This window comes from Comamonas endophytica, from assembly GCF_023634805.2.
Lineage (GTDB): Bacteria > Pseudomonadota > Gammaproteobacteria > Burkholderiales > Burkholderiaceae_C > Comamonas > Comamonas endophytica.
In genome coordinates this window covers 3406218-3463888 of record NZ_CP106881.1, presented here as the reverse complement: position 1 = coordinate 3463888, position 57671 = coordinate 3406218, and the positions used below count along the sequence as shown (strand labels likewise).

48 protein-coding genes and 2 tRNA genes (2 of these 50 cut by a window edge) are annotated in these 57671 nt (G+C 67.6%); 23 read left to right on the top strand and 27 right to left on the bottom strand.

Annotation, left to right across the window (positions count from 1 at the left end; translation table 11 throughout):
* Together odhB and M9799_RS15725 are read right to left on the bottom strand one after the other, a co-directional pair.
* Positions 1–547, bottom strand: partial view of a 2-oxoglutarate dehydrogenase complex dihydrolipoyllysine-residue succinyltransferase gene (gene odhB / locus M9799_RS15730; protein ID WP_231042261.1) — the start only. 716 nt of this gene lie to the left of the window's left edge; only the first 547 of its 1263 coding nucleotides appear in the window; it begins with the start codon at positions 545–547; its stop codon lies beyond the left edge, outside the window.
* Between the two features lie 48 nt (positions 548–595).
* The gene (locus M9799_RS15725) at positions 596–3475 is read right to left on the bottom strand and encodes a 2-oxoglutarate dehydrogenase E1 component (RefSeq protein ID WP_231042260.1); all 2880 of its coding nucleotides are present in this window, start codon (positions 3473–3475) and stop codon (positions 596–598) included.
* A gap of 203 nt (positions 3476–3678) precedes the next feature.
* Here M9799_RS15725 and M9799_RS15720 point away from each other — a divergent pair, with 203 nt between their 5' ends.
* From M9799_RS15720 to selD, 9 genes are all read left to right on the top strand, one after another.
* Complete coding sequence (locus tag M9799_RS15720) at positions 3679–4767, top strand: AI-2E family transporter (RefSeq protein ID WP_231042259.1); 1089 nt, start codon at positions 3679–3681, stop codon at positions 4765–4767.
* 215 nt (positions 4768–4982) lie between these two features.
* The gene (gene fdnG / locus M9799_RS15715; RefSeq protein ID WP_231042258.1) at positions 4983–8048 is read left to right on the top strand and encodes a formate dehydrogenase-N subunit alpha; all 3066 of its coding nucleotides are present in this window, start codon (positions 4983–4985) and stop codon (positions 8046–8048) included.
* Positions 8049–8058: 10 nt separating this feature from the next.
* A complete protein-coding gene (fdxH, locus tag M9799_RS15710; protein WP_231042257.1) occupies positions 8059–9000 on the top strand; it encodes a formate dehydrogenase subunit beta in 942 nt (313 codons plus the stop codon).
* Positions 8997–9623: a formate dehydrogenase subunit gamma gene (locus tag M9799_RS15705; protein WP_231042256.1), complete on the top strand. Its 627-nt coding sequence runs from the start codon at positions 8997–8999 to the stop codon at positions 9621–9623. Before fdxH ends, M9799_RS15705 begins: the two co-directional genes overlap by 4 nt.
* A 205-nt stretch (positions 9624–9828) precedes the next feature.
* Positions 9829–10794 (top strand): formate dehydrogenase accessory protein FdhE, encoded by a 966-nt coding sequence (gene fdhE / locus M9799_RS15700; RefSeq protein ID WP_231042255.1) that lies wholly within the window; start codon positions 9829–9831, stop codon positions 10792–10794.
* A gap of 15 nt (positions 10795–10809) precedes the next feature.
* Entirely contained in the window at positions 10810–12258 is a 1449-nt protein-coding gene (selA, locus tag M9799_RS15695) for an L-seryl-tRNA(Sec) selenium transferase (protein WP_231042254.1), read from the top strand.
* On the top strand, positions 12255–14189 hold the full coding sequence (selB, locus tag M9799_RS15690; RefSeq protein WP_231042253.1) for a selenocysteine-specific translation elongation factor: 1935 nt from the start codon (positions 12255–12257) through the stop codon (positions 14187–14189). The genes selA and selB overlap by 4 nt, the downstream gene beginning before the upstream one ends.
* Positions 14190–14227: 38 nt before the next feature.
* A tRNA-Sec gene (locus M9799_RS15685) sits at positions 14228–14320 on the top strand.
* Positions 14321–14361: 41 nt separating this feature from the next.
* Positions 14362–15432 (top strand): selenide, water dikinase SelD, encoded by a 1071-nt coding sequence (gene selD, locus M9799_RS15680; protein ID WP_231042252.1) that lies wholly within the window; start codon positions 14362–14364, stop codon positions 15430–15432.
* A gap of 198 nt (positions 15433–15630) precedes the next feature.
* Here the strand turns inward: selD and msbA are convergent, their stop codons facing one another.
* The gene (gene msbA, locus M9799_RS15675; protein ID WP_231042251.1) at positions 15631–17418 is read right to left on the bottom strand and encodes a lipid A export permease/ATP-binding protein MsbA; all 1788 of its coding nucleotides are present in this window, start codon (positions 17416–17418) and stop codon (positions 15631–15633) included.
* Positions 17419–17539: 121 nt separating this feature from the next.
* Between msbA and tolB the strand changes: the two genes are divergently transcribed.
* The 10 genes from tolB (at position 17540) to M9799_RS15625 (ending at position 26336) form a co-directional block, all read left to right on the top strand.
* Positions 17540–18859 (top strand): Tol-Pal system beta propeller repeat protein TolB, encoded by a 1320-nt coding sequence (gene tolB / locus M9799_RS15670; RefSeq protein WP_231042250.1) that lies wholly within the window; start codon positions 17540–17542, stop codon positions 18857–18859.
* 62 nt (positions 18860–18921) lie between these two features.
* Complete coding sequence (gene pal, locus M9799_RS15665; RefSeq protein ID WP_231042249.1) at positions 18922–19464, top strand: peptidoglycan-associated lipoprotein Pal; 543 nt, start codon at positions 18922–18924, stop codon at positions 19462–19464.
* A gap of 38 nt (positions 19465–19502) precedes the next feature.
* Complete coding sequence (gene ybgF / locus M9799_RS15660) at positions 19503–20240, top strand: tol-pal system protein YbgF (RefSeq protein WP_231042248.1); 738 nt, start codon at positions 19503–19505, stop codon at positions 20238–20240.
* A complete protein-coding gene (locus M9799_RS15655) occupies positions 20237–21046 on the top strand; it encodes a tRNA threonylcarbamoyladenosine dehydratase (RefSeq protein WP_231042247.1) in 810 nt (269 codons plus the stop codon). The genes ybgF and M9799_RS15655 overlap by 4 nt, the downstream gene beginning before the upstream one ends.
* 58 nt (positions 21047–21104) lie before the next feature.
* A tRNA-Lys gene (locus tag M9799_RS15650) sits at positions 21105–21180 on the top strand.
* 761 nt (positions 21181–21941) lie between these two features.
* Complete coding sequence (gene mqo, locus M9799_RS15645) at positions 21942–23642, top strand: malate dehydrogenase (quinone) (protein WP_231042246.1); 1701 nt, start codon at positions 21942–21944, stop codon at positions 23640–23642.
* Between the two features lie 287 nt (positions 23643–23929).
* Positions 23930–25303 carry an RAD55 family ATPase gene (locus M9799_RS15640; RefSeq protein WP_231042245.1) on the top strand — a complete coding sequence of 458 codons (1374 nt, stop codon included), beginning with the start codon at positions 23930–23932 and terminating at the stop codon, positions 25301–25303.
* Between the two features lie 32 nt (positions 25304–25335).
* Positions 25336–25776, top strand: a complete 441-nt coding sequence (locus M9799_RS15635) for a response regulator (protein WP_231042244.1) — start codon at positions 25336–25338, stop codon at positions 25774–25776.
* Positions 25777–25790: 14 nt separating this feature from the next.
* Positions 25791–25964 carry a hypothetical protein gene (locus tag M9799_RS15630; RefSeq protein ID WP_231042243.1) on the top strand — a complete coding sequence of 58 codons (174 nt, stop codon included), beginning with the start codon at positions 25791–25793 and terminating at the stop codon, positions 25962–25964.
* 210 nt (positions 25965–26174) lie between these two features.
* Positions 26175–26336 (top strand): hypothetical protein, encoded by a 162-nt coding sequence (locus M9799_RS15625; protein ID WP_231042242.1) that lies wholly within the window; start codon positions 26175–26177, stop codon positions 26334–26336.
* Positions 26337–26366: 30 nt separating this feature from the next.
* Here the strand turns inward: M9799_RS15625 and M9799_RS15620 are convergent, their stop codons facing one another.
* From M9799_RS15620 to mltG, 6 genes are all read right to left on the bottom strand, one after another.
* Positions 26367–27077, bottom strand: coding sequence for an ankyrin repeat domain-containing protein (locus tag M9799_RS15620; protein ID WP_231042241.1), 711 nt, complete (start codon positions 27075–27077; stop codon positions 26367–26369).
* On the bottom strand, positions 27074–27880 hold the full coding sequence (locus M9799_RS15615; RefSeq protein WP_231042240.1) for a TatD family hydrolase: 807 nt from the start codon (positions 27878–27880) through the stop codon (positions 27074–27076). Before M9799_RS15615 ends, M9799_RS15620 begins: the two co-directional genes overlap by 4 nt.
* Positions 27881–27953: 73 nt before the next feature.
* Positions 27954–28313 carry a PilZ domain-containing protein gene (locus tag M9799_RS15610; RefSeq protein ID WP_231042239.1) on the bottom strand — a complete coding sequence of 120 codons (360 nt, stop codon included), beginning with the start codon at positions 28311–28313 and terminating at the stop codon, positions 27954–27956.
* A gap of 46 nt (positions 28314–28359) precedes the next feature.
* Complete coding sequence (locus M9799_RS15605; protein ID WP_231042238.1) at positions 28360–29358, bottom strand: DNA polymerase III subunit delta'; 999 nt, start codon at positions 29356–29358, stop codon at positions 28360–28362.
* Positions 29355–30032, bottom strand: coding sequence for a dTMP kinase (gene tmk, locus M9799_RS15600; protein ID WP_231042237.1), 678 nt, complete (start codon positions 30030–30032; stop codon positions 29355–29357). The genes M9799_RS15605 and tmk overlap by 4 nt, the downstream gene beginning before the upstream one ends.
* Before the next feature lie 28 nt (positions 30033–30060).
* On the bottom strand, positions 30061–31086 hold the full coding sequence (gene mltG / locus M9799_RS15595; RefSeq protein WP_377008460.1) for an endolytic transglycosylase MltG: 1026 nt from the start codon (positions 31084–31086) through the stop codon (positions 30061–30063).
* A gap of 12 nt (positions 31087–31098) precedes the next feature.
* Here mltG and ygfZ point away from each other — a divergent pair, with 12 nt between their 5' ends.
* Entirely contained in the window at positions 31099–32016 is a 918-nt protein-coding gene (gene ygfZ / locus M9799_RS15590) for a CAF17-like 4Fe-4S cluster assembly/insertion protein YgfZ (protein ID WP_340163024.1), read from the top strand.
* A 30-nt stretch (positions 32017–32046) separates the two neighbouring features.
* On the opposite strand, the gene M9799_RS15585 is transcribed toward ygfZ, so the two are convergent.
* The 10 genes from M9799_RS15585 to M9799_RS15540 all read right to left on the bottom strand — a co-directional run bounded on the left by M9799_RS15585 (position 32047) and on the right by M9799_RS15540 (position 43958).
* Positions 32047–32904: a YbgC/FadM family acyl-CoA thioesterase gene (locus tag M9799_RS15585; RefSeq protein WP_231042697.1), complete on the bottom strand. Its 858-nt coding sequence runs from the start codon at positions 32902–32904 to the stop codon at positions 32047–32049.
* A 6-nt stretch (positions 32905–32910) separates the two neighbouring features.
* Complete coding sequence (locus tag M9799_RS15580) at positions 32911–33885, bottom strand: alpha/beta hydrolase (protein ID WP_231042234.1); 975 nt, start codon at positions 33883–33885, stop codon at positions 32911–32913.
* 111 nt (positions 33886–33996) lie between these two features.
* Positions 33997–34635, bottom strand: coding sequence for a hypothetical protein (locus M9799_RS15575; RefSeq protein ID WP_231042233.1), 639 nt, complete (start codon positions 34633–34635; stop codon positions 33997–33999).
* Between the two features lie 249 nt (positions 34636–34884).
* A complete protein-coding gene (locus tag M9799_RS15570) occupies positions 34885–37404 on the bottom strand; it encodes an AI-2E family transporter (RefSeq protein WP_422688603.1) in 2520 nt (839 codons plus the stop codon).
* Positions 37405–37819: 415 nt separating this feature from the next.
* On the bottom strand, positions 37820–38644 hold the full coding sequence (locus M9799_RS15565) for an HDOD domain-containing protein (protein WP_231042232.1): 825 nt from the start codon (positions 38642–38644) through the stop codon (positions 37820–37822).
* A 56-nt stretch (positions 38645–38700) separates the two neighbouring features.
* On the bottom strand, positions 38701–41052 hold the full coding sequence (locus tag M9799_RS15560; RefSeq protein WP_231042231.1) for a Tex family protein: 2352 nt from the start codon (positions 41050–41052) through the stop codon (positions 38701–38703).
* Between the two features lie 158 nt (positions 41053–41210).
* The gene (locus M9799_RS15555) at positions 41211–42305 is read right to left on the bottom strand and encodes a papain-like cysteine protease family protein (protein WP_231042230.1); all 1095 of its coding nucleotides are present in this window, start codon (positions 42303–42305) and stop codon (positions 41211–41213) included.
* Between the two features lie 123 nt (positions 42306–42428).
* Positions 42429–43079: a hypothetical protein gene (locus tag M9799_RS15550; protein ID WP_231042229.1), complete on the bottom strand. Its 651-nt coding sequence runs from the start codon at positions 43077–43079 to the stop codon at positions 42429–42431.
* A 40-nt stretch (positions 43080–43119) separates the two neighbouring features.
* Positions 43120–43506, bottom strand: coding sequence for a type III secretion system chaperone (locus M9799_RS15545; protein ID WP_231042228.1), 387 nt, complete (start codon positions 43504–43506; stop codon positions 43120–43122).
* Positions 43507–43526: 20 nt separating this feature from the next.
* The gene (locus M9799_RS15540; RefSeq protein WP_231042227.1) at positions 43527–43958 is read right to left on the bottom strand and encodes a type III secretion system chaperone; all 432 of its coding nucleotides are present in this window, start codon (positions 43956–43958) and stop codon (positions 43527–43529) included.
* A 151-nt stretch (positions 43959–44109) separates the two neighbouring features.
* Here M9799_RS15540 and M9799_RS15535 point away from each other — a divergent pair, with 151 nt between their 5' ends.
* Entirely contained in the window at positions 44110–45165 is a 1056-nt protein-coding gene (locus tag M9799_RS15535) for a DUF72 domain-containing protein (RefSeq protein WP_231042226.1), read from the top strand.
* Here the strand turns inward: M9799_RS15535 and M9799_RS15530 are convergent.
* The 8 genes from M9799_RS15530 to M9799_RS15495 form a co-directional block, all read right to left on the bottom strand.
* Positions 45155–46627: an efflux transporter outer membrane subunit gene (locus M9799_RS15530; RefSeq protein ID WP_377008451.1), complete on the bottom strand. Its 1473-nt coding sequence runs from the start codon at positions 46625–46627 to the stop codon at positions 45155–45157. The two genes, M9799_RS15535 and M9799_RS15530, sit on opposite strands and share 11 nt — an antisense overlap.
* Positions 46624–49803 (bottom strand): efflux RND transporter permease subunit, encoded by a 3180-nt coding sequence (locus M9799_RS15525; RefSeq protein WP_231042225.1) that lies wholly within the window; start codon positions 49801–49803, stop codon positions 46624–46626. Before M9799_RS15525 ends, M9799_RS15530 begins: the two co-directional genes overlap by 4 nt.
* A 13-nt stretch (positions 49804–49816) precedes the next feature.
* Complete coding sequence (locus M9799_RS15520; protein ID WP_231042694.1) at positions 49817–51058, bottom strand: efflux RND transporter periplasmic adaptor subunit; 1242 nt, start codon at positions 51056–51058, stop codon at positions 49817–49819.
* A gap of 483 nt (positions 51059–51541) precedes the next feature.
* Entirely contained in the window at positions 51542–52450 is a 909-nt protein-coding gene (locus M9799_RS15515; RefSeq protein WP_231042224.1) for an SDR family oxidoreductase, read from the bottom strand.
* Between the two features lie 19 nt (positions 52451–52469).
* Complete coding sequence (locus tag M9799_RS15510) at positions 52470–53486, bottom strand: NADP-dependent oxidoreductase (RefSeq protein ID WP_231042223.1); 1017 nt, start codon at positions 53484–53486, stop codon at positions 52470–52472.
* Positions 53487–53568: 82 nt separating this feature from the next.
* Positions 53569–53961 (bottom strand): PaaI family thioesterase, encoded by a 393-nt coding sequence (locus tag M9799_RS15505; protein ID WP_231042222.1) that lies wholly within the window; start codon positions 53959–53961, stop codon positions 53569–53571.
* 97 nt (positions 53962–54058) lie between these two features.
* On the bottom strand, positions 54059–54847 hold the full coding sequence (locus M9799_RS15500) for an SDR family oxidoreductase (protein ID WP_231042221.1): 789 nt from the start codon (positions 54845–54847) through the stop codon (positions 54059–54061).
* 125 nt (positions 54848–54972) lie between these two features.
* Entirely contained in the window at positions 54973–56322 is a 1350-nt protein-coding gene (locus M9799_RS15495) for an MFS transporter (protein ID WP_231042693.1), read from the bottom strand.
* Between the two features lie 388 nt (positions 56323–56710).
* Here M9799_RS15495 and M9799_RS15490 point away from each other — a divergent pair, with 388 nt between their 5' ends.
* Both M9799_RS15490 and M9799_RS15485 read left to right on the top strand, forming a co-directional pair.
* Positions 56711–57016, top strand: coding sequence for a hypothetical protein (locus tag M9799_RS15490; protein WP_231042220.1), 306 nt, complete (start codon positions 56711–56713; stop codon positions 57014–57016).
* 167 nt (positions 57017–57183) lie between these two features.
* Positions 57184–57671 carry the 5' portion of a putative selenate ABC transporter substrate-binding protein gene (locus M9799_RS15485; RefSeq protein ID WP_231042219.1) on the top strand. The gene runs 394 nt beyond the window's last position, so only the first 488 of its 882 coding nucleotides appear in the window; it begins with the start codon at positions 57184–57186; the stop codon falls past the right edge of the window.

The window sequence follows — 57671 nt, the reverse complement described above, 5'->3', positions numbered from 1 at the left end:
TGCCCGCAGGTGCGGACACCTGGGGCAGCGACTTGGCGGGCACGCCGGTGGGGATGACGGCAGCCGTCGATTGCACGCCGCCCTTGATGGCGTTCAGGGCGTCGCCCTTAGTCACGCGGCCGTCCTTGCCGGAGCCTGCCACGTTGGCGGCCGACAGGTTGTTCTCGGCCAGCAGCTTGGCGGCGGCGGGCATGGCGACATCGCCCTTGTTGCCGCCGGTGGCTGCGGGCGCAGCGGGTGCAGCAGCGGGAGCGGCGGCAGCGGGTGCAGGAGCTGCAGCTGCGGGAGCGGCGGCGCCGGCAACGGCTTCGGTGTCGATCTTGGCGATCAGCTGCTCGGCGGTGACGGTGGCGCCGTCGCCCTGCACGATCTCGGTGATGACGCCGGCCGACGGTGCGGGCACTTCCAGCACGACCTTGTCGGTCTCGATCTCGATCAGGATTTCATCGACCGCCACTGCTTCGCCGACCTTCTTCTTCCAGGTCAGCATGGTGGCTTCGGCGATGGATTCGGACAGCTGGGGGACTTTGACTTCTACGATTGCCATGGTGTTTCTTTCAAAAGGTGTTTGTACTGAGTGAGGGGTCTCTTGGCCTTACTTGGTCAGGACAAAACCCTTGAGCTTGGCAAATGCGCCGTCGACCAGCGCCTTCTGCTGTTCCTGGTGCAGGTGCGAGTAGCCCACTGCCGGCGAGGCGGAAGCCGCGCGGCCGGAGTAGCCCAGCTTCTGTCCTTCGAGCATGTTCTCGTGGATGTTGTGCTGGATGAAGAACCACGCGCCCTGGTTTTGCGGCTCGTCCTGGCACCACACGATGTCGGTGGCCTGGGGGTACTTCTTGAGCTCGGCGGCAAAGGCCTTGTGCGGGAACGGATAGAGCTGTTCCACGCGGATGATGGCCACGCTGTCGTCCTCGCGCTCGGCACGCTTCTTCACCAGGTCGTAGTACACCTTGCCGGAGCAGGCAATGACGCGCTTGACCTTGGCGGCGTTGTCGGCGATCTTGGCATCCTGCTCGGGGATGACGGTCTGGAAGGCACCGGCGGTGAACTCGGACAGCGGCGAGGTCGCGTCCTTGTTGCGCAGCAGCGACTTCGGCGTCATGATCACCAGCGGCTTGCGCAGGTTGCGCACCATCTGGCGGCGCAGCACGTGGAAGATCTGGCTGGCCGTGGTCGGCTGCACGATCTGCATGTTGGTGTCCGCGGCCAGCTGCATGAAGCGTTCCAGGCGTGCCGAGCTGTGCTCGGGGCCCTGGCCTTCGTAGCCGTGCGGCAGCATCAGCGTCAGGCCGTTGATGCGGCCCCACTTGACTTCGCCGGAGGCGATGAACTGGTCGATGACGACCTGGGCGCCGTTGGCGAAGTCGCCGAACTGGGCTTCCCAGATGACCATGGTGTTCGGGTCGTTCGAGGCGTAGCCGTATTCGAAGCCCAGAACGGCCTCTTCCGACAGCAGCGAGTCGATCACGACGAACGGCGCCTGGTTGTCGGCGACGTTCTGCAGCGGCACGTACGTTCCGGTGTCCCACTTCTCGCGCTTCTGGTCATGGATGACGGCATGGCGGTGCGTGAAGGTGCCGCGGCCACAGTCCTCGCCCGACAGGCGCACGGGGTAGCCCGAAGCGACCAGCGAGGCGAAAGCCATGTGCTCGCCCATGCCCCAGTCGACATTGATGTCGCCGCGGCCCATGGCGGCGCGGTCGTCATAGACCTTCTTGACCAGCGCGTGCGGCGCGACGGTCTCGGGGATGGTCGAGATCTTCTCGGCCAGGCGCTTCCATTCGGTCAGCGGAATCGCGGTGTCGCCGGCATCGGTCCAGGGTTTGCCCAGGAAGGGGCTCCAGTCGACCGCGTACTGGCTCTTGAAGTTGGTCAGCACCGGGTCGGCCGTGTGGCGGCCTTCGTCGAGCGCCGCGCGGTAGGCCTTGGCCATGTCGTCGCCCAGCGTCTCGCCCAGGCCCTGGGCCGCCAGCTTGTCGGCGTAGAGCTTGCGCGTGCCGGGGTGGGCCGCGATCTTCTTGTACATCAGCGGCTGCGTCAGCGCGGGAGTGTCCTGCTCGTTGTGGCCCAGCTTGCGGAAGCAGATGATGTCCACGACCACGTCCTTGGCGAACTCCATGCGGAATTCCAGCGCCAGCTGCACGGCCAGGGCCACGGCTTCGGGATCATCGCCGTTGACGTGCAGGACCGGCGACTCGATCATCTTCACGATGTCGGTGCAGTACAGCGTCGAGCGCGTGTCGCGCGGATCGGAGGTCGTGAAGCCGATCTGGTTGTTGATGATGATGTGGACCGTGCCGCCCGTGGTGTAGCCGCGGGTCTGGGCCAGCGCCAGCGTTTCCTGGTTCACGCCCTGGCCGGCAAAGGCCGCGTCGCCGTGCACCAGCACCGGCAGCACCTGCTTGCCCTGCGGGTCGCCACGGCGGTCCATGCGTGCGCGCACCGAACCTTCGACCACGGGGTTGACGATTTCCAGGTGCGAGGGGTTGAAGGCCAGCGACAGGTGCACCGGGCCGCCGGCCGTCGACACGTCGGAGCTGAAGCCCTGGTGGTACTTGACGTCGCCCGAGGGCAGGTCTTCGGGGGCCGTGTGGTCGAACTCGGCAAACAGGTCGCGCGGGGTCTTGCCCAGCGTGTTGACCAGCACGTTCAGGCGGCCGCGGTGGGCCATGCCGATGACGATTTCCTGCACGCCCTTGGAGCCGGCCGACTGGATCAGCTCGTCCATCGCGACGATGAAGCTCTCGCCGCCTTCGAGCGAGAAGCGCTTCTGGCCGACGTACTTGGTGTGCAGGAAGCGCTCGAGGCCTTCGGCAGCCGTCAGGCGGTCGAGGATGCGCTGCTTCTTCTGCGCGTCGAACTGCGGCTTGCTGCGGATGGTTTCGAGCTTTTGCTGCCACCAGCGCTTCTGGTTCTGGTCGGTGGCATACATGTACTCGGCGCCGATGGCGCCGCAGTAGGTTTCATTGAGCGAGTTGAGCAACTCGCGCAGGGGCATGGTTTCCTTGCCGAAGAAGGTGTTGCCCACGTTGAACACGATTTCCTGGTCGGCGTCGCCGAAGCCATAGAAGGAAGGCTCGAGTTCGGGAATCTGGGGGCGCTCGGTGCGCTTGAGCGGGTCGAGATCGGCCCAGCGCTGGCCGACATTGCGGTACGCGGCGATCAGTTGCTGCACGGCGGTGCGCTTGCGGCCCAGCTCGGAGTCGGCGCCCGAAGCGACGACGACCTGGGTGCAGCCCTGCTTGGCACGCTCGGCAAAGGCGTTGACGACCGGCAGGTGGGGCACGTCGCGGGCATTGGAGCCGTCGACCGCGGGCACGTGCTGCAGTGCATCGAAATACTCGCGCCACGAATCGGGCACGCTGCCGGGATTGGCAAGGTAGTTCTCGTACATCTCTTCGACATACGGCGCATTGCCGCCGAAGAGATGGGTATTGCCTTGGTAGGCTTGATAGACGGTTGTCTGATCGCTCATATCTCGCTGACCTCCGCTTTCCTGGAGAAAGCATTAGCTGGTGGGTAGACCTTCCGCGACACGGCTGTACCGATTGGCGGATGCGACGGTGGCATGGGAAGGGCCTTGTTGCGACCACCATTGTGCCACTGAACCGACAGGGACACCCCGACCGGGCCGGCCGGGGTGGATTACATTTGCAACTATATTTAATCCACCTGCACATGAAAAGCACCACCCTCCACCATCGCGTCTTCCTGCTGCTGCTGTGCATCGTCACCGCCGGATTCCTGGTCATCCTGTGGCCGTTCTGGGGCGCCGTTTTCTGGGGAGTGGTGCTGGCCGTGCTGTTCGCGCCGCTGCACCAGCGGCTGCTGGCGCGCATGCCGCAACGGCGCAACCTCGCGGCACTGGCCACGCTGGCCATCTGCCTGGTGATCGTGATCCTGCCGCTGGTGCTGATCGGCGCCTCGCTGGTGCGCGAGGCGACGCTGATCTACGAGAACCTCAACACAGGCGAGCTCAACTTCGGGGCGTATTACCAGCAGATCATGTCGGCCCTGCCCTCCTGGGCCACGCGCACGCTCGACAGCGTGGGCCTGACCTCGGTCGCCGAAATCCAGGAGCGGCTCTCGAGCATCGCCGTGCAGGCCAGCAAGGTCGCGGCCTCGCAGGCCGTGGGCATCGGGCAGAACACCATGGGCTTCATCGTCGGCTTCGGCGTCATGCTCTACCTGCTGTTCTTCCTGCTGCGCGACGGCGCCCAGTTGGCAAGCCGCATCCGCTATGCGTTTCCGCTCGAGCCGGCGCACAAGACCGCGCTGGCCAGCAAGTTCACCACCGTGGTGCGCGCCACCATCAAGGGCAACATGGTCGTGGCCATGGCCCAGGGCGCGCTGGGTGGCTTGATCTTCTGGATCCTCGACATCCAGGGCCCGGTGCTCTGGGGCGTGGTGATGGCCTTCCTGTCGCTGCTGCCAGCCGTCGGCGCTGCGCTGATCTGGGGGCCGGTGGCGATCTACTTCCTCGCAACCGGCGACATCGTCAAGGGCAGTGTCCTCGCGGCCTATGGCGTGCTGGTGATCGGGCTGGTCGACAACGTGCTGCGGCCGCTGCTGGTGGGCAAGGACACGAAGATGCCGGACTACATCGTGCTGATCTCCACGCTGGGCGGCATGGCGCTGTTCGGCCTGACGGGCTTCGTCGTCGGTCCACTGATCGCGGCACTGTTCATCGCCATCTGGGACCTGTTCGGCCAGGACCATCACGCCGGTGCGGACGTGTCGACGACGGTCTTGCCGCCCAAGCAATGAGCGCAGGATTGTGCAGCAACAAGGGTAAACACCTACTCTCGCGGGACGAAAAAACGGCTTCGAGCGGTCAATAACCCTTCTCGCCTCTCAAATGATAGGGGCATGAACTGGCGGAGAACCCGACCTGGGATGGGTGATAGTGGTGCGGATGAAACTTGATTCAGTGCTTACTTCTAGAATCGAGTCACAAGCGTCATTTAAAAAAGGTACCCCCCATGGTGCAATTCTCCAGACGCCAGTTCATGAAAGTGACTGGTTCCAGTCTGGCGGCATCCAGCCTTGCGGTGATGGGCTTCTCGCCCACCGCCGCGCTCGCTGAGGTGCGCCAGTTCAAGCTGGCCGCGACTACGGTCACGCGCCAGACCTGTACCTACTGCTCGGTAGGCTGCGGCATCCTGATGTATTCGCTCGGCGACGGCGCGAAGAACGCCAAGCTGTCGGTGATCCACGTCGAAGGCGACCCGGACCATCCGGTCAACCGCGGCACGCTGTGCCCCAAGGGCGCGTCGCTGCTGGACTTCGTGCACAGCCCGAACCGCCTCAAATACCCCGAATACCGCGCGCCCGGCTCCAACGAGTGGAAGCGCATGTCCTGGGACGAAGCGCTGACCCGCATCACCAAGCTGCTCAAGGACGACCGCGACGCGAACTTCGTCGAGAAGAACGACAAGGGCCAGACGGTGAACCGCTGGCTCACCACCGGCATGCTCGCCGCCTCGGCCGCCAGCAACGAAGCCGGCTACATCACGCACAAAGTGGCCCGTTCCTGGGGCCTTCTTGCATTCGACAACCAAGCACGTGTCTGACACGGCCCGACGGTGGCAGGTCTTGCCCCGACGTTTGGCCGTGGAGCGATGACGAACCATTGGGTCGACATCAAGAACGCGGACGTTATTTTGATCATGGGCGGCAATGCCGCCGAAGCCCATCCCTGCGGCTTCAAATGGGTGACCGAGGCGAAGGAGCACAACAATGCGCACTTCATGGTGGTCGACCCGCGCTTCAACCGATCCGCATCGGTGGCCGATTTCTATGCCCCCATCCGTTCGGGCAGCGACATCGTGTTCCTGGGCGCCGTCATCAACTATCTGCTGACGAACAACAAGATCCATCACGAATACGTGAGGAACTACACCGACTTCACGTATATCGTGCGCGAGGACTTCGCCTTCGACGAGGGCATCTTCGCCGGCTACGACCCGCAGACGCGCAGCTACGACAAGACCTCGTGGGACTACGAGCTCGACGCCGACGGCTATGTGAAGACCGACCCGACGCTGGAGCACCCGCGCTGCGTGTACCAGTGGCTCAAGCGCCACTACGCCGGCTACACCGCGGAAAAGGTCGAGAGCATCTGCGGCACGCCCAAGGCCAAATTCCTGCATGTCTGCGAGCAGCTGGCCTCGACGGCGCAGCCGGGACGCGCGGCCACGATCCTCTACGCGCTGGGCTGGACCCAGCACACGACGGGCGCGCAGATCCTGCGCACCGGCGCGATGATCCAGCTGCTGCTGGGCAACATCGGCATCTCGGGCGGCGGCATGAACGCGCTGCGCGGGCACTCGAACATCCAGGGGCTGACCGATCTGGGCCTGCTGACGGCGGGCCTGCCGGGCTACCTGTCGCTGCCCAACGAGGGCGAGCAGGACTACGGCAAGTACCTCGAGGCACGCACCCCGAAGGCCATGCGTCCGGGCCAGATGAACTACTGGTCGAACACGCCCAAGTTCCACATCAGCCTGATGAAGGCCTGGTATGGACCCGCGGCGACGGCCGAGAACAACTGGGCCTTCGACTACCTGCCCAAGCTCGACCGCCAGTACGACATGCTGCAGGTCTTCGACATGATGAACGAAGGCAAGATCAACGGCTACCTGGCGCAGGGCTTCAACCCGCTGGCCTCGCTGGCCAACAGCAACCGCGTGCGCACCGGCCTGTCCAAGCTCAAGTTCCTGGTCATCATGGATCCGCTGGTCACCGAGACCTCCGAGTTCTGGAAGAACCACGGCGAGTTCAACGACGTCGACACCGCATCGATCCAGACCGAGGTGTTCCGCCTGCCGACGACCTGTTTCGCCGAGGAAGACGGCGCGGTGGTGAGTTCCTCGCGCGTGCTGCAGTGGCACTGGAAGGCGGCCGAGCCGCCGGGCGAGGCCAAGACCGACATCGCCATCATGTCGGCGCTGCATCTGCGCCTCAAGGCGGCCTACGCCAAGGACGGCGGCAAGTTCCCCGACCCGATCGCCAATCTCTACTGGCCCTACGTCGAGCCGGCGCACCCGACCTCCGAAGAGGTGGCCAAGGAGTACAACGGCCGCGCGCTGGTCGACCTGTTCGACCCCAAGGATCCGACCAAGCTGCTGCGCCGCGCCGGCGAACAGCTGAGCAGCTTCGCCGAGCTGCGCGACGACGGCAGCACGCTCAGCGGCTGCTGGATCTACACCGGCTGCTGGACCTCCTCGGGCAACCAGATGGCGCGCCGCGACAACTCCGACCCGACCGGCGTGGGCAACACGCTGAACTGGGCCTGGGCCTGGCCGCTCAACCGCCGCATCCTGTACAACCGCGCCTCGTGCGACCTGCAGGGCAAGCCCTTCAACCCGAACCGCAAGCTCATCGAGTGGAACGGCAAGGCCTGGGCGGGCCCCGACGTGCCGGACATGGGGTTGAACATGGACCCGGCCACCGTGGGCCCGTTCATCATGAACCCCGAGGGCGTGGCGCGCTTCTTCGCGCGCAAGGGCATGAACGAGGGACCGCTGCCGACGCACTACGAGGCCTTCGACAATCCGCTGGGCTACAACCCGATGTACCCGCAGAACAAGCTCGCGGTCATCAACCCCGCGGTGCGGATTCTCGAGTCGACCAAGGGCACTGCCGGCACGGCCGCCGAGTTCCCGCACGTGGGCACGACCTACCGCCTGACCGAGCACTTCCACTACTGGACCAAGCATGTCCAGCTGAACAACATCGTTCAGCCGGAGCAGTTCGTCGAGATCGGGGAGGCGCTGGCGCAGGAGCTGGGCATTGCCACCGGACAGCAGGTCAGGGTCACTTCCAAGCGCGGCTACGTGCGCGCCGCGGCGGTGGTGACCAAGCGCCTCAAGCCCATGCAGATCGAAGGCAAGACCGTGCACCATGTCGGCATTCCCATCCACTGGGGCTTTGCCACGACCGGGCGCAAGGGCCACATGGCCAACAATCTCACGGCATCGATTGGTGACGGCAACAGCAACACACCAGAATCCAAGACCTTCCTCGTGAAGGTGGAAAAGGCCTAAGGAGTAGCTGATGTCTTCTACACATTCTCTCGATATCAAGCGCCGTTCGGCGACCACCACCCCCTCGCCCAGCATGCGGGAAACGCATTCCGGCGAGGTGGCCAAGCTGATCGACGTCTCCAAGTGCATTGGCTGCAAGGCCTGCCAGACCGCCTGCATGGAGTGGAACGATCTGCGCGACGACATCGGCACGGCGGCGGCGGGGGTCTATGACAACCCCACCGACCTGACCGCCGCGTCGTGGACCGTGATGCGTTTCACCGAGTACGAAAACGAGGCCACGGGCAACCTGGAGTGGCTGATCCGCAAGGACGGCTGCATGCACTGCGAGGACCCGGGCTGCCTCAAGGCCTGCCCCTCGCCGGGCGCGATCCTGCAGTACAGCAACGGCATCGTGGACTTCCAGCAGGAGAACTGCATCGGCTGCGGCTACTGCGTGACCGGCTGCCCGTTCAACATCCCGCGCATCTCGAAGAAGGACCACAAGGCGTACAAGTGCACCCTGTGTTCCGACCGCGTGGCCGTGGGACGCGAGCCCGCCTGCGTCAAGACCTGCCCCACGGGTGCCATCCAGTTCGGCACCAAGCAGGCGATGAAGGAGCATGCCGAGCACCGGATCCAGGACCTGAACCGCCGAGGCTTCGACAAGGCCGGCCTGTACGACCCGGCCGGCGTGGGCGGCACGCACGTCATGTACGTGCTGCACCATGCGGACAAGCCGTCGCTGTACAAGGGCCTGCCGGATGATCCGAAGATCAGCCCGATGGTGTCGCTGTGGAAGGGCGTGGCCAAGCCGCTGGCGCTGGCGGCGCTGGGCGCGGCCGCCGTGGGCAGCTTCTTCCACTACGTGACCAAGGGCCCGCACGAGGTGCCCGCGGAACTCGAGCGCGAGGAGGAACGCATGGAAGAACGGCTGGAGCAGCAGATGCTGGACAAGGAGGACGCAAAATGAAACGCAGCCCCCGTGACCTCAAGCGCTACGGCGCAGGCGAGCGCGCCAACCACTGGCTGGTGGCGATCACCTTCGTGCTGCTGGCGGCGTCGGGCCTGGCTTTCTTCCACCCGGCCTTCTACCCGCTGGTCCAGCTGTTCGGCAGCGGCACCTGGGCGCGCATCCTGCACCCCTATATCGGGGTGGTGATGGCGCTGGGCTTCGTGCTGATGGTGTTCAGCTTCTGGCGGCTGAACATCATCCGCGCCAACGACATCCAGTGGCTCAAGGAAGCGCCCAAACTCGTCACCGAGGAGCACCATGTGATGCCCGAACAGGACAAGTACAACGGCGGCCAGAAGGTGCTGTTCTGGCTGCTGATCGCCTCGATGCTGGGCCTGACGCTGTCGGGCGTGCTGATGTGGCGCGCCTGGTGGAACCTGCCGGTGGACATCGTGCGCGCCAGCGCCGTGCTGCACGCGGTGTCCGCCACGGTGCTCTTCGGCCTGATCATCATGCACATCTACGCCGCCATCTGGACCCGCGGCACGATCCGTGCGATGGTGTATGGGACGGTGAACCGGGCCTGGGCGAAGTACCATCATCCGCTGTGGTATCGGCGCATGACGGGCGAGAAGGACTGACAGGCTTCGTCTTGCTTCAACCAGTTAAGCCCAGGGCGCACTTTCAAGACCGTTCGTCCTGAGCTTGTCGAAGGATGAAGGGCCTGCGGTCAAGTTTTGAGCGTAGGCCGTTCATGGTTCGACAGGCTCACCACGAACGGTTTTCAGATCACCGCCGCCGGCACGCCTCCCAGGCATGCCGGCGGCACTTATTTGGAAATACCCCATGCAACGCATTCTCCAACGCGGCGAGATCGAGTCGATCGACCAGATCAACTTCCCGCGCATCCGCCTGCCCGAGGCCGGCAGCCTGTTTGCCGAGCGCGCCGCGCGCCTGCGCCAGCTGGCCCAGGGCAACCCCATCGGCGACTACATCCTGTTTGTCGCCAGCATCGTCGACGCCCAGCACCATGCGCTGGCCACCCTGCCGGCACCCGAGCTGCCGGCCGCCGCCATCGCGCTGGCCCAGCAGCATTCGATGCCGCTGCTGCCCGCCGCCGACCATCTGGACCCGGCCTGGCTGCAGGTGCTCGACACCATGCTCGACCGCCTCGAGGGCGCGCAGGGCCTGCCAGAGCCGCTGCAGCCGCTGATCGGCGCGCTGCGCGGGATGCCGCAGGCCGAGCGCGAAGCCGTCGCCAAGCGCCTGCTGCAAAAGGAAGTGGCGGCGCGCGACGTGGGCATGGCGCCCTTCGTCATGGCCGCGCTGCAGGTGGTGTTCACCCAGCGCGCGGCGCATCTGGCCGTGGGCGACGTGCCCTACACCGAGCCTGCGTCGATCTGCCCGGTCTGCGCCAGCGAGCCCGTGGCCAGCGTGCTGCGCATCGGCGGCAAGGCCAACGGCCACCGCTACCTGCACTGCGGCATCTGCTGCACCGAGTGGCACATGGTGCGCGTCAAGTGCTCGCACTGCGAATCCACCAAGGGAGTCCAGTACCAGGGCATCGAAGGCCAGGGCGAGGTGGTGACGGCCGAGACCTGCAGCGAATGCGGCTGCTACCGCAAGGTGGTCAACCAGGAGAAGGACCCGCTGGCCGAGCCCCTGGCGGACGATCTCGCATCGCTGATGCTGGATCTGTTGATGGGCGAGACGCAGTTCAAGCGCGCCAGCACCAACCCGCTGCTGTACGTGGCCTTTGCCGAGGAGCGAAGCGAGGGCGACCAGGCTTTGGTCGATCCGGCTGCGGAATGAGCTCAAAATAGCGGGATGAGAACCGACGCCAGCGCATCCTCCCCCCGCTCCCCCCTGCCCTCCGTGGACCGGCTGCTCGGCAGCCCCGCGCTGGCGCCCTGGCTTGACCGCCATGGCCGCCAGGCCTGCACCCAGGCGCTGCGCGACACGCTCGATGCGCTTCGCGGCGAGTTGCGCGCGGGCGCCGCGCCGGCCCCAGACGCCACCAGCTTCGAGGGTATTGCCGCGGCGGCCGGCGAGCGCCTGGCCGCGCGCTTCGCGCCGCGCCTGCAGGCGGTGTTCAACCTCACCGGCACCGTACTGCACACCAACCTGGGCCGCGCGCTGCTGCCGCAGGAGGCAGTGGATGCAGTGATCGAGGCGATGCTGAATCCCGCAAACCTCGAATACGACCTGGCAACCGGTGGGCGCGGCGACCGCGACGACCTGATCGAGGAACTCATCTGCGAGCTCACCGGCGCCGAGGCCGCCACGGTGGTCAACAACAATGCCGCTGCCGTGCTGCTCACGCTGGGCACGCTGGCCGTGGGCAAGGAGGTGATCGTCTCGCGCGGCGAACTGGTCGAGATCGGCGGCGCCTTCCGCATTCCCGACATCATGGCGCGCGCCGGCGCCCGGCTGGTCGAGGTCGGCACCACCAACCGCACCCATGCGAGCGACTACCGCGAGGCCCTTGGCGCCGACACCGGCCTGCTGATGAAGGTGCATTGCAGCAACTACGAGGTGACGGGCTTCACCAAGAGCGTCAGCGACCAGGAAGTGGCGGCCATCGCCCACGCGCAGGGCCTGAACATGGTGGTGGACCTGGGCAGCGGCACGCTGGTCGACATGCGCCAGTGGGGCCTGCCGCACGAGGTCACCGTGCGCGAGACCCTCGCCGCGGGCGCCGACATCGTCACCTTCAGCGGCGACAAGCTGCTGGGCGGCCCGCAGGCCGGGCTGATCGTCGGGCGCAGGCACCTGATTGCGCGCATCAAGAAAAACCCGCTCAAGCGCGCGATGCGCGTGGGCAAGCTGACGCTGGCGGCGCTTGAGCCGGTGCTGCGGCTGTACCTGCACCCCGAACAATTGGCCGAGCGCCTGACCACGCTGCGGCTGTTCACGCGCCAGGAAACCGAGATGCAGGCCCAGGCCCAGGCGCTCGCGCCGCAGCTGCAGGCCGCGCTGGGCAGCGCCTATGTGGTCGAAACCGCGGCCATGGCCAGCCAGATCGGCAGCGGCGCGCTGCCCGTTGAATCGCTGCCGAGCCACGGCCTGCGCATCCACCCGGCCTCGGGCCGCCAGGCCGGACGCCAGCTGCTGCAGCTCGAAGCCGCGTTGCGCGCCCTGCCCCGCCCGGTGATCGGGCGCGTGCAGGCCGATGCGCTGTGGCTGGATCTGCGCTGCCTGGAGGCGCCGCAGCAGGCGCTGTTTGCCGCGCAATTGCCGCTGCTGGCGGCCAACATCGCTGGCAGCCGGCCATGATCATCGGCACCGCAGGCCATATCGACCATGGCAAGACCACGCTGGTGCGCGCGCTCACCGGCGTGGACACGGACCGCCTCAAGGAAGAGAAGGCGCGCGGCATCTCGATCGCGCTGGGTTATGCCTATGCGCCGCTGCCCAATGGCGACGTGCTGGGCATCATCGACGTGCCGGGGCACGAGAAATTCGTGCACACCATGGCCGCCGGCGCGGTCGGCATAGACCATGCGCTGCTGGTCGTGGCGGCCGACGACGGCGTGATGCCGCAGACGCGCGAGCACCTCGATATCCTGCAGCTGCTGGGCGTCACCCAGGCCAGCATTGCCTTGACCAAGGTGGACCGCGCCAGCGCGGCGCAGGTCGGCGCGGCCCGGGCCCAACTGGCCGATCTGCTGGGCGCCACGCCCTTCGCGGGGGCGCCGGTCTTCGAAACCGCGGCCAGCCGCCCGGAGGACCCGGGCGTGGCCGCGCTGCGCAGCCATCTGCACACCCTGGCCCAGCGCATGCCCGCGCGCGCGCAGGGCGGATTGTTCCGCCTGGCCGTGGACCGCAGCTTCAGCCTGGCGGGCCAGGGCACGGTGGTCACTGGCACGGTGTTCGGCGGCGCCGTGGCCACGGGCGATACCCTGGTGCATTCGCGCACCGGCCAGGACCTGCGCGTGCGCAGCATCCACGCGCAGAACCAGGCCAGCGAGCGCGCCGTGGCGGGGCAGCGCTGCGCGCTCAACCTCGCAGGGCTGGGCAAGGACGACATCCAGCGCGGCGACTGGATTGCCGATGGCGCGCTGCTGCAGGCCACCGAGCGCATCGACGTGCAGCTGCAGCTGCTGGCCACGGCGACCGAGCTGCGCCAGTGGACGCCCGTGCACCTGCACCTGGGCACGGCGCATTGCACGGCCCATGTGGCGCTGCTCGAAGGCGAGCGCATCGAGCCGGGCAGCTGCGTGCGCGCCCAGCTGGTGCTGGATGCACCGGTGTTCTGCCTGCCCGGCGACCGTTTGATCCTGCGCAATGCCCAGGCCAGCCGCACCATTGCCGGCGGCAGCGTCATCGATCCCTACGCCCCCGCGCGCAAGCGCCGCAGTCCCGAGCGCATCGCCTATCTGCAGGCGCTGCAGACGCTCGTCGGCACGGGCCGCGCCGAGCAGCTGCTGGCCCGGTCGCCGCAGGGCCTGCCGCTGTCGCAGCTGGTGCGGCTGTCCGGCCGGCGCTGGGACGCGCAAGACCTGCCCGCCGACTGCCTACAGCTGCCGCTGGCCGGCGACACCCTGCTGCTGCCCGCGGCGCGCTGGCAACAGCTGCGTGCGCAGGTGCTGGCGACGCTCGCGCAATTCCACGAGAAGCACCCCGACGAGCCCGGCCTGAACGCCGCGCGCCTGCGCCGCATGGCCTGGCCGGGGCTGGTGCAAGGCACGCACGATGCGCTGTGGCGCGCGCTGATCGACGGTTTGCTGCGCGATGCGCAGATCGCTGCCAGTGGCGCCTGGCTGCATCTGCCCGGGCATGCGGTACAGCTGAGCGCGCAGGAAGATGTTCTTGCCAGACAGCTGCTGCCGCTGATCGATGCCGGCCGCTACGACCCGCCCTGGGTGCGCGACCTGGCGGCCACCACGGGCGCCGGTGAGGACAGCGTGCGCCAGCTGCTGCGCAAGCTGGCGCGCCGCGGACAGGTGTTCCCTGTGGTCAAGGACCTGTACTACGGCGCCGCGCGCATGCAGGCGCTGGCGCAGCTGGTGCAGGAGCTGGCGGGAGCGCATGCGCGCGCCGAAGTCGAAGCGCGTGCCTTTCGCGACGCCACGGGCCTGGGGCGCAAGCGCGCCATCCAGATCCTCGAGTTCTTCGACCGCGTCGGCTACACGCGCCGGCTGCGCGACGCGCACCTGCTGCGCCCCGACGCCCGCTGGCAGGATGCCGCGGCGCCGTTACAATAGCGATGCTTGCCCGCGCCGCCCTGGCGCCGGGCGCAGATGGAAGGCATGCACACCCGGTGGTGTGGCCGGGCTTCAAACCCGGTGAGGGGCGTCAGCCGCTCCTGGGTAGGTTCGACTCCTGCTGCTTTCCGCCCTCTTTGCCCACGCATCCGCCAAGAGCCCGATCCAGCCCATGAACCACACCGCCCTCCAGCCGCCCACGGCCCCGCGTCTCACTTCCCTGTCCCACGGCGGCGGCTGCGGCTGCAAGATCGCGCCGGGCGTGCTGGCACAGCTGATCGGGCAGAGCGCGCTGCCCAAGCAGTTCTTCCCCGACCTGCTGGTGGGCAACGAGACCGCCGACGATGCGGCCGTCTACCGCATCAACGACGAGCAGGCGATCGTCGCGACCACCGATTTCTTCATGCCCATCGTGGACGATCCGTACGACTTCGGCCGCATTGCCGCGGCCAATGCGCTGTCGGACATCTATGCGATGGGCGGCACGCCGCTGATGGCGCTGGCCATCGTCGGCATGCCGATCAACGTGCTGCCGCACGCGACCATCGCCAAGGTGCTCGAAGGCGGCGAATCGATCTGCCGCGAAGCCGGCATTCCGCTGGCCGGCGGGCATTCGATCGACTCGGTCGAGCCGATCTATGGGTTGGTGGGCATCGGCATCGTCAACCCCAGGCACATGAAGCGCAATGCCGATGCGCGTGAGGGCGACGTGCTGGTGCTGGGCAAGCCCCTGGGCGTGGGCATCCTGTCTGCGGCGCTGAAGAAGAACCTGCTCGATGAAGCCGGCTACCGCGCCATGGTGGAGACCACCACGCAGCTCAACCGTCCGGGCGCGGCGCTGGCGCGGATCGAAGGCGTGCATGCGCTGACCGATGTCACCGGCTTCGGCCTGCTGGGCCATGCACTGGAGCTGGCGCGCGGCGCGGGTCTCACGGCGCACATCGACGGCCGCGCGCTGCCGCTGCTGCCCACGGTGCAGGACTTTGCCGAGCGCGGCGTGGTCACGGGCGCATCGGGGCGCAACTGGGCAGCCTATGGCGAGCAGATCGAGATGGACAAGCAGTTGCCGCCATCCTTGCAGGCCCTGCTGACCGACCCGCAGACTTCGGGCGGGCTGTTGGTGTCCTGCTCCGCCGACAGCGTGCAGCAGGTGCTCGAGCTGTTTGCGGCCCAGGGGTTTGCGCAGGCTGCCGTCGTCGGCCGCATGGACGCTGGCGATTCGCGGGTCATCGTGACGTACTGAGGCGCGGCGCCCAGGCCGGCAATTACCAGTCGCCATGCACTCCGGCACCAAACTGCTGCTCAATGTCGGCTCGACCGTGTGCCCCATGTGGCAACTGCATCGGCGTTGTTCCAGTTCGGCACGCAGCTGGCAAATCCGGAGTGAATCGCGCCCGGCGGCTCCTGCCCATCGACGGATTGCAGGCGCCGCCCGCGCAAACTAGTGCGCTGCGGGCCGCGCCTGCAGCCGCGCATAGAGCCCGCCCTGCGCAATCAGTTGCGCATGCGAGCCCTGCTCGACAATGTGGCCGCGCTCCATGACCACCACGCGGTCGGCATGCTCGATGGTGGAAAGCCGGTGCGCGATGACCAGCGTCGTGCGGCCCTGCATCAGCCGCTGCAGCGCCTCCTGCACCAGGCGTTCGGACTCGGTGTCGAGCGCCGAGGTGGCCTCGTCCAGAATCAGGATCGGCGCGTCCTTATAGATGGCGCGCGCGATCGCCAGGCGCTGGCGCTGTCCGCCCGACAGCTGGGCGGCGTTGTGTCCCACCAGGGTCTGCAGGCCCTGGGGCATGCGGCGCACATGCTCGCCCAGATTGGCGGCTTCGAGGCTGGCCCAGACCTTGGCCTCATCGATCCGAGCGCCCAGCGCGACGTTGGCCGCCACGCTGTCGTTGAACATCACCACATCCTGGCTGACCATCGCGAACTGCCGGCGCAGGCTGGACAGGTCCCAGTCGCCCAGAGGCCGGCCGTCAAGCAGCACCTCGCCCTGCGTGGGCGCCAGGAAGCGCGGCAGCAGATTGACCAGCGTGGTCTTGCCCGCCCCCGAGGGCCCGACCAGCGCCACGACCTCGCCCGGCTGCACGCGCAGGTTGACCTGCGCCAGCGCCGGCGCGTGGTCCTCGCCAAAGGCCACGCCCACATCGCGCAGCTCGAGCGCGCCGCGCGCGCGCGCCGTCCGGTGCGTGCCGCCCTGCTCCGCCTGCGTGCTGTCCAGCAGCGCCAGCCCGCGCTCGAGTGCGGCCACGCCGCGCGTGATCGGGTTGGCGACATCGGCCAGCCGGCGGATGGGCGCCACCAGCATCAGCATCGCGGTGATGAACGACACGAAGCCGCCCACCGTGACATCGTCGGCGCGCAGGGCCTGGCGGCTTTGCCACAGCGCGATGCAGATCACCGCCGACAGCGCGGCCGCGGCCAGCAACTGGGTCAGCGGGGTCATCGCCGCCGAAGCGATGGTGGACTTGACGGCCAGATGGCGCAGGCGCTGGCTCAGGGAGCCGAAGCGCCCCTGCTGCTCCTGCTGCGCGCCGTGCAGCCGCACCATGCGGTGGGCCAGCACGTTTTCCTCGACCACATAGGCCAGCGAATCGGTGGCCTCCTGGCTGGCCTTGGTGATGCGGTACAGCCGCCGCGACAGCGTTTTCATGATCCACGCGACACCGGGCACGACCAGCCCCACCACCAGCGTCAATTGCCAGTTGAGATACAGCAGATAGCCCAGCAGCGCGATCAGCGTGAAGCTGTCGCGCGACAGGCCCATCATGGCCTGCACCAGCAGCGTCGAGCCGGTCTGCACTTCATACACCACGGTGTTCGACAGGCTGCTGGCCGACTGGCGCGAAAACAGCGCCATGTCCGCCGCCAGCAACCGGTCGAACAGCGCATGGCGCAGGCTCAGCATGCCCTCGTTGGCGATGCGCGCCAGCGCGTACTGGCCGACGAACTGGGCGATGCCGCGCAGCAGGAACACGCCCATGATGGATAAGGGCACCAGCCACAGCTGCAAGCTGCCATCGGTGAAGCCGCTGTCCAGCAGGGGCTTGAGCAGCGCGGGGATCATCGGCTCGGTGGCCGCCCCGACCAGCATGGCAAGCACGGCCAGCACCCAGGTCCAGCGGCGGCCGCCGAAATACGGTGCCAGGCGCTTGAGACGCTGGCGCATGCTTCGGGGCGGCGCGGACACGGCGCTGGCGGCTTCGGGGGCGGAGGGGGTGGCTTGCATGTGACGCGGATTCTACGGCCCCCACAGCCTGCGTAATCATCGTCTTACATATCGGCTGCGCGGTAGTGTGTAACATCCGCTCGTTAAGCACCGGGACAAACCCGCACTATGATGGTTGCCAATGACTATTGACCGAACTCCATCCACCCTTTCTTCCGCGGCGGCGCCGCTCACGATGCGCCGCGGCTTTCTCGCGGCCCTGGCCTCCACGCCTGCCCTGCCAGCCCTTGCGCAGTTCCGTGTCGAAGTCACGGGCGTGGGCCTGACGCAGTTGCCGATCGCCATTGCCCCGTTCCGCGGCGAGGCCCAGTCGCCGCAGAAGCTCGCCGCCATCGTGCAGGCCGATCTCGAGCGCAGCGGCCAGTTCCGCGGCGTCGACGCCTCGGGCACGCAGCTCGATGAAACCTCGCGCCCCGACGTCGCGCTGTGGAAGCAGAAGATGGCCGACTCGCTGGTCACGGGCAGCGTGACGCGCCTGGCCGACGGCCGTTTCGACGTGCGCTTTCGCCTGTGGGACGTGGTGCGCGGCGAGGACCTGGGCGGCCAGGGCTTTGCCGTCACCACCGGCGACCTGCGCCTGGTGGCCCACCGCATTGCCGACTACGTCTATGAGAAGCTCACCGGCGAGCGCGGCATCTTCTCGACACGCATTGCCTATGTCACCAAAGCCGGCAGAAACTACCGGCTGTGGATTGCCGATGCCGATGGCGAGAACGCGCAATCGGCGCTGTCGAGCGCCGAGCCCATCATCTCGCCGGCATGGTCGCCCAACGGCCGGCAGGTGGCCTATGTATCCTTCGAGTCGCGCAAGCCCGTGGTCTACGTGCACGACGTGTCCAGCGGCCGGCGCCGGCTGGTGGCGAACTTCCGCGGCTCCAACAGCGCGCCGGCCTGGTCGCCCAATGGCGAGCAGCTGGCCGTCACGCTCACGCGCGATGGCGGCTCGCAGCTGTACATGATCAGCGCCGAGGGCGGCGAGCCGCGCCGCCTGATGCAAAGCAGCGGCATCGATACCGAACCGGCGTTTTCCAGCGACGGCCGCACGATCTTCTTCGTCAGCGACCGCGGCGGTGCGCCGCAGATCTACAAGGTCTCGGCCAGCGGCGGCAACGCCGAGCGCGTGACTTTCAGCGGCAGCTACAACATTTCTCCCAGCGTGAGTCCGGACGGCCGCTGGCTCGCGTATATTTCGCGCGTGGGCGGGGGCTTCAAGCTGCATGTGATGGACCTGAGTGCAGGCACCGTGACCGCGATTACCGACACCACGGCCGATGAGAATCCGAGTTTTGCGCCCAACAGCCGCCTGATCGTCTACGCGACGCTGCAGCAGGGGCGCGAATCGCTGATGACCACGACGCTGGACGGCAAGATCAAGGCGCGTCTGGCAGGCCAGGGTGGCGACATTCGCGAGCCGGACTGGGGCCCGTTCCTCAAACATTGAGTTTTGCTTTTCTTTTCATAAACGTTACTTGCGCATTCGTACTGCCACACGCTGGAGTCCACATGATCACCTTCAAACGCCTTTCCATCGCCCTGACCGTCGCCGCCCTGATGGCGGGTTGCAGCTCGGGCGTCAAGCTCGATGACAAGCCCGTCACCGACGGCTCCGCGCTGAGCAGCGGCGCTGGCGCCGGCGCCAACGGCGGCGGCACGGCCCAAAGCGGCGTTTCCGGCGTCGACCTGACCCAGTCGGGCAGCAACCAGGCCGGCCCCCAAGGCGTGAGCCGCATCGTGTATTTCGACTACGACTCGTTCGTCATCAAGGCCGATGCACAGGCCCAGATCGAAGCCCATGCCCGTTTCATCAAGGCTTCGCCCAACCGCCGTGTCGTCATCGAAGGCCACACCGACGAGCGCGGTGGCCGCGAATACAACCTGGCACTGGGCCAGAAGCGCGCCGAAGCCGTGCGCCGCTCGCTGGGCCTGCTGGGCGTGCCCGACTCCCAGGTCGAAGCCGTGAGCTTCGGCAAGGAAAAGCCCGCCATGCAGGGCTTCACCGAAGAAGCTTTCGCGCAGAACCGCCGCGCTGAACTGTCCTACCGTTGATGACAATGCCGTTTTTCCGCACCACTTCCGTTGCCCGAATGGTGCTGGCTTTGGCCTGCACCGCATCCTTTGCCACCGCCAGCCAGGCCGCCCTGTTCGGCGATGACGAGGCGCGCCGCGCGATTCTCGAGTTGCGCCAGCGCCTCGATGCCATGCAGCAGTCGAACCAGCGTGCGAGCGAAGACACGGCGCAGCTGCGGCGCAGCCTGCTCGACCTGCAGGCGCAGATCGAGACGCTGCGCCAGGACCAGGCACGGCTGCGCGGGCAAAACGAACAGCTGGTGCAGCAGTCCTCGGAACTGCAGCGCCGGCAAAAGGACATTGCCCAGGGTGTGGAAGAACGGCTCAAGCAATTCGAGCCGGTGGCCGTCACGGTCGACGGCCAGCAGTTCACGGCCGATCCGGCCGAGAAACGCGACTTCGAAGCCGCGCTCGAGGTCTTCCGCGCCGGGCGTTTCGCCGACGCGAACAAATCCTTCAGCGCCTTCATCCGCCAGTACCCGCGCAGCGGCTACCTGCCCTCGGCACGCTTCTGGCTGGGCAATGCCCAGTACGCCGAGCGCGACTACAAGGAGGCCATCGCCAACTTCAGGTCGCTGCTCACGGCAACCCCCGAGCACGGCCGCGCGCCCGAAGCGGCACTGTCCATCGCCAACTGCCAGATCGAGCTCAAGGACACGCGCGCCGCGCGCAAGACGCTTGAGGATCTGGTCAAGACCTATCCGCGCAGCGAAGCCGCAGTGGCCGCCAAAGACCAGCTGTCCCGCCTGAAATGACGTCCACGCAGAGCACTGCGCCCGGCGATACCCCCCTGCTTCCGGACAACCAGCGCCGCTTCGGCGGCCTGGAGCGCCTCTATGGCGTCGAGGGGGCAGCGCGCATCCGCGCGGCGCATGTGGCCGTGGTCGGCATCGGCGGGGTCGGCTCCTGGGCCGCCGAGGCGCTGGCGCGCAGCGGCGTCGGCCGCATCACTCTGATCGACCTGGACCAGGTGTCCGAGTCGAACATCAACCGCCAGATCCACGCCCTCAGCTCCACCGTCGGCCAGGCCAAGGTGGACGCCATGCGCGAACGCATTGCGCAGATCCATCCGGATTGCGAAGTGCAGTGCATCGAGGATTTCGTCGAGCCGGAGAACTGGCCGGCACTGCTGCCCGCGGGCGTCACGGCCGTCATCGATGCCTGCGACCAGGTCAAGGCCAAGACCGCCATGGCGGCGCACGCACGGCGCAACAAGCTGCTTTTCATCAGCGCAGGTGCTGCCGGCGGCAAACGCCATGCGCACAAGGTCGACATCGACGACCTGAGCCAGACCACCCACGACCCGCTGCTGGCCCAGCTGCGCTACCGCCTGCGCCGCGAACACCGCGCTCCGCGCGACGGCAAGAAGATGGGCGTGGCCTGCGTCTTCAGCCGCGAGCCCGTGGCCCAGCCCGATGCCTCCTGCGCCATCGACAGCGCCGACGGCACGCTCAACTGCCATGGTTACGGCTCGGTCGTCGCCGTGACGGCGACCTTCGGCCAATGCGCGGCCGGCTGGGTGCTGGATCAAATTGCGGCCATCAAGCCAAAAGTGGCTTGAATTCCGTGCTAGAATCGTGTTCTTCGCTGATCGGAACAATGGTTTCGTGAAGCAGGTGGGGTCGTTAGCTCAGTCGGTAGAGCAGCGGACTTTTAATCCGTAGGTCGCGTGTTCGAATCACGCACGACCCACCAAGGCACACAAGGAAAACCCGCTATCTTTTGGATAGCGGGTTTTTGTTTTTATACTCGCAAATACCTGTGCTTTGATCTTTTGTCTCGGCAGCCTGCCCCCCATGGCTCCAGCGCTATCACCTTGCGCGTGATCCACGCATCACTGGTGCCCGCAATGCTGTCAATGTTGAAGAACCAGCCGGTGCCCGTCACTGCACTGCATGACCATGCCATCCTGACGGCATTTACATAGTGAAACCACCTATTGCTTTCCGACTCGGCACAATCCGACCCCACGTGGGCTGATCGAGCTCCAGGCGGGTGACATGCACTCAAGCGATGTGCCGGCATGGAGCATGGATCAGCGCCAACTGAAGCCGCCATGCCCGGTCCGGATTGCATCCCTCGGAAGCCATCTGCCGGGCACGGCCGGTGGGCGTGACGCAATGGCGAGATCGGCGGGAATCGCTGGCTCCGTTTGGCATCACTGCAGAGACGATTGCCGAGTCGGCACGCACTGGTTGCTGCCGCACGGACCATCGCTGTACCAGCGTACGCGGTCACCTGCGGGGAACAAGCCGTTGCAGCCGCCCAGCCCCGCAGCTTTTCCTATGCCGCCACGTCAGAGCGGAAAGGGAGCTGCGGGGATTTTTTTATGACCTGTTTGCGCAGGGCAGCCAGGCGTGTGGTCGGTCCTTGATCGAGCGCCGCCTGGAGAGAGCGTCAAGCCTTGCGCAGTTTTTTTCTATTGAAACCGATTCGCCAACGGTATGGAGTATTCCATGCGTAAATTCAAGATATGGGGCATCAGCCTGCTGGCCCTTCTAGCAATCGTGGGGGTCCTGTTCCTCTACTGGCCACTGCATCAGCGTTCGGTGCCCGCTGCCGAGAACGACAAGCCTGTGGACGTCGTCCTGGTCGGCGGCGGCATCATGAGCATCACGCTGGCCACCTATCTGCAGGAACTGCAGCCCGACCTGAAGGTGCAGCTGTTCGAACGCCTCGACGGCGTGGCGCTGGAGAGCTCCAACGGCTGGAACAACGCCGGCACCGGCCACTCGGCGTTTGCCGAGCTGAACTACACGCCGGAACTGCCGGACGGCTCGATCGAGACCAAGCGCGCGGTCGGCATTGCCGAACAGTTCGAGATCTCGCGCCAGTTCTGGTCGCATCAGGTCAAGGAAGGCCGTCTGTCGCAGCCTTCGGACTTCATCAATCCAACGCCTCACATGAGCTTCGTCTGGGGCGAGGACCGCGTCGAATACCTGCGCAAACGCTACGAGGCGCTGTCCAGGAATCCGCTGTTCTACGGCATGCAGTTCTCCACGGACCCCGCGCAGATCAAGCAATGGGCACCGCTGGTGATGGAAGGGCGCGACCCCGCCCAGAAGGTGGCTGCGACCTATATGCCGCTGGGCACCGACGTCAACTTCGGCGTCATCACCAACCAGCTGACCCGCGGCCTGCAGCGCAACCCCAACTTCCAGCTGCAGGTGCAGCATGAAGTCACGGCGCTGCGCCAGGGCGACGACAAGATCTGGAACGTCACCGTCAAGGACCTCAAGAATGGCACGGAACGCACCGTCAAGTCGCGTTTCGTGTTCATCGGCGCCGGCGGCGCTGCCGTGAAGCTGCTGCAGATGTCCGGCATTCCCGAAGCGAAGAACTACGCCGGCTTCCCCGTGGGCGGCCAGTTCCTGGCCTTCAAGGCCCCGGCCCTGGCCGAGCGCCACAAGGTCAAGGTCTACGGCATGGCGGAAACCGGCTCGCCGCCGATGTCGGTGCCACACATCGATGCCCGCAAGCTCGACGACAAGCCGGTGGTGCTGTTTGGCCCTTTCGCGCTGTTCAGCACCAAGTTCCTGAAGGAAGGTTCGTGGTTCGATCTGTTCTCGTCCGTCACCCATGACAACGTGGGCGGCATGCTGAAGGTGGGCAGCGAGAACCTGGACCTGGTGAAGTATCTGATGCAGCAGGCCAAGCTGACCGACGAAGACCGGCATGCCGAACTGCTCAAGTACTACCCCAACGCCAAGCGCGAGGACTGGGAGCTGATCACCGCCGGCCAGCGCGTGCAGATCATCAAGAACGATCCCGAAAAGGGCCCGCTGCTGCAGTTCGGCACCGAGATCGTGACGGACAAGGACAAGACCATTGCTGCCCTGCTGGGCGCCTCGCCGGGTGCGTCGACCTCTCCTCCGATCATGCTGAACCTGCTGGCCCAGGCCTTTCCCCAGGAAATGGCGGCTGGATGGGAAACCAAGCTCAAGGACATCGTTCCGTCCTACGGCCGCAAGATCAACGAGAGCGCCGCGCTGACCAACGAGATCCGCACGCAGACGAGCCAGGCGCTGGGCCTGCCCTACATCGAGGTGCCGGTGGGTGCCCAGGGCGCTGCCGCAGCCGCGGCTGCGGCCCCGGCGACGCCTTCCCCGGCAGCGCCTGCATCCCGCAATGCAAATACCGAGATGCAAGCGCTTTGAGTGCGCCGTGCGGGGTCCGCGGACCCTGCACCAGACCGTTGACGGTTGAAAAAAAGGAGCCTGCGGGCTCCTTTTTCTTTTCTGCGAACGACTTGGTCCGCCACCCTGGGGTTGGTGCCAGTGCCAGCGCAATCCAGATGGTGCCTTGATCGATCGCCCATCTTTGCGCGTGTTTGCAGCCGCACTGCCCGGCGAGCCCTAGAATCAAAGCTTTCCGCGGCGCTCCTGCGCGCGACGTCCGGAGCGGCTCAGTGGATCCGCTCCCACTTGATATTTGCATTCAGAAAATGAAAAGATTGCCGACTCTTGTCGAAGGCCTGGACGATATTCTCAACGGTGGGTTGTTCGAGGGTGGTGTCTACATTTTCGAGGGGCCTCCGGGCGTGGGCAAGACCACGTTGGCCAACCAGATCGCCTACACCCTGGCACGGCGGGAGATTCGCACGCTGTACGTCACCATGCTGGCGGAGTCGCACGCACGCATGCTCCAGCACATGGAGCAGCAGATCTTCTTCGACCAGCAGGAAGTCAGTGCGACGGTGTTCTACGTCAGCGGCTACCGCGAGCTGGAGCAAGGCGGGCTCAAGGCCGTGGTGGGCCTGCTGCGCGGCGAGCTGATAAGGCACCGAGCCTCGCTGCTGGTGCTCGATGGCCTGGTCGTCGACAGCCTCAGCACCACGACCAACGATGCGGTGCGCCAGTTCGTGCACGAGCTGCAGAGCCTGGTGAGCGCCATGTCCTGCACCTGCCTGATCCTCACCAGCGGCAACAGCAATTCGCTGAGCGCGGAGCAGACCATGGTCGACGGCATCTTTGCCTTTGAGGACCATGGCTTCCATTGGCGCGCCGAGCGCCGCATGCAGGTGCGCAAGTTCCGCGGCAGCATGGTCCTTCGCGGCCAGCACACCTTCTGCCTCTCCTCGAAGGGGGTGCAGTTCTTTCCGCGGCTGGAGAGCCTGCCGCTGGTCGATGCCAGCGCCAGGATGGGCCCGGACATCGTCCCCACCGGCTGGCGCGTGTTGGACGCTGCGCTGCGCGGCGGCGGCTTCCTCTCGGGCAGCGCGTCGCTAGTCGTGGGAGACAGCGGAACCGGCAAGACCACCCTGGCGCTGGCCTTTGCCGCGGCTTCGGGCGCCGATGGCACCGCGCTGGTGCTTTCCTGCACGGAACTTGCCAGCGATCTGCGCCGGCTCAGCACCGAGCTGGGATTGGGCGTCGAGGCAGCGCTTTTCCGCGGCGAGCTGATGATCAGGAATCTGGGCCAGGAAGACGAGTCCATGGATGAAATGGGCCATCAGCTGCTGCGCCTGGTCGATGAATTCAAGATCCGCCGGCTGGTGGTGGATGGCGTGGCAGGCCTTGCCGATACGCTGGCATTCAAGGACCGCGGCTACCGCTTCCTGGGGCGCCTGCTGGTGGAACTGCGCCGGCGCGGGGTCACGTGCCTGTTCACGATGGATCCCGAGGCATTGGCGGTGGCAGCGGGCGCGCCGCTGGCCGATGGCCTGGTGGGCTGGTTCGACAACCTGTTTGTCTTCGATGCGACGCCAGCGAGCGACAGGCTCGTTAATCAGCGTATCCTTAGGGTTGCAAAAATTCGCGGCGGCGCAGCCCTGAAGTCCTCGGTGGACATCGCCGTTTCGCTCCCCCAGGGCGCTTGAGCCCTTTATTGCCTGCAAGAAAGACCGTCTCGATGAAACTGGTTCTTGTCGTCGAAGACGAATATGGAAACGCCGAGATCCTGCAGCTGCTGCTGGAAGCCGAAGGCTACCGGGTTGCCGTGGCGTCCAATGGCCAGCATGCGCTGCAGATCCTCATGGAGGGCGAAAAGCCTGCGCTGATATTGTCGGACTTCATGATGCCGATCATGAACGGCGGCGAATTCGGCCAGGCCTTGAGCCAGGACGAAGCGCTGCGCGACATCCCTTTTGTCTTCATGAGCGCCACCAGCCAGGATGTGGTGCGCCGCGTGTTCAAGGGCTACGATGCCTTCCTGGTCAAGCCCATTGAATTCGAATCGCTGCTGCTGGTGGTGGAGCGCCTGATCGCCCGTGGACGCCAGCCCGCTGCAGGTCAGGTCGAGGATTCGATGCGCCAGCTGCTCAAGGGCATCCATATGCCCACCCGCGACTGAAAAGCAAAAGCGCCATGTCCCACACCGAATCGTTCCAGACCGAGGAAGAGGCACATGCCTATGCGCAGCAGGCGGGCCTGCGCAATTACCGGGTGGTTGCCGAGCCCGGGCCCGTCACGCAGATGATGCCGCTGGGCGGGCAGGACGGTATTCCACCGATCCGCTTCGCCATCGAATACCTGGACTAGAAGCCGCCTTGCCGGCCGCGCCTCGCCGGCCGCGCCTTGCCGGTCGCGCCTCGCCGGCCGCGCCTCGCCGGCCACGGCAGCTTTTTCGCCAAGCTTGGCCCCGCTCCTACAGCGGCGGCGCGTGTCTTGCGCCACGCTTGCGTTGGATGGCCTGCACTGCTGCATGCAGCAGCCGGCCCCCGGTATCAACCCGCCACGCAAGGACGACCCATGAGCAACCCGAAGACGCCCGCATCGCTGCCCGAAGACGAGGATATGGACCCCGTCGGCCAGCCCTATCAGGACCAGGCCGCCACGGCGCCGGAAAATGGCGACGATCCGCCCCATCCGCCCTTCTCGCCAGACAACGAGCCCGACATCGCGCCCGAATAAGCAGGCAGCGCACCAGGCGCCGGCGACCGATCACCAGCCCGGCCGGCGCTCGGGCCTTGGCTGCGCGATGCGCTTGCGCTGCTGGGCCCGCGTCAGGGTCTCGACCATATAGTCGCGCGAGGCCTGGCGCGCGAAATCCACCGGCGTCCAGCCGCGCTGATTCCTGGCCAGCGGATCGGCCCCGTACTGCAGCAGCTGGGCCACGACCTCTTCCGAGCTGTACTGCGCCGCCATCATCAGCGCCGTCGTGCCGTTGGGCGACGGCGCGTCGACAGGAGCGCCGCGGCGCACCAGCAGCTGCACGATCGCCAGGCTGTCGGGCAGCGCCGCCGAGGTGGCGTAATGAAGCGCGTTCCAGCCTTCCTTGTGCACCGCGGCGCCGCGCTCGAGCAGCCGGCGCGCGATGTTCAGATGGCCCTTGAGCGCCGCCATCATCAACGCATTCTCGCCCTGGGCGCTGGCTTCATCCAGCCGGATGCCGGGCGCCAGCATCAGCACCTCGAACACGCGCAGCGAATCGCGGTGCAGCGCGGCCACCATGCCCGGGCGCCCGCGCGAATCACGCGTATTGGGGTCTGCGCCGCGCAGCAGCAACTCGAGCATGGCCTTGGGGTTGTCGCGGATCACGGCGCGCTCGAAGTCGACCTCGACATCGGCATGTGCCAGGCCCGGCAGCAGCGCGGCGGCGGCCAGCTCGGCCGCGGCTCGAAGGCAGCGGCGTCGGGTATGCGTCTGGATCATGAAACCACCCCCTTGAACAAGGTGTTGAAGTTGGCGCTGGTCAGCGCAGCGATTTCCTCGACCGGCAGGCCGCGCACGGCCGCGATCTGCTGCGCCACGAAGGGCACATAGGCCGGGCTGTTGGTCTTGCCGCGGTAGGGCATGGGGGCGAGATAGGGGCTGTCCGTCTCGATCAGCATCCGGTCCAGCGGCACGAAGGCTGCCACGTCGCGCAGGTACTGTGCGTTCTTGAAGGTGACGATGCCGGAAAACGAGATGTAATAGCCCAGGTCCAGCGCCGCGCGCGCGACCTCGGCGGTCTCGGTGAAGCAGTGCAGCACGCCGCCGGCCTGGTTGCCTGCGCCGTCCTCACCCTCCTCGCGCAGGATGGCCAGGGTATCGTCGGAGGCGCTGCGCGTGTGGATCACCAGCGGCTTGGCGCAGGCGCGCGCCGCGCGGATGTGCACGCGAAAGCGCTCGCGCTGCCACTCGAGGTCGGCCACAGATCGCCCGCCCTTGCGGTCCTCCATGCCGTAGTAGTCGAGGCCCGTCTCGCCAATCGCCACCACGCGCGGCAGGGCGGCGCGTTCGAGCAGGTCCTGCACGCTGGGCTCGGTCATGTCCTCGGTGTCGGGATGCACGCCCACCGTGCACCAGAAGTTGTCATAGGCGGTGGCCAGCGCATGCACCTCGCCGAACTCCTCCATGGTCGTGCAGATGCACAGCGCGCGGTCCACCCGGGCTTCGGCCATGGCGGCGCGGATGGACGGCAGGTTCTGGGCCAGCGCGGGGTAGTTCAGGTGGCAGTGGGAATCGGTAAACATCGAAAGCTCTCAAAACAAGAATGCCGATCCACGGCCATGGCGCAGCGGATCGGCATGCGGGCAAGGCGCAGCGTCACACCGTCTGCGTGGCCTTGTCCCAGGCCAGGGCACTGCCCAGGATCTGCTCGATACGGGCCCGCAGCTGGCTGGATTTCTCGTCCGCGGGAAACTGGATGCCTATGCCCTGCGTTCGGTTGCCCGCGGCGCGCGCGGGCGTGACCCAGGCCACCTTGCCGGCAATGGGATAGCGCTGCGGGTCTTCGGGCAGCGTCAGCAGCACATAGACGTCGTCGCCCAGCCGGTACTCGCGCGGCGTGGGCACGAAGATGCCGCCCCCGGCGAAGATCGGGATATAGGCCGCGTACAGGGCGGCCTTCTCCTTGATGGCCAGCTGCATGACGCTGGGGCGCGGCGTGGTGGTGGTCTGGCTCATGGGAAGGGATGGTTCAATGGGGCCTGGAGCCGCGGGATGCACAAGCTCATGCCCTGGAGTTTAGGACGCTTCGGCCGCGTGCGACAAGCGCCTCGAGCATCAGGCCGGCGTTGAAGGGATGTTCCGCCGTGCGCTGCGCGGCCGTCAGCTCCCGGCTCCAGGCTGCGAGCTGCGCCAGCGCTGGCGGGGCGGGCAGATCGGCCGCGGCGAAATAGCGCGGCGCGGCGCCGCTGGCGCGCGCCATCTGGTCGTGGCAGATCTTCTGCAGCACGGCAATGACCTGCCCCGGTGCGAGATCGGCAAACGCCGTTGCATCGCCCTGCGCCAGCGCACGCGGCATCCGACTCCAGGCCTGCGCCGGCTTGCCGCTGCGCGCCAGCGCCAATGCATCTTCGGGGCGGCCGCCCGACGCCCTGAGGAAGGCCTCGGCAGCGGCGGGCTCCAGGCCCTGGGACTGCAGCCAGTCGCGCATCGCGCCTTCTTGCGGCCAGGCCATGGTGTGGATCAGGCAGCGGCTGCGGATGGTGGGCAGCAGCTGGTGCGCCGATTCGCTCGCCAGCACGAAGCGCACGTCGCCCGGTGGCTCCTCCAGCGTCTTGAGCAGCGCGTTGGCGGTGATGGCATTCATCTGCTCGGCCGGATACACCAGCACCGCCTTGCCGCGCCCGCGCGCGCTGGTGCGCTGGGTGAATTCCACCGCGTCGCGCATCGCATCGACGCGGATCTCGCGGCTGGGCTTGCGCTTCTTGTCGTCGATCTCGGCCTGGGCCTTCTCGGACAGCGGCCAGCCCAGCGCCAGCATCTCGGTTTCGGGCATCAGCACGCACAGGTCGGCATGGGCGCGCACCTCGATGGCATGGCAGCTGCGGCACTGCCCACAGGCATGGCCGTCGATGGGGCTCTCGCAGAGCCAGGCGCGCACCAGCTCGAGCCCCAGTGCGTACTGCCCCAGGCCCGAGGGCCCCTGCAGCAGCCAGGCGTGGCCGCGCTGGGCCAGCAGCGCCTGGCGCTGCGCCGCGATCCAGGGTGCGACTGCGGCGCTCATGCGCCGTCCTTGTCGCCGCCGGGGGCACAGGGCAGCCAGCCGCGGCCTTCGAACACTGCCTGCAGCTCTTGCCACACCAGCGTACGCGGGTGATTGGCATCGATGCGCGCGAAGCGCTGCGGCGCGGCTGCGGCGCGGTCGGCATAGCCCTGCGCAACCCGACGAAAGAAGTCCAGTGGCTGGGCCTCGAAGCGATCGGGCAGCCGCGCGTGCGACAGACGCTCGGCCGCGACTTCGGCCGGCAGGTCGAACCACACGGTGAGATCGGGTTCGCGCAGCTGCAGCGGATCGGGCGCGACGCCGGTCTGCACCAGGCGTTCGAGCTGCGCCAGCTGCGCCGTGTCGAAGCCGCGGCCCGCGCCCTGGTAGGCAAAGGTGGCATCGGTGAAGCGGTCGCACAGCACTACCTCGCCGCGCGCCAGCGCCGGCTCGATGACCTGGACCAGATGGTCGCGCCGGCCGGCGAAGGCCAGCAGCGCTTCGGTCAGCGGGTCCATGGCATCGCCCAGCAGCAGCGCGCGCAGCTTCTCGGCCAGCGGCGTGCCGCCGGGCTCGCGCGTGAGCACCACCTGGCGGCCCTGGGCGGCAAATGCATCGGCCAGGGCGCTGATGTGCGAGGACTTGCCCGCGCCATCGATGCCTTCAAATGAAACAAACAGGCCGGTAAGGCTCATCAAACTTCCTCGATCGGCGGGCGCTGGCTCAGCGCCCGCGCTGGTAACGGTTCACGGCCCTATTGTGCTCGTCAAGGGATTCGCTGAAATGGCTGCTGCCGTCGCCGCGGGAAACGAAATACAGCGCCTTGGTGGCCGCGGGCTGCACGGCCGCGATCATCGAGGCCTTGCCGGGCATTGCGATCGGCGTGGGCGGCAGGCCGGCACGGGTGTAGGTGTTCCACGGCGTGTCGGCGCGCAGGTGGCTGCGGCGCAGGTTGCCATCGAAGGCCTCGCCCAGGCCGTAGATCACCGTGGGATCGGTCTGCAGCGGCATGCCGATGCGCAGGCGGTTGATGAACACGCCGGCGATTTCCGCGCGGTCGCCCGCACGCCCGGTTTCCTTTTCCACGATGCTGGCGAGCACCAGCAGATCGTCCGGTGCTTTCAGCGGCAGGTCGGAGGCGCGCATCTCCCAGACCTGCTGCAGGCGCCGGTCCATGGAATGCAGCGCGCGGCGCAGCACGGCAATGTCGCTGCTGCCCTTGGCGTAGGTATAGGTGTCGGGGAAGAAGCGTCCCTCGGGCGCGATGCCGGGGCGGCCCAGCTCGGCCATCAGCGCCTCGTCGCTCAGCGCGGCGCTGTCCGGACGCAGGAATTCCTCGCGCGCCAGCGCCGCGCGCACCTGGCGCCAGTTCCAGCCTTCGACCAGCGTCAGCGCGCGCAGCGACTCCTCGCCGCGCGCGAGCTTCTGCAGCAGGCTGTAAGGGGTGGTGCCTGCGGGAATCTCGTAGTTGCCGGCCTTGATCAGGCGGTCCTTGCCCGAGACGCGGAACCAGGCGTAGAGCAGCCGCGCATCGGTCTGCACGCCGGCCTGCACCACATTGCGCGCAATGGCACGCGGCGTCGTGCCGGGCTCGATCTCCAGCTCCAGCACGGGCGCGCTCTGCGGCAGTGGATTGAGCAGCCACCAGGCGGCCACGCCACCGGCCAGCAGCGCCATCAGCAGCAGGAAAAGCAGTCCTTTGAAAAATCTACGCACAACCTTCAGCGCCCCATGAGAATGACCGGGCATCATAATTCACGCATGACCCAGTCCTTCCATGGCATAGCCCCCATTTCCCATCTTGGCGTGATCCGCGTGCAAGGCGATGACGCCGCCAGTTTCTTGCACAACCAGCTGACGCAGGACTTTGCGCTGCTGGATCTGCAGCACGCGCGCCTGGCGGCGTTCCTGTCCGCCAAGGGGCGGATGCAGGCAAGCTTCATCGGCTTCAAGCGCAGCGCCAGCGAAGTGCTGCTGGTCTGCAGCCTCGATCTGCTGCCGAACACTCTCAAGCGGCTGTCGATGTTCGTGCTGCGTTCCAAGGCCAAGCTCACCGACGCCACGGCCGAGTTCAGCTTGCATGGTCTGATCGGCGATGCCGTGGCTGCGGCCGGTGGCACGCCCCAGGCCCAACCCTGGGACAAGCAGGATCTGGGCGAAGCCAGCCTGGTGCACCTCTACCCCGCCGTCGGCCAGCCACGCGCGCTGTGGGTCGCCCCGCAGGGCACGCCGATCCCCCAGGCGCCCGCGCTGCCAGCCGAGGCCTGGCTATGGAGCGAGGTGCAAAGCGGCGTTGCCACGTTGAGCGCGCCGCTGTTCGAGCTGTTCGTTCCGCAGATGCTGAACTACGAATCCGTGGGCGGCGTGAATTTCAAGAAGGGCTGCTACCCGGGCCAGGAAGTCGTGGCCCGCAGCCAGTTCCGCGGCACGCTCAAGCGCCGGGCTTATCTGGTGCAGGCCGATGCGGCCTTGGAGCCGGGCATGGAAGTGTTTGCGGCCAGCGATGCGGAGCAGCCCACGGGGACGGTGGTGCAGGCCGCGCCGGCGCCCGATGGCGGGTGGGCGGGGCTGGTGTCGATGCAGATCGCTTCGGCGGGCGAGGCGCTGCATGCGGGCAGTGCCGGCGGGCCGGCGCTGACAGTGCAGCCCCTGCCCTACGTGCTGCTGGAAGATATCTGAGCCTGCAGGCAGGGCGCGCCGCGCGGCGGCTCAGAAGCTGCGCACCATCGTGATATGCGCGATGCCCGCCTCCTCGTAAGGCTCGCCCTGCACTTCAAACCCTGCACGCCGGTAGAAGCCCTCGGCGCTGCGCTGGGCGTGCAGCTGCACCTCGCGGTCGCCGCGCGCCTGCGAGGCCGCGACCAGCGCGTCCAGCACCTGGCGGCCCAGCGTGCTGCCGCGCAGGTCCTTTTCCACGGCCATGCGGCCGATGCGGCCCACGCCGGGTGAATCGGTGATCAGCCGGCCGGTGGCCACAGGCATGCCCAGGCGGTTGTAGAGCACCACGTGGCGCGCGGCCTCGTCGCGGCCGTCGATCTCGAGGGCCGGATCGATGCCCTGCTCGCGCACGAACACCTCCATGCGCAGCCGCATCGCATCGCGGCCCAGCAGGTTCCAGTCGCCGGTACGCACCTCGCCGATCGCGCGGCCGGCTTCGTAGTCTTCGATCAGGGTGCGCAGGGCCTGGGGCACGGGCCGTGAAGTCTGCGTGGCCGGGTCGGCAAAGACATAGACCAGTTCGACACTGCTGAGCAATGCCTGCCCGTTCCAGATGCCGATCTCGAAGCGCAGCGATGAATTGCCGATGCCGGCGCAGCGCACGCCGACGTCGAGCACATCGCCGTAGCGCGCCGACGCGTGGTATTCCACGGTGGCCTTCTTGACATACAGCTCGCCATTCAGGCGCGCGAAGCCGGTGTCATAGGGCACGGCCAGGGCACGCCAATAGGCGCTGATGGCCGTATCGGCATACATCATGTAATGTGCATTGAACACAATCTTCTGGGCGTCGACCTCGGCCCAGCGCACGCGCATGCGGTCGAAGCAGCGAAAGGATTCCAGGCGCAGCATCAATCAGTTCTCCATGTCGAAAGCCAGGCGCAGGGCGCGCGCGCAGTCCGCATGGGCCTGGCGCGCCTCGGGAATCGCGCGGCCCATCTTGATGAATTCATGCGTCACACCGCGGTAGATCTCCAGGTCCACCGGCACCCCGGCGGCGCGCAGCAAGTCGGCATAGGCCACGCCCTCGTCGACCAGCGGATCGCATTCTGCCAGGCAGACGAAGGCCGGCGCCACGCCCTCCAGATCGGGCGCGTTCAATGGCGCGAAACGCCAGTCCTCGCGGTCCTCGGGGCTGCGCACATAGTTGCCGAAGAACCAGTCGATGCTGTGGGCCTCCAGCACCATGCCGTGGGCAAAGCGGCGGTGGGAATCGGTGTCCTGGTGCGCGGTGGTGCCCGGATAGATCAGCAGCTGCAGCGCCAGTGCCAGGCCGGCATCGCGCGCCAGGAGGGCGTTCACGGCAGCCAGCGTGCCGCCGGCGCTGTCGCCGCCCACGGCCAGGCGCGCGCGATCGGCGCCCAGCGCCGCGGCGTTCGCGGCCAGCCATTGCAGCGCGTCCCAGGCGTCGTTGCTGGCGGTGGGAAAACGGTGTTCGGGCGCGAGCCGGTAGTCCAGCGAGACCACCATGCAGCCGGCCTGGCGCGCAAGTTCGCGGCACAGCACGTCGTGGGTCTCGATGCTGCCGATGGTGAAGCCCCCGCCATGCAGGTACAGCAGCGCCGGCAGCGGGCCTTCGGACGCGGGCGCGGGCGCATACAGCCGCGCGGGCATGGGGTGGCCGTCGCGCGCCGGCACCCGCAGTTCCTGCACCCGCGCCAGCGCGGGTTTGGCGATTTCAAGCACCCCGGCGCCGGCGGCATAGGCGGCGCGCGCGGCTTCGGGCGAAAGGCTGTGCAGGGGCGGGCGCGCGGCGCGCTCCATGCGGCGAATCACATCGCGCATCTGCGCGGTCAGAAGGGAGGAAGGGTCGGAATTCACGATCGGCATGGTGGCGGCCGGCGGCGGCTTGGCAAAGCCCACCGGCGCCGGCCTGGGCAACGGAGTCGCCCGCCATCATGCCCGAAGCCGCGCTGCCTGCGCGGCAACGCGGCAGCCTCTTCAGCGGCAGCGGCGCTCGAAATTCACCGCTACCGGGCTGGAATAGCCGTGGCCCAGCACGACGGCAACGCCTTCGTAGACGCACCGATCGCGCGGACTGTAGCCAGGCCGCGGGAAGGGACGGGGTCCGCCGAAGCCCGGACGTGGATCGGCGCCAGGGCGGGGATCGAGATCCGGCCGCGGATCGAACCCGGGCCGGGGCCCGAATCCGGGTAGGGGGAGGTGGTCGGGATCGGGATCGGGGTCAGGGGTGGGCCCGGTGCCCGGAAACGGCCGCGGCGGCCATTCGGGAGCCGGGCCGGGCCCCGGGCCGGGCTCGGGCTTGGGCCAGGGGCCGGGGCCTGAACCGGGCGGCCGCGAACTGTCCCAGATGCGGAATCCGGCCGTGTGGTGATAGGCCCCGAGCCCGCTGCAATCCACGCCGATGCCCAGCGGCGTCTGCAGCTTGGGCGTGGTGATGGCATCGAGCGAGATCTGGTGCGGCCGCATGCCCAGCCGGTGGGCGATCTCGTTGGCCATCAGCTGCTTGATGCGGTTGGGATTGGTCGGCGCAATGGTGCAGGCGATGCTGGAGGCCGTCGCCAGCGTGGCGGCCGCACCCACCAGCGCCACCGCGAGATGGCGAAGTTTCGTTTGCATATCTTTTTCTCCTTGGAGTCAGGAAACTGGACTTGGCTTGACGCGCGGGCGTCATCTGGAGTATGGGAAGCCCCAACCTCCGGGGGAGAAAAAGAACTGTTGCCGGCATTGGCATGGGTTGGCGCCGCGCGTGCACGGGAAAGCCGTTTGCAGGACGCCCTCCCCTGGCCCAGGACATGGCGCGCGGATTGCGGGCCATGGCGCGGCAGTTGCCGGGCCGTGCGCCCTGTGCAACAGCTGTGCAGCCGCTCAGACCAGCGCCGGGCCGGGCGAGGGGCCGAGCAACGGGCCGGACGGCTGCCCGTCGGCCTCATGCCGGGTGCCCGAGTCGGGCGGCGGCGGCACCTCGGCGCTGGTCGAGAGCGTGGCCTGCAGCTGGCGCGCCATGTCGTGCAGCAGCGCGAACTCGCTGGCGGCCAGGCTGCGCGGCTGGGTGTCCATGATGCAGAAGCTGCCCAGCACCATGCCGTGGCGGTCGCGCAGCGGCACGCCGGCATAGAAGCGCACCTGCGCCGCCTGCAGCATCGGGTTGTCGGCGAAGCGCGGATCGCGCGCGATGTCCTCGACCTGCAGGTCGTTGTCCTGATGCACCACATACGAGCACACCGACAGCGCGCGCTCCAGGCCGTTGGCTTCGCCGGCGCCCCCTGCCGGCGGCAGCAGCGTGCCGGGGGTGTGGACCCAGTCGGCATCGACCAGCGAGACCTGGGCAAAGGGCACGTGGAAGGCATTGGCCGCCTGCACCACCATCTCGTGGATGTCCTCCGTGTGGCTCGGCTCCAGCCAGCCGCTGGCCTTGAGCGCCACCACGCGTGCCGCGTCGCCCTCGCCCACCGGCGCCGCGCGCGGGCCGCCAGGCGTTGGCGCCAGCAGCGCATCGCAGCGCAGCAGCAGCTCGCGCACGCTGGTGGCGATGGCATCCACACCCAGCTGCTGCGCCGCGTTCTCGGCCAGCAGCTCGGGCGGGGCATTCCAAAGCGCCAGCACGATGCGCAGGCCGGGCCAGCGCCGGCGCAGCCGCCGGCAGATCTGGCGCACCTGGGCCTGGGGCTGGGGCGTGAAGACGGACAGGCACAGCAGCTCCGTGTCCTGCCAGTTGCGCTCCTCCGGCGCCTGCATGCGCGCCGTCAGCGCATGCGGCGAATGGCTCACGGCCTGGCCGCCCAGCGCCAGCGCATGCGCCATGGCGGTGGCCGCCAGCGCGTCGACTTCCCAGCGCGCGCCCACGCAGTGCACGCGGGCGCGCCGTGCCGGCGCGGGCGCGGGTTCGGCGGCGCGCGCCGGATATTGTTCGGCCAGCTCGCCCAGCAGCAGGTCCATGCCCTGGGCCAGCCGCAGGCGGTGCGCCGCCGTGGCCGCGCCGGTGTGGTGGCTGGTGGCCACGCGCAGGGCCGGCATCACCACGTCGTCGTACAGCCGCGTCACCGCGTCGCTCACCTGCCCCGGGGTGGACTTGGCCGGCACCAGCGCCTCCACGGTATCGGTGCACAGCTCGATGGCCTCCTCCACGTCGCCTCCGAGCAGGCGCTGGTACAGCCGATGCGGCGCGTCCAGCACCGGGGCGTTGCCCAGCAGCACCTCCATGAACTGCAGCGCCGGCAGGTAGCGCCCGAGCACCAGCAGGCACACCGTGAGCGGAGTGGACAGCATCAGCCCCACCGGGCCCCACAGCGCGGTCCAGAACGTGGCCGACACGATGATCGAGATCGTCGACAGGCCGGTGCTGGTGCCATAGAGCCAGGGCTCGATCACGTTGTTGCTGATCAGCTCCAGCAGCAGGATCAGACCCAGCGTCCAGAGAAACATGTTCCAGCCCGGATCGACGGCAAAGGCCAGCGCCAGCGGGAACAACGCCGAGATCATCGGCCCCACATAGGGCACAAAACGCATGATCGCTGCCACCACGCCCCACAGGATGGCCCCGGGCACGCCGATGAACCACAGGCCGACGGCCATGGGAACGCCATAGCTGGCGTTGACGATGAACTGCATGCGCAGGTAACGGCCGATGCGCTGCGACGCCTCGTCGAGCGCATTGGTCGCCAGGTGCAGGTTGCCGCCCATCAGCCGTATCAGCCGGTCGCGCAGGTCGTCGCGGTCGAGCAGGATCAGCACCACGAACAGCAGCACGATGCCGGCCATCAGCACCGGTTCGCTGACCCGGTCCAGCCAGGCCGTGAACTGCGCCAGCGGCTTGAGCTCGGTGGGCTGGATCTCGACGCGTTGCACGCGCGGCGCGGGCTGGCGCCCGCTGGGGCCGACGATTTCCTTCTCCACCGCGTCGTAGGTCTTGCGCGCGCCGTCCCAGACGCTGGGGCCGCTGACGTACTTATGCAGCTCGCGCAGCTTGGTGCGGATGGTGCTCTGGTAGGTCGGCAGATCGGCACTGAGCTGGCTGACCTGGTTGGTGAGGTAGGCGCCCATGCCGCCCAGCGCGCACAGCGTGATGGCCACCACCACCAGCGTCGCGCCCATGCGCGACAGGCCCCAGCGCTTGAGCCGGCTCACGGCTGGATCGAGCAGGAAACCCAGCAGCATGGCCAGGGCCAGCGGCACCAGCAAGTCGCGTCCGAAGAACAGCGCGACGATGACCAGCGCCGCGATCAGCATGCCTACCAGCATGCGCAACGCCGGCAGCATGGCCGCCAGCTGGGCGAAGACCGGCGCCTCCACCGTGGTGGTCTGCGGCTCGGCGCGCCTGTTGCCTGGCTGCAGGCCGGGCGCCGGCCGTGAGGGAGCTGCTGCAGGCTCGGGGAATTTGTCGGGCATGGGTGGGAAACTGGTGGAGGGAGGACGCGCCAAGCGCCATTGCATCCCAAAGCACCCGAGCTGCCTGTCAGCCGGCACCGCGAAACGCCTCGCCAGGCCCGCGCCGGCGCCAGGCAGCCCTCAGCGCCTGGGCGGGGGCACGGGCCAATGCACGTGTACGCACACGCCCCGGCCAGGCAGGCCCGGGGCGTACGCCAGCCGCGCGCCGACACGCGCCGCATGCTAGGCCATGCCCTGCAAACCCTCTGCTTCAGCGTGAGCTGCCATGCCGTGGCCCGGGCGTGCCGCAGCACATTGCTGACGGCCTCCTGCACGATGGAGCCGAGATGCTGCGCGGCTTCACCCGCGACCCGACGCCGCTCTACGACCGGGGGCCGGCGCAGGGGAGCCGGCAGGCCAGCCCCGCGCCGCGCGTTCAGTGTGCCTCGGCCTGCATGCCCGGCTGCGACCAGTCGATGGGCTCCTGCTGCAGCACCATGTCGATGTCCAGCCCCAGCGCCAGCGCGGTTTCCGCGGGAAAGCTCACCGCGAGCTCGCGCTCGCCAAGCGCCGCCAGGCCTGCGCGCGCGCGCCACACCGCCAGGTGCAGCAGCCCGGCCAGGGGCTCGCTGGCCGCGCCCTGCAGCGGCTGGTGCATCTGCGCCAAGCCATCGGCCAGCGCTGCCGGCCAGTGCCACTGCCGTGCCAGGGCCGCCGTCACCTGCGCATGGTTCAGGCCCCAGGCCGCCTGCTCCTCGAAGGCACGCTCGGGCGCCAGGGGCGCGCAGCGCACCTGCAGCGCCGCCGCCTGCTGCGGCGCGCGCAGATGGATGACGCACAGCCCCAGCGCATGCACCAGCCCGGCAGCGTAGGCATGCGAGGGGCTGTAGCGCACCATGGCCGCCAGCGCGCGTGCCATGCGCGCGGTCTCGAGGCTGTAGCGCCAGAACTGCGCCAGGTCGATGCCGGGCACGGCGCGCGCGCCGCCGCCGCGCCGCGCCGCGGCCACCAGCGACTGCAGGCGCGCCGGCGCCACCACCACCAGCGCCTCGGCAATGCCGCCGATGCGGCCAGGCAACTGGTACAGCGGCGCATTGGCCTCGCGCAGCAGCTGCGCGGCGAGCTGCGGGTCGGTGGCGAACAGCTGCGCCAGCCGGCGCAGGCGCGGCGCCGGCGCCGCCAGCTCGGCGCTCAGCAGCGCCACCGCGCGCGGCAGGCTTGGCAAGGCAGGCGGCGTGGCCAGCAGGTCCTTCGGATCCATGGCGTGGTGGCAATGAAAGGATGGGGCCATTATGGAGGGCCTCCAGGGCGCTCGTATTACTTGCCGCGGCCCGGCTGCAGCTTGGCAAACGCCGAAGCCATCGCGCCTTGCGGCGCCGGCTCGCTGCGCCGCGGCGCGGCGTAGCCGCGGGCCGCGCCCTCGAAGCGGTTGTCGCGCGGGCCGTCGCGCCGCGCGGGCGCGGCGTCGAGCTTCATGGTCAGGCTGATGCGCTTGCGCACCACATCGACCTCGAGCACCTTGACCTTGACGATCTGGCCGGTCTTGACGACCTCGCGCGCATCGCCGATGTACTTGTGGCTCATCTGGCTCACGTGCACCAGCCCGTCCTGGTGCACGCCCAGATCGACGAAGGCGCCGAACTGCGCGACGTTGCTCACGGTGCCCTCGAGCGTCATGCCCTCCTTGAGGTCCTTGATGTCGTCGACGCCCTCGTTGAAGCGCGCCACGACGAAGTCCGGGCGCGGGTCGCGCCCCGGCTTCTCCAGCTCGCCCAGGATGTCGCGCACCGTGATCGCGCCGAACTGTTCATTGGCGAACAGCTCGGGCTTGAGCGTCTTGAGCGTGTCGGCGCGGCCCATGAGTTCCGTCACCGGCTTGCCGGTGGTGGCGATGATGCTTTCCACGACCGGATAGGTCTCGGGGTGCACGCCGGTCATGTCCAGCGGGTTGTCGCCGCCGCGGATGCGCAGGAAACCCGCGCTTTGCTCGAAGGTCTTGGCGCCCAGGCCGCTGACTTCCAGCAGCTGCCTGCGGCTCCTGAAACTGCCGTTGGCATCGCGCCAGCGCACCACCGACTTGGCCACGCTGCCCGACAGGCCCGACACGCGCGCCAGCAGCGGCGCGCTGGCGGTGTTCAGGTCCACGCCGACCGAATTCACGCAATCCTCGACCACGGTGTCAAGCGTGCGCGCCAGCTCGCTCTGGTTGACGTCATGCTGGTACTGGCCCACGCCGATGCTCTTGGGGTCGATCTTCACCAGCTCGGCCAGCGGGTCCTGCAGGCGCCGCGCGATGGAGGCCGCGCCGCGCAGGCTCACGTCCACATCGGGCATTTCCTGCGAGGCGAATTCACTGGCGGAGTAGACCGAGGCCCCGGCCTCGCTCACGACCACCTTCTGGATGCTGCGCTCGGCCTTGGCCATCAGCTTGATGAGCTCGCCGGCGAGCTTGTCGGTCTCGCGGCTGGCGGTGCCGTTGCCAATGGCGATCAGGTTCACGCCATGCTTGTCGCACAGCTTCGCCAACGTGTGCAGCGCGCCGTCCCAGTCCCGGCGCGGCTCGTGCGGGTAGACGGTGGCGGTGTCGACCAGCTTGCCGTTGGCATCGACCACGGCCACCTTGACGCCGGTGCGGATGCCCGGGTCCAGCCCCATGACGGTGCGCGCGCCCGCGGGCGCGGCCAGCAGCAGGTCGCGCAGGTTGTCGCCGAACACCTTGATCGCGACCTTCTCGGCCTCCTCGCGCAGCCGCGAGAACAGGTCGCGCTCGGTCGACAGGCTCAGCTTCACGCGCCAGGTCCAGGCCACGCACTTGCGCAGCAGGTCGTCGGCCGGCCGCTTGGCGTGGCTCCAGCCCAGGTGCAGCGCGATCCGGCCCTCGGCCAGGCTCGGCTGGCCGGGCTCGGGCTCCACGGGCAGCACCAGCTTGGCTTCGAGGATCTCGAGCGCGCGGCCACGGAACACCGCCAGCGCGCGGTGCGAGGGCACGCGGCCGATGGGCTCGTCATAGTCGAAATAATCGCGGAACTTCGCCACCTCGGGGTCGTTCTCGTCCTTGCTCTCGACCTTCTTGCTGCGCAGCAGGCCCTCTTCCCAGAGCCACTCGCGCAGCGACTGCACCAGCTGCGCATCCTCGGCCCAGCGTTCGGAGAGGATGTCGCGCACGCCGTCGAGCACCGCCAGCGTGTGCGAGAAATCCGGGCCGGGCTTGCCGTCGTCCAGCAGCGTCGCCGGGCGGCAATAGGCCTGGGCTTCGGCATGGGGGTCGAGCGTGGGATCGGCAAACAGCTTGTCGGCCAGCGGCTCGATGCCGAACTCGCGCGCGATCTGGCCCTTGGTGCGGCGCTTTTGCTTGAAGGGCAGGTAGATGTCCTCAAGCTCCTGCTTGGTCGGTGCGGCGGCAATCGCCGCGCGCAGCGCATCGGTCAGCTTGCCCTGTTCGTCGATGCTCTTGAGCACCGACAGGCGCCGGTCTTCGAGCTCGCGCAGATAGGACAGCCGGGCTTCGAGCTCGCGCAGCTGCACGTCGTCCAGGCCGCCCGTGGCCTCCTTGCGGTAGCGCGCTATGAACGGCACCGTGGCCCCGGAATCGAGCAGTTCAACGGCTGCGACGACCTGCTGCTGGCTGACTTTGATTTCTGCGGCAATTTGCCCGATGATTTTCTGCATGCGCTACCCGCCCCGCGGCGATGGATCAAGTAAAGCCTTCGAGTGTGCCATAGGAGGCAGCACCAGCGACCAGACAGCCGGGCCACTACGGCCGCAAGCCTTGCGCCTGCGACCGCTGGGGCAAGCAGGTGCCATCGCCGCCGGCCACGCTCCGCCGATCACATCGTATCGGCGAAATCCTCGAGGCTCTTGAGCCAACTGTTGCCGATGGCGAAACCCGTGGCAAGCAAGCCGACACCCAATCTGTCGATGATGCCGGACGACGAATCTGCATCATGCCTTTTCCCGAAACCACCGGCCGTGTCGTCAGCATGCGCATCGGTTTTCCTGAAAGCGGTCAACGGCGCCTTGCCGACATCCTGCGCCCAATCCAGGTGGGAATTGAAATCCGCCAAACTGGCCGAACGGTTTCCCAGCAAAGGACAAAATATATCGACGCGATCGAACATCGTGTTGACGCCATGAACGATCACGAAATGACCGGTGAGTTCACACAGCAATGGTCCGTTTTTCAGCCCCGCCCGTATCTGTTCGGAGGTGTAGCCATCATGTTCGTTGGCGTGCAAAGGCAAGCTGGTCAATCCTTTGCCGCGCATTTCCAGGACCAGTTCGTCCTTATCGATACCAGCAAATATATTGCGTGAATTCGTGGCTGGCGCGTAATCGACGCCATGGTAGGCAAGGATCATGTTCCGGCTGGCTTCGCCGCAGGCGTTGGCGCGCTCCTGCTTCAGTCCGACGAAGTCCACATGCACCGTCGCATCCTCATAGAACCGCTGCTCCATGGCTTGCGAAAAATCGGGATGGTTCATGAGATCTGACAAGATCATGTCTCGCATCGAGGCCAGGCTCACGCCGTCAATCTCGATTTTTTCTCCGCTGGCGCAATCCACCAGTCGCAATCCGCCATTGGGCATGTCGGATATTTCGTAATCTCTGTTGTCGATCTTCAGCTCCACAGGAATATCCGGAGCATCAGGATTCCACTTGACAAGAGCCTTTCCCAGATCAAGAAGTGCATTTTTCGTCTCCGAAGCAACGTCATTCTTGTAAGCACCATAGATGCCTAGCGTGATCACATTGATTATTTTGTCGAGCGTCGTCTTCAACGGCTTGAACAGACTTTCGCTGGAAATCTGATGGGCGCCTGCCGCTGTCAATGCCTTGCTTAAAGGAGCAATGCTCATATCTGCTTCCGTTTCGTTGAAATGGATGTCTGCACCAGGATTTTCGTTCGCGACGCCGTGTTGCATGCTCCTACCGCGAGCGGCCGAAGCGGCCAGCGCGAGAGCGTGTAAGCGCCTTTGATGCAATAGCCGTACCGGTGACCGAAATTGTGTCGAAGCGCAACCGACACGCGTCGCCGCTGCGGCCTGTTATCGCGTCGGGGATGCTGACGGCGCGGCGCGCTCCAGCAGACCTTCGATATGCGATTTCATGGCCATGCCCACGTTGACTGCGCCAGAGACCACCCAAGGCAGCGCTATTTTGGCGAGTTCATCGGCGATTTGCGGCTCCACGCCTGGACCGAGCTGCAATGCCACGCTGGTCATCTTCCGCAGCCCGAATTCCACGCCCTTCTCCATCAGCTTCGGCCATGATCTGCGCATTTCGTCGCCGGCCCGATCAGCGACCTTGCCGAAAGCCGACTTCAAAACCGCAGCCAGCGATTTTTCCTGGCGCGCGACTTCGGCTGCCACCACCGCTGGCGTGGCCTGTGGTCGCGTCCCCGGAGTTTTCTTGGCGTCCGTCTCGGCCGGACGATGGCCCGAGCGCTCGGCGGCCAGCAAGGCGGCACCAAGTGCTGACGTCATGGCTTCGCGGCAGGCTGCCGCCTCCCGCGCCAAGGCCTGCTTTTGCGTGCCGTCTCCCACTGCGACGAAGAAGCCGTGCGCTATGGCTCGGTCTGTGGCGGATATATCGCCCGGGCCGGCAGCTGCTGCGGATCTGGCCGGCGTGTCGCCTGCCTCGACGCGAACGCCGCTCCACGCACTGCTGGGCCCCTGGCGCTGAATGGGAAGGTTCATCGAATTCCTGTAACCAACAAGTCAATCGGACCGGCGCGGCTCAGGTTTGCGGCAGCACTGCCGCCCACAGCACCGACATGGCGGCCAGATCGCGGCAGGTGCGGGCCGCGAGCTGCGCCGAGGAATCGAGCGGAATCCGCCTGGCCAGCACCAGGGCATCGCGGCTTGCCAGCAGGCCCAGGGTCGCGCCCCGCGTGGGCGCCCCCAACGTATTGGCTTGCAGCAGCAAATGCAGCAATTCCTGCGGCGGCTCGAGCGGCAGTTGCGCCACTTCGCAGACGCACTGCAGGCAGGCGCCTGCCTGCGACAGGGCGACGGCCACGCCGTCGATGACGATTTCCTCGCTGGCCAGCAGTTGGCCGGCATCGAGCCCCGCCTGCGCCGCGAGGCCCTGCAGCAGCAATGCATAGGATTCAAGCGCAGGCATGGGAGAAACTTCTGCGGTGTTCATGCCAGTACGCCAGGGTCCCACGGCGCGCGCGGCTTGGCGCTGTCCGGCATCTGCAGGACGACCGCCCAGCGCCGCGCGTCCTCCGCCATGTCCTGCAGCAGCAGCGCCAGGCTGTCGGCATTCAATGCCCTCAGGTACTGCGATACGCTCAGCATGACGACCTGGCTGCCGCGCAGGCCCAGCGCTCCGCCCTGGATTCCCGACCAGAAGGCATTGGCCTGCAGCAGCGTCCGGCAAACCCGCGCCGTGGGCGCGTGCGGCAGAAACAGCACATCGGTGCGTGCCATGAGGCAGTCATCCTGCACGTCCTCGTCATCCGCGGCATAGTGAAGATGGATAAGCTGCGTACCCACCATGACCTGCGTCACCTCCGCCCCGCTTCCGCAGCCATAGGCATGAAGCAACGAGTGATAGCGGTCAAGGCTCATGGCAGGGTTCCATGGTTTGGTGGAAAGGCAGGAGACGCTGGTTAGTAACATCACGCAACAAAAGTTCCATCCTCCGTTGCTGCCGCCACCTGTCCGAAGGCGCATCGGCGGCGTGAAGTTCCTACAATCCGGACAAACACCGCTGGAGCCTATGCAAGATTCGCTGTTCGACGATCTGCCCCCCGCCCCGACGCCGCCGGCCAGGGCCGCGGCCGGCCCGGCCCACGCCGGCGCCACCGTGCCGGGCGCTGCGCCGGTGCCCGGGCAGCTGGTGGAAATGGCCGCCGCCCTGCCGCCCCTGCTGCGCATGGGCGGCTCGACCTGGTCCTATCCGGGGTGGGAGGGCCTGGTGTGGGACGGCCCCTATGACCCGAGCGTGCTGGCCAAGAACGGGCTCACGGCCTATGCGCAGCATCCGCTGCTGCGCACGGTCTGCATCGACCGCAGCTTCTGGCGCCCGCTCACCGTGAGCCAATACGCAGGCTATGCAGGCCAGTCGCCCGCGGACTTCAGCTTCGTCGTCAAATGCCCCTCCGTCGTCACCGACGCACTGGTGCGCGCCGAAGACGGCCGTGGGCGCGAGACCAACCCCGCCTTTCTCGACGCCGAGCTGGCCGTCGCCTCGTTTGTCGAGCCCGCGCTCGAAGGCCTGGGCGGCAAGCTGGGCGTGCTGGTGTTCCAGCTCAGCCCATTGACCTGGGACTGGCTGACACGGCCCACGGACCTGTTTGCGCGGCTGCAGGCACTGCTTGAGCGCGTGCGCCTGCAGCTGGCGCAGCATCCGCAAGTCATCGTTGCCGTCGAGGTGCGCGATCCGGAGCTGCTGGTGCCGGCATTCGCCCAGGTGCTGCGCGCCGCGGGCGCCACGTTCTGCCTGGGGCTGCACGGCAAGATGCCGCCCATCGAGGAACAGCTGCCGCTGCTGCGCTCGCTGTGGCCTGGCCCGCTGGTGTGCCGCTGGAACCTGAACCGGCGCTTCGGCCCCTATGGCTATGAGGATGCGCAAAAGGCGCATGCGCCCTTCAACCAGATCGTCTCGCCCGACCCGCACACGCGCGCGCTGCTGGCGCGCACCATTGCCGGCGTCACGGGAGCCGGACAGCGCGCCTATGTCACCGTGAGCAACGATGCCGAGGGCTGCGCGCCGCGCTCGATCGCGTTGCTGGCCGAGGCGGTGCTCGAAGGCGGCGCCGGCGTCAGGGGCTGACCGGCGCCGCGGGCGCGGCGACGGCCGCCGCTCCGCCCAGCACCTTCACCAGCGTCACGCGGTTGATCTGTTCCTGCAGCTGCAGGCTGATCTGCGTCTGCTGCGCCGCATACAGGCTGCGCTGCGCATCGAGCACCGACAGGTAGTTGTCCACGCCTGACCGGAAGCGCGCATCCGACAGCTCGAAGGTGCGGCGCGTGGAAGCCACCAGCGAAGCCTGGGCATCGAGCCGTTCGGCCCACTGCGCGCGGTCGGCCAGCGCGTCGGCGGTTTCCCGGAAGGCCGTCTGCACCGCCTTCTCGTACTGCGCCAGCGCCACCTGCTGGCTGGCTTCGGCCACCGCCACGTTGGCGCGGTTGCGCCCGCCATCGAAGATCGGCAGGCGCACCAGCGGCACGAAGCTCCAGGTGCCGTTGCCGCTGCCGAACAGGCCCGACAGCTCGTTGCTGCCCGTGCCCACCGAAGCCGTCAGGCTGATGGTGGGAAACAGCGCCGCGCGCGCCGCGCCGATATTGGCGTTGGCGGCGCGCAGCTGCATTTCGGCGGCGCGCACATCGGGGCGCTCTAGCAGCACGCTCGAAGGCAACGGCACGGGCAGCGGCAGCAGCGCCGCCGCCGGGGTTGTGGAGGTGAGCTGCAGCGGCGCGGGCAAGGCGGAAGCCGGCAGCGGCCCGCCCACCAGCAGCTGCAGCAGATTGCGGTCGCGCTCCACCTGGCTGTTGAAGCTGGCGACATCGGCGCGCGCGGCATCGACCGTCGTGCGGTTCTGCTCCAGCACCAGCCCCGAGGTCGAGCCCAGCTCATGCATGCGCTCGGTCAGCGCAAACGACTGGCGGCGCGCGCCCAGCGTCTGCTCGGCAAGCGAAAGCCGCGCCTGGTCGGCGGCCAGCGTCAGCCAGGCATTGGCAACGTCGGCCATCAGCGTCAGCTGCACGTTGCGCTGGTTCTCGCCCGTCTGCAGGAAGGCCTGCAGCGCGGCTTCGTTGAGATTGCGCACCCGGCCCCAGAAATCGATTTCGTAGCTGGTCATCGCCAGCTGCGCGGTGTACTGCGTGTTCGTGGCGGAACGCCCGGTATTCGTCAGATCGGCCGCGGTGCGGTTGCGATTGGCCTGCGCATTGGCGCTGACGCTGGGCAGCAGATCCGCCTGGGCAACGCCGTACTGCGCACGTGCGCGCTCGATATTGGCCACGGCCACGCGCAGATCGCGGTTGTTCGACAGCGCCAGCGCCAGCGCCTCGCGCAGCCCGGGCGACTGCACCCAGGCCAGTGCCTGCGCCGCATCGAGCGCCGCGGGCGTGGCCTGGGCGGGCGCGCCGCCCAGGCCCACCTCGGCAGGCACCATGCCGGCGGGCGTCGCATGGGGCGGCGCGAAATTCGCGCAGCCCGTCAGCGCAGCAGCCACTGCGGCGGCGCAAGCCAGGCCATGCAGCCGGCGCAGGTTCTTGTTTGCCATCGTCATGCCGCGCCCTTCACATTGCTTTCTTCGCCGCTGGCGGCAGTTTCCGTCCCACGCCCGCGCGACTTGAACCAGCTGCGCACCAGCAGGAAGAACACCGGCACGAAGAAGATGCCCAGTACCGTGGAGAACACCGTGCCGCCCAGCACCGCCGTGCCGATCGCCTGGCGGCCGCCCGCGCCGGCGCCCGAGCCGATGGCCAGCGGCAGCACGCCGAAGCCAAAGGCCAGCGAGGTCATCAGGATGGGCCGCAGCCGCAGGCGCACCGCCTCGACGGTGGCGTCGCGCAGGTTGCGCCCCTGCTCCTGCAGCTGGGTGGCGAATTCCACGATCAGGATCGCGTTCTTCGACGCCAGCCCCACCGTGGTCAGCAGCCCCACCTGGAAGTACACGTCGTTGCTCATGCCGCGCAGGCCGGTGAAGGCCAGCGCCCCCACCACGCCCAGCGGCACGGCCAGGATCACCGCCAGCGGCACCGTCCAGCTTTCATAGAGCGCGGCCAGGCACAGGAACACGAACAGCACCGAGATGGCATACAGCAGCGGCGCCTGCGCGCCCGACAGCCGCTCCTGGTAGGAGGCGCCGGTCCATTCGTAGCCGATGCCCACCGGCATCTGCTGCATGATGCGCTCGATCGCATCCATGGCGTCGCCGGAGCTCACGCCGGGGGCGGCGTCGCCGACGAATTCATAGCTGGGGCTGCCGTTGTAGCGCTGCAGCTGCGGCGAGCCATAGGTCCAGCTGGTCGAGGAGAAGGCCGAGAACGGCACCATCTCGCCCTTGTCGTTGCGTACCGTCCACTGGCCTATGTCCTGCGGCAGCATGCGGTAGGGCGCGTCGCCCTGCACATACACGCGCTTGACGCGGCCGTTGTTGAGGAAGTCGTTGACATAGACCCCGCCCATCGCCGCCGACAGTACGCTGTTGATGTTCGCCGTGCTCACGCCCAGCGCCGCCGCCTTGCGGTCGTCGATGGTCACGCCCAGCTGCGAGGTATCGTCGAGGTTGTTGGTGCGCACGTTCTGCACCAGGGATTCGCCCTGCGCCAGCGCCAGCACCTGGTCGCGGGCGGCGACCAGCGCATCGTGGCCCAGGCCGTTGAGGTCCTTGAGCTGGAAGTTGAAACCGGCGTTCGAGCCCAGGCCGCGCACCGCGGGCGGCAGCATGACGAAGATGCGCGCGTCGCGCAACCGGCTCAGGTCCTTGGTGGCCTTGCGCGCGATGGCGTCGGCGCTCTGCCCCTCGCCCTTGCGCTCGGCCCAGTTGCGCAGCAGCACGAAGCCGCGCGCCGAGGCCTGGTCGCCGCTGAGACCCGTGATCGAGTTGAAGCTCACCACGTCAGGCTGCTCGGCGAAGTACTTCTGCACCTCGCTCATCACCGCCTGCAGCCGCGCGTCGGTGCCACCCGAGGGCAGCGTGATCTGCACCTGCATGTAGCCCTGGTCCTCGGTCGGCAGGAAGGAGGTGGGCAGCTTGGTGAACAGGAAGGCGGTGCCCGCGCAGATCAGCAGGAACACCAGCGCCATGCGTTTGCTGCGCGAGAGCAACCGGCCTACTGTGCTCTGTGCCTTGTCGGAGCTGTAGTCGAAGCCGCGGTTGAAGGCCACGAAGAAGCGATCCATGCCGCCGCGCAACCCGCTGCGCGGCGGGCCGGCGTGGCCGTGGCCATGGCCCTTTTCCACCGGCTTGAGCAGCGTCGCGCAGAGCGCCGGCGTGAGCGTCAGCGCCACGAACACCGACAGCACCATGGCCGAGACGATGGTGATCGAGAACTGGCGGTAGATCACGCCCGTCGAGCCACCGAAGAAAGCCATGGGGATGAACACCGCCGACAGCGTCAGCGTGATGCCGATCAGCGCCGGCGTGATCTCGGCCATCGACTTGCGCGTGGCCTCCTTGGGCGACAGGCCCTCCTCGCTCATCACGCGTTCGACGTTCTCCACCACCACGATCGCATCGTCGACCAGCAGGCCGATCGCCAGCACCAGGCCGAACATGGTCAGCGTGTTGATCGAGAACCCGGCCACCGACAGCACGCCGAAGGTGCCCAGCAGCACCACCGGCACGGCAATTGCCGGAATCAGCGTGGCGCGCAGGTTCTGCAGGAACAGGAACATGACAACCACGACCAGCAGCATCGCCTCGAACAGCGCCTTGACCACCTCCTCGATGGAGGCGCGCACGAAGGGCGTCGAGTCCGAGCTGATGGTGACCTTCAGGTCATTGGGGAAGAAGGGCTGCATCTCCGCCAGCTTGGCGTTGACGGCGTCGGACACGGCCGTGGCGTTGGCGCCGTCGGCCAGCACGATGCCCATGCCTGCGCCGGGGCGGCCATTGAGGCGCGAGGTGATGCTCAGGTTGTCCGCGCCCAGCTCGACCCGGGCCACGTCCTTGAGCAGCACCGCCGCGCCATCGGGCGAAGACTTGAGCAGGATGGCCTCGAACTCGTCCACCGTCTTGAGCTTGGTGCGCGCGGTGATGGTGGCGTTGAGCTGCTGGTCGGCCACCGCCGGCAGCGCGCCCAGCTGGCCGGCCGAGACCTGCGCGTTCTGGTTGTTCAGCGCCGTGATCACGTCCGAGGGCATCAGCGCGTACTTCTGCAGCTTGGCGGGATCGAGCCAGATGCGCATCGCATAGCCGGTGCCGAACACCTGGATGTCGCCCACGCCGTCGACGCGGCCGATCACATCGACCACATTGCTGGTCAGGTAGTCGCCGATGTCCACCTGGCTGACATTCGGATCGGGCGAGGTGAAGCTGTAGGTGGTCAGGAAGTCGTTGCCGCCCTTGTTGACGAACACGCCGCGGCTCTTGACGGCCTCGGGCAGGCGGTTCATGGCCGACTGCAGCTTGTTCTGCACCTGCACCTGCGCCACGTCGATGTCGGTGCCGGGGGCAAAGGTCAGCGTGGTGCGCGAACGTCCCGACTGGTCGCTGGACGAGCCCATGTAGAGCAGGTTGTCGATGCCCTTGAGCTGCTGCTCGATGAGCTGGGTGACCGAGTTCTCGACGGTCTCGGCCGAGGCGCCGGTATAGGTGGCGTTGATGGTCACGCGCGGCGGCGCGATGTCGGGGTACTGCTCGAGCGGCAGCGTGAAGATCGACATCGCGCCCGCGAGCATGATGACGATGGAGATGACCCAGGCGAAGATGGGCCGGTTGATGAAGAACTGTGCCATGGCTGCGGATCTCTCAGCGCTGGGCTGCGGGGGCGTTGGCCGGCGCGGCGGCGCCCGGCGCAGCGGCGCCCGGCGCGCCTGCCGATGGCGCGCCATTGGCCTGCGCGGTCGCGGCCTCGGCCACGCGGGCCTTGGCGCGCAGGTCCACCTCCTGCGGATCGACCCTGTCGCCGGCCTTGACGCGCTGGAAGCCGTCGACCACCACCTTGTCGCCGGCCGCCAGGCCCGAAGTCACCATCCAGCGGCTGCCCACGGCACGGTCGATCTCGATGGGGCGGCGCTGGGCCTTGCTTTCGGCGTCGATCACCAGCACGCTGGCCTTGCCGGCAATGTCGCGCGTCACCGCCTGCTGCGGCACGAGCAGCGCCTCGGGCGCGATGCCCGTGGGCAGTGCCGCCTGCACATACATGCCCGGCATCAGCACGCCTTCGGGGTTGGGCACCACCGCGCGCAGCGTCACCACGCCGGTGCTGGGGTTCACGATCACGCCGGCGAACTGCAGCTTGCCGGGATGGGGGTAGGCGCGGCCGTCTTCGAGCCGCAGCTGCACCGTCATGGCATCGCGCTCGAGCTTCTGGAAGCGCCCCTCCTGGATGTCGCGCTTGAGCTGCAGCAGCTCGGTGCTCGACTGGGTGAAATCCACATACATCGGGTCGAGCTGCACGATGGTCGTGAGCGCTTCGGCCTGGTTGGCGGTGACCAGTGCGCCGGGAGTGACGGTGGACAGGCTGGTCTGGCCGCTGATCGGCGCCTGGATGCTGCTGTAGCGCAGGTTGATGCGCGCGTTCTCCAGCGCCGCCTGCGCCGCCGCCACGTCGGCGGCCGACTGCGCCACCGCGGCCTGGCTTTCCTCGTTGGCCTGGCGGCTGATGGCATCGATCTTCACCAGCTCGGCGTTGCGCGCCGCCGTGGCCTGCAGCGTGCGCTGGCTGGCGCGCACCTTGGCCAGCGCGGCCTCGGCGCTGGCCAAGGTGGCGCGCAGCGAGGCGGAATCGATCTGGTAGAGCGGCTGCCCGGCCTTCACGGTCGCGCCCTCTGTGAACAGGCGCTTTTGCACGATGCCCGACACCTGGGGCCGGACCTCGGCGGTCATGAACGCGCGCGTGCGGCCCGGCAGGCTGGCATCGAGCTGCTGGCTCTGCGTGGCCAGCGTCACCACGCCGACCTTGGTCGGGGCCTTGGGCGCGGGCGCTGGCGCCTCCTTGGGCGAGCAGCCGGCCGTCACCGCCGCCACCGCCGCGGCGCATGCCGCCATGCGCCATGCCGGGATGCGTGCACTGGGAGTCCGGGAAAGCCACTGGGACAGCAGGCGCGCACGCAGCGAAAGAGACAGGGCAGACGTCATGGGGTGCAAATGAAATTGGAAGGCAGGCACCATTGTGCAAGCCTAATATTTACTTTTTGTAAAGCCGGCAAACCCGGGGCGTGGGGTGCGCGGCTGCCTTTCGAAAATGCCGATTCGCATTTCATTCGGGCAGGAGGATCATGCCACCAGGTAGCGACTCGTTACATTCGCGCAAGGCCAATTCAACTTGTATGCGACGGTTATTTACAGCTTGCGCTGGCATGCATCGTTGTGGGTGGCCAGCGCAGCCATTTCGGCCAACGCCACCCCCTCTCTGTCATGCCCCTTCGTGCACCTTCCATTTTGCCCAGGCGGCCTGTGGCGCTGCGCCCGCTTTGCAATCACCAAGAAAAAGGGCCGTCGAAACGGCCCGGAAATCAGCATTGCGGCCCTTCAGCCCGGATCGCGCAGCGCGGCGCGCAGGCTGGCGCCCAGCTCCGGCTTGTGCGCGAAGGGATCGGAGGGATTGCGCGCCTGCATCACGTCCTCCATGCGGCTTTGCACCGCTCCCAGCGCCTGGGGATGGCTGAAGACATAGAACTGGTTGGCCGCCACCGCATCGAACACCTTCTGCGCGACCTCGGCGGCGCTGACCTTGCCCGAGGACACCGCCTTGTCCGTCATGGCCTGGCCGATCTTCTGGCTGGCCGTCAGCGGCGCGCCGCCCTGGCCCGCGGGCCGGTTGCGCTCGCTCTGGTGGATGCCCGTGGGCACGAAATACGGGCACAGCAGGCTCGCATGCACCTGGTCGGTGACCAGCGACAGATCCTGGTAGAGCGTCTCGGTCAGGCTCACCACCGCATGCTTGCTGACGTTGTAGATACCCATGTTGGGCGGCGTGACCAGCCCGGCCATGCTGGCGGTGTTGACCATATGGCCGCGGTACGCAGGGTCGGCCTTGGCGGCCTCCAGCATCATCGGCATGAACAGCCGCAGGCCGTGGATCACGCCCCAGACGTTCACGCCCAGCACCCACTCCCAGTCGGCGACGGAGTTCTCCCAGACCAGCCCGCCCGCGCCCACGCCGGCGTTGTTGAACACCAGGTGCGGCGCGCCGAAGCTCTCCTGCACGCTGCGCGCGAGCACCTCCATCTGCATGCGGTTGGAGACATCGACGCGCTGCACCAGCACCTCGGCGCCCGCGGCGCGCATCTCCTCGGCAGCCGCGTCGAGCGCCTCGCGCTGCACGTCCACCAGCACCAGATTCATGCCCAGCCGCGCACCGATGCGCGCGCATTCCAGGCCGAAGCCCGAACCGGCGCCGGTCAGCACGGCTGTCTTGCCTTGGAAATCTTCGATCATGGCGGCCTCCCGGGCGCGTTCAGACGAGCTTCACCAGTTGCTTGCCAAAGTTCTTGCCTTTGAGCAACCCCAGGAACGCCGCGGGCGCGGCGGCCAGACCCTGGGCGACGGTCTCGCGCGGGCGCAGCTTGCCCGAGCCCACCAGCGTGCCCAGTTCCTTGAGCGCCTCGGGCCAGACTTCCATGTGCTCGCTGACGATGAAGCCCTCGATCTTCAGGCGGTTGATCAGGATCAGCGCCGGGTTCTGCAGCGGCAGCGGCTGGCCGTCGTAGCCGGCAATCATTCCGCAGACCGCGATGCGCGCAAAGGCATTGGTGCGCAGCAGCACGGCGTCGAGGATATAGCCGCCGACATTCTCGTAATAGCCGTCGATGCCGTCGGGGCAGGCCTGCTTCAGTGCCTGGGACATGGACTTGACATCGCCATGCACGCGGTAGTCGATGCATTCGTCGAAGCCCAGTTCCTCGGTGGCATAGCGGCATTTCTCGGGCCCGCCCGCAATGCCCACCACGCGCAGCCCGCGCGCCTTGGCCAGCGCCCCGAAGGCGCTGCCCACGGCGCCGGTGGCGGCGCTGACAACGACGGTCTCGCCGGCCTTGGGCGCAATGATCTTCACCAGCCCGTACCAGGCCGTGACGCCGGGCATGCCGACGGCGCCCAGGTAGTGCGACAGCGGCACATGGGTGGTGTCCACCTTGCGCAGCATGCCGGGCGCGTTGCCGTCCACCACGCTGTATTCCTGCCAGCCGCCCATGCCCACGACCTGATCGCCCGCGGCAAACTTCGGGTGGCGGCTCTCGACCACTTCGCCGACGGTGCCGCCGATCATCACCTCGCCCAGCGGCTGGCTGGCCGCATAGCTCTTGCTGTCGTTCATGCGCCCGCGCATGTAGGGATCCAGGCTGAGGTAATGGTGGCGCACCAGCACCTCGCCGTCCCGCAGCGCCGGCACCTCCGCCTGGACCAGCCGGAAATTGCCTTCGCTGGCTTCGCCCTGCGGGCGGCTGTCGAGAATAATCTGCTGATTCACGGTCATGAACGGTCTCCCTTGGATATGTGAAATGCCATGCAAGCCTACGTCGCGCGGGCGCCCTCGCCCCTCGGGCGCCGGCCTGTCGTCAAGCCGGATCGCGCTGCTTGAGTTTGAAGGTGCCAGAAGCCTTGCAGCACAGGCGGCCCTCGGCGTCGTACACCGAACCCTCGGCGTAGGCCATGCCGCCATGGGTCTTGTGCAGCAACTGCCCCTTGGCCACCAGCGCGCCGCGCGCCGGGTGCATGAACGAGGTCTTCATCTCGATGGTCACGCCGCCGGTATTGGGCAGCACGCTGCTGGCAGCCTGCGCCATGGTCACGTCGAGCAGCGCCATCAGCGCGCCGCCATGGGTCACGCCGAAGGAATTCAGGTGCTCGGCACGCGGCGTGTAATGCAGCTCCGACTCGCCGCCGGCACGCCTGTGCAGCGTGAAGCCCAGCTCGGATACAAAGGGAATGTCTGCTTCGAAACTCAACACCGGATCGGCCTTTCTTCATTCGGGGGCAGCGCCCGCCCGCAGGGGCCGGGCGCTGGACGCGCCGCGGCAGCGCTATTGTCGGGGCAGTCGGGGCGGCTCAGCCCGTCACCACGCTGACGCCGCCATCCACCGCCAGCCACTGCCCCGTGATGTGCTTTCCGGCCGCCGAGGCATAGAGCAGCGTGATGCCCTTGAGATCCTCGTCGTCGCCCAGGCGGCGCAGCGGCGCGTGCGCCGCCATCTTTTCCTCGCCCAGCGTCTCGATCAGCACCGTGGCCATCTTGGTCTTGAAGAAGCCCGGGCAGATCGCGTTGACGTTGATGCCGTGCACGCCCCATTCGGCCGCCAGCGCGCGCGTGAAATTGATCACAGCGCCCTTGGAGGTGTTGTAGGCGATGGTCTTCATCTCTATCGGGTTGCCATTGAGGCCGGCGATCGAGGCGATATTGATGATGCGCCCTGCGCGCCGCGGGATCATGCTGCGCCGCGCGATCTCGCGGCTGAGCAGGAAGTAGCCGCGCACATTCAGGTTCATCACCTTGTCCCAGGCTTCGGTCGGGTGCTCCTCGGCGGGCGCGCCCCAGCTGGCGCCGGCGTTGTTGACCAGTATGTCGACAACGCCCACCCGCGCCAGCGTCTCGTCGGCCAGGCGCGCGATGTCCTCCTCGCGCCCGCAATCGGCCGCGATCCACTGCGCGTCGATGCCGCCGGCGCGCAGCGCGGCCGCGGCCTGCTCGAGGTCGGTGGCCTTGCGCGAGCTCAGCACGATCCGCGCGCCGGCCTCGCCCAGCGCCTGCGCCATCTGCAGGCCCAGGCCGCGCGAGCCGCCGGTCACGAGGGCTGTCTTGCCGCCCAGATCAAACAGTTCCTGCACCTTGCGCGTCATGTCGCTGTCTCCTCTTGCTGATGTCATGGGTGGCCGTACAGGGCCACTGCAGCATTGTGCGATGGCGCCCGGCGCGCGCGTGTCGCCAGCGCGTCGCGTAGCGCGTCGCCGGGCGCATCTTGGCACTAGTGCCGTGGCTGGCGCACGCGCAGGCTGCTGCAGGTGCCGGCCACCAGCGCGAAGATGCCTGCCGCCACCAGGGCCACCATCTCGGCCCTGCCGCCATGGCCCGGCCAGATGGCAAACAGCGTGGCGAGAATGATGGCCCCCAGGGTCTGGCCCGTCAGGCGCGCCGTGCCCAGCATCGCGCTGCCCGCGCCGCTGCGCGCCAGCGGCGTGGAGGTGACGATGGTGTGGTTGTTGGGCGACTGGAACAGCGCGAAGCCCGCGCCGCACAGTGCCAGGCGCCAGACCACATCGATATCCGCGGGGTGGGCCGGCAGCAGCGCCAGCAGCCACAGCCCGCTGGCAAACACCGCCATGCCCACGCCGCCGAGCAGGCCGTCGGGGTAGCGTCCGATCAGCCGCCCGGCCAGCGGCGCGACGGTGACGATGGCCGCGGGCCAGGCCGTCAGCAGCAGCCCGGCTTCGAGCGCCGTGTGGCCATAGGTTTCCAGCAGCAGGAAGGGCATGGCCAGGAAGGCCAGCGTCTGCGCGCAGAACGCATTGACCGAAGATGCCATGGACAGCGCGAACACCGGAATGCGCAGCAGGTCGACGGGAAACAGCGGCCGCGCCTGGCGGCTCTGGCGCCGCAGGTGCCAGATGCCGACGGCCAGGCCGGCGCCGAGCATCAGCGAGCCCGCGAGCGGCGAACCGCCCTCTTCCTTGCGCGCCACGCCCAGCGCATCGGCGCCCAGGAACACCAGCGTGAACATCGCCATGTTCAGCAGCAGATCGAGCGCCGAGAAGGTCCTGGCGGTGCGTTCGCCCGACACGACCGGGTTGTGCGGCAGCGCCTTGCTGCCCAGCCACAGCGTGAGCAGGCCCAGCGGCACATTCAGCGCCAGCAGCCAGTGCCATGAAGCAACCGACAGGATGCCCGCAGCCACCGCGGGCCCGGCCACGGATGCGCCCGCCACCACCATGGAGTTGTAGGCCAGGCCCTTGCCCAGCAGCGCGCGCGGGAAAGTGAGCCGCACCAGTACCGCATTGACGCTCATCACGCCGGCCGCCCCCAGGCCCTGCAGCCCGCGCGCCGCGATCAGCGCGCCCAGCGTGGGCGCGAAGATCGCGCCCAGCGAGGCCATCGCGAACAGCGCCATGCCAAACAGGTACACGCGCCGGTAGCCGATGCGCTCGCCCACGGCGGCCAGCGGCAGCAGCAGCACCAGCGAGGCGATCTGATAGGCATTGACCACCCAGATCGTCTGCGACGCGGCGGCCTCGAAGCCGCGCGCAATGGTCGGCAGCGCCAGGTTGAGCAGGCTGCTGTCGAGCACCACCACCGCCAGACCGAGCACGATCACGAGCATCGAGCGGCCGCGCTGGCCCGCGGGCAATCCGTCGACGGCGGCGACGGTGGTTTCTTCGCGCAGCGTGGGCTGCGGCTTCTGGGCGATTTCCTGCATGGCTTTCCTGGCTCGGGCTGCACCCGCATATGCCGTCGTCATGATGAAACCGGAGCGGGAGCCGGCGATTATGGAGCGACGGTGCCATCGCGCCATGCTCTGCCTGCAAAAGGATACGGGGCGGCGCGTGCCTTGGAGCGCTGCGGTCATCTCGATCGCGCAACCGAGCCATCGCGGTGCACGCAGGCCCCCGGCACAATGCCTCGCAAGAGAAAAAGACCTGTAAAAAACAACAGTCGATGGCTACAATCCACTGTACATTCCTCCAGTCAACTCTTTCATCCGACCGATCATGGACACTGTGGAAACCTTCTATACCGTCTCTCTGTGCGATTACCCCGGCCTGCCCGAACAGGAGCGCCAGCGTGCCGAGGCGCGCTATGCGCGCGTGATGGAACGCCAGCTCGGCGGTGCCGAACAGGTGGCGCTGGCGCTGGAATGCGTGCTGGGCCTGGAGGAAACACCGCCTGAGGAAATCACCGAGGAGGCCAAGGCGGTGTTCGCGCGCTGGACCAAGGCCAGCAGCGCCGCGGCCCAGGCCGGCATGCAGGGGCTGGGCGACGGAGAAAGCAGCTTCTTCGAGGTGCGCTTCAGCTGAGATGGCGCAAGCGCAGTAGGATACAACGCAGACGGCAGCACGGGGCAGCGGCCGTCACTACAATGCACCGCGAGCGCCAGGACGCGGCAGGCATCGAAGCCGCGTCTGGTATAGATCCGGCTGCCCTGCCATCCGCGCGGGGCGGCTGCAACCGAACCGGAACCCCCATGCGTCACACCACCACCCGCCGCCTTGCGCTGAGCTCAGCGCTATCTTGCGTCATTGCCGCCTCGTCCCTGGGTGCTCTGCCCGCCCTGGCCGCCGACAATGTGCTGCGGGTGTCGGCCATTCCCGACGAGGCCCCCACCGAGCTGCAGCGCAAGTTCGCGCCGCTGGGCAAGTATCTGGAAGCGCAGACCGGCATGAAGGTGGTCTTCACCCCTGTCACCGACTACGCCACCGTCGTCGAATCGCTGGCCACGCGCAAGCTCGACCTGGCGTGGCTCGGCGGCTTCACCTTCGTGCAGGCCAAGATCCGCACCAACGGCACCGCCATTCCGATCGTGCAGCGCGAGGAAGATGCGCGCTTCACCTCCAAGTTCATCACCGCCAATCCGCAGGTCAAGGCACTCGCCGACCTCAAGGGCAAGAGCTTTGCCTTTGGCGCGCCCTCCTCGACCTCCGGCAGCCTGATGCCGCGCTTTTTCCTGCAGCA

What these genes read in the sequence shown, in the direction of transcription:
- tmk (WP_231042237.1), bottom strand. Translation starts at nt 30,032, where the DNA reads ATGAGCCTTACCGGCCTGTTTGTTTCATTTGAAGGCATCGATGGCGCG.
- M9799_RS15525 (WP_231042225.1), bottom strand. Translation starts at nt 49,803, where the DNA reads ATGGCACAGTTCTTCATCAACCGGCCCATCTTCGCCTGGGTCATCTCC.
- M9799_RS15540 (WP_231042227.1), bottom strand. Translation starts at nt 43,958, where the DNA reads ATGAGCCTTGACCGCTATCACTCGTTGCTTCATGCCTATGGCTGCGGA.
- mltG (WP_377008460.1), bottom strand. Translation starts at nt 31,086, where the DNA reads ATGCCCGGTCATTCTCATGGGGCGCTGAAGGTTGTGCGTAGATTTTTC.
- fdxH (WP_231042257.1), top strand. Translation starts at nt 8,059, where the DNA reads ATGTCTTCTACACATTCTCTCGATATCAAGCGCCGTTCGGCGACCACC.
- M9799_RS15615 (WP_231042240.1), bottom strand. Translation starts at nt 27,880, where the DNA reads ATGTTTACCGATTCCCACTGCCACCTGAACTACCCCGCGCTGGCCCAG.
- mqo (WP_231042246.1), top strand. Translation starts at nt 21,942, where the DNA reads ATGCGTAAATTCAAGATATGGGGCATCAGCCTGCTGGCCCTTCTAGCA.
- pal (WP_231042249.1), top strand. Translation starts at nt 18,922, where the DNA reads ATGATCACCTTCAAACGCCTTTCCATCGCCCTGACCGTCGCCGCCCTG.
- M9799_RS15535 (WP_231042226.1), top strand. Translation starts at nt 44,110, where the DNA reads ATGCAAGATTCGCTGTTCGACGATCTGCCCCCCGCCCCGACGCCGCCG.
- M9799_RS15510 (WP_231042223.1), bottom strand. Translation starts at nt 53,486, where the DNA reads ATGACCGTGAATCAGCAGATTATTCTCGACAGCCGCCCGCAGGGCGAA.
- M9799_RS15640 (WP_231042245.1), top strand. Translation starts at nt 23,930, where the DNA reads ATGAAAAGATTGCCGACTCTTGTCGAAGGCCTGGACGATATTCTCAAC.
- M9799_RS15555 (WP_231042230.1), bottom strand. Translation starts at nt 42,305, where the DNA reads ATGCAACACGGCGTCGCGAACGAAAATCCTGGTGCAGACATCCATTTC.
- ygfZ (WP_340163024.1), top strand. Translation starts at nt 31,099, where the DNA reads ATGACCCAGTCCTTCCATGGCATAGCCCCCATTTCCCATCTTGGCGTG.
- M9799_RS15655 (WP_231042247.1), top strand. Translation starts at nt 20,237, where the DNA reads ATGACGTCCACGCAGAGCACTGCGCCCGGCGATACCCCCCTGCTTCCG.
- M9799_RS15580 (WP_231042234.1), bottom strand. Translation starts at nt 33,885, where the DNA reads ATGCCGATCGTGAATTCCGACCCTTCCTCCCTTCTGACCGCGCAGATG.
- M9799_RS15520 (WP_231042694.1), bottom strand. Translation starts at nt 51,058, where the DNA reads ATGGCGGCATGCGCCGCGGCGGTGGCGGCGGTGACGGCCGGCTGCTCG.
- M9799_RS15515 (WP_231042224.1), bottom strand. Translation starts at nt 52,450, where the DNA reads ATGATCGAAGATTTCCAAGGCAAGACAGCCGTGCTGACCGGCGCCGGT.
- M9799_RS15565 (WP_231042232.1), bottom strand. Translation starts at nt 38,644, where the DNA reads ATGGATCCGAAGGACCTGCTGGCCACGCCGCCTGCCTTGCCAAGCCTG.
- M9799_RS15495 (WP_231042693.1), bottom strand. Translation starts at nt 56,322, where the DNA reads ATGCTCGTGATCGTGCTCGGTCTGGCGGTGGTGGTGCTCGACAGCAGC.
- msbA (WP_231042251.1), bottom strand. Translation starts at nt 17,418, where the DNA reads ATGCAAGCCACCCCCTCCGCCCCCGAAGCCGCCAGCGCCGTGTCCGCG.
- selA (WP_231042254.1), top strand. Translation starts at nt 10,810, where the DNA reads ATGAGAACCGACGCCAGCGCATCCTCCCCCCGCTCCCCCCTGCCCTCC.
- selD (WP_231042252.1), top strand. Translation starts at nt 14,362, where the DNA reads ATGAACCACACCGCCCTCCAGCCGCCCACGGCCCCGCGTCTCACTTCC.
- M9799_RS15550 (WP_231042229.1), bottom strand. Translation starts at nt 43,079, where the DNA reads ATGAACCTTCCCATTCAGCGCCAGGGGCCCAGCAGTGCGTGGAGCGGC.
- M9799_RS15545 (WP_231042228.1), bottom strand. Translation starts at nt 43,506, where the DNA reads ATGCCTGCGCTTGAATCCTATGCATTGCTGCTGCAGGGCCTCGCGGCG.
- M9799_RS15625 (WP_231042242.1), top strand. Translation starts at nt 26,175, where the DNA reads ATGAGCAACCCGAAGACGCCCGCATCGCTGCCCGAAGACGAGGATATG.
- M9799_RS15500 (WP_231042221.1), bottom strand. Translation starts at nt 54,847, where the DNA reads ATGACGCGCAAGGTGCAGGAACTGTTTGATCTGGGCGGCAAGACAGCC.
- M9799_RS15630 (WP_231042243.1), top strand. Translation starts at nt 25,791, where the DNA reads ATGTCCCACACCGAATCGTTCCAGACCGAGGAAGAGGCACATGCCTAT.
- M9799_RS15720 (WP_231042259.1), top strand. Translation starts at nt 3,679, where the DNA reads ATGAAAAGCACCACCCTCCACCATCGCGTCTTCCTGCTGCTGCTGTGC.
- M9799_RS15620 (WP_231042241.1), bottom strand. Translation starts at nt 27,077, where the DNA reads ATGATCCAGACGCATACCCGACGCCGCTGCCTTCGAGCCGCGGCCGAG.
- M9799_RS15705 (WP_231042256.1), top strand. Translation starts at nt 8,997, where the DNA reads ATGAAACGCAGCCCCCGTGACCTCAAGCGCTACGGCGCAGGCGAGCGC.
- M9799_RS15530 (WP_377008451.1), bottom strand. Translation starts at nt 46,627, where the DNA reads ATGACGATGGCAAACAAGAACCTGCGCCGGCTGCATGGCCTGGCTTGC.
- M9799_RS15570 (WP_422688603.1), bottom strand. Translation starts at nt 37,404, where the DNA reads ATGCCCGACAAATTCCCCGAGCCTGCAGCAGCTCCCTCACGGCCGGCG.
- M9799_RS15575 (WP_231042233.1), bottom strand. Translation starts at nt 34,635, where the DNA reads ATGCAAACGAAACTTCGCCATCTCGCGGTGGCGCTGGTGGGTGCGGCC.
- M9799_RS15560 (WP_231042231.1), bottom strand. Translation starts at nt 41,052, where the DNA reads ATGCAGAAAATCATCGGGCAAATTGCCGCAGAAATCAAAGTCAGCCAG.
- M9799_RS15635 (WP_231042244.1), top strand. Translation starts at nt 25,336, where the DNA reads ATGAAACTGGTTCTTGTCGTCGAAGACGAATATGGAAACGCCGAGATC.
- M9799_RS15610 (WP_231042239.1), bottom strand. Translation starts at nt 28,313, where the DNA reads ATGAGCCAGACCACCACCACGCCGCGCCCCAGCGTCATGCAGCTGGCC.
- fdhE (WP_231042255.1), top strand. Translation starts at nt 9,829, where the DNA reads ATGCAACGCATTCTCCAACGCGGCGAGATCGAGTCGATCGACCAGATC.
- tolB (WP_231042250.1), top strand. Translation starts at nt 17,540, where the DNA reads ATGACTATTGACCGAACTCCATCCACCCTTTCTTCCGCGGCGGCGCCG.
- M9799_RS15725 (WP_231042260.1), bottom strand. Translation starts at nt 3,475, where the DNA reads ATGAGCGATCAGACAACCGTCTATCAAGCCTACCAAGGCAATACCCAT.
- M9799_RS15490 (WP_231042220.1), top strand. Translation starts at nt 56,711, where the DNA reads ATGGACACTGTGGAAACCTTCTATACCGTCTCTCTGTGCGATTACCCC.
- selB (WP_231042253.1), top strand. Translation starts at nt 12,255, where the DNA reads ATGATCATCGGCACCGCAGGCCATATCGACCATGGCAAGACCACGCTG.
- ybgF (WP_231042248.1), top strand. Translation starts at nt 19,503, where the DNA reads ATGGTGCTGGCTTTGGCCTGCACCGCATCCTTTGCCACCGCCAGCCAG.
- M9799_RS15605 (WP_231042238.1), bottom strand. Translation starts at nt 29,358, where the DNA reads ATGAGCGCCGCAGTCGCACCCTGGATCGCGGCGCAGCGCCAGGCGCTG.